Source organism: Lentibacillus sp. L22 (genome assembly GCF_040812445.1).
Lineage (GTDB): Bacteria > Bacillota > Bacilli > Bacillales > Amphibacillaceae > Lentibacillus_C > Lentibacillus_C daqui.
The window spans coordinates 1-57,671 of record NZ_JBFNXI010000009.1; the positions used below are offsets into that span (position 1 = coordinate 1).

Consider the following 57,671-nt stretch of genomic DNA (forward strand, 5'->3'; position numbering starts at 1 on the left):
TTTTTTAGTGTAAGCTCCTACGCCTTAATTTTTATTTACTGGAGTTTTGTCCCAGCCTCTTTTCCATTGGATAAGGCAGACACAAAACGATATTTATTCTTCTGATTCCTTGCTGTCACTTTGCTTTTTTAGATCAAAATACGCATCCAGAATTCGTTCACCGATTTTGTTATTGGCATGATCTCCTTTACTAACCCCTGTATCCGGCACGATAACCGCCATCGCAACTTCCGGATTATCAAATGGAGCATACCCGATTAGGGAGTTATTTTCCGTATCGTATTTTTTTCCATCTATATATACTTCGTTCTCTGCTGTACCAGTTTTCCCGGCCGGATTATAATCTTTCCCGGAAAATTCACTATAAGCGGTACCCCCTGGTGACTGATAAACCCTGCGGAAACCTTCTTGAACCCGGCTGATGTGTTCTGGTTTCATTTCTATCTGATTTAGTACATTCGTTGTCACACTGTCAAAAATAGGACCCAGTTGTTCATCGGTTGCAGACGGTTCACGGGCTTCCTTTAAAAAGTGTGGACGAACGCGCAGACCATCATTGGCAATTGTTGAAACATACTGTGCCAACTGCAGGGTCGTATACGTATCAAACTGACCAATCGCAAAGTCCATCAATTTTCCGGCTTGAAGTTCCGTACCCTTATACCCGGTTCCTTCATGTGGAAAATCGACACCGGTTGAAACGCCAAGACCAAATTCCCCAAAGTAATTCCTGATTTGCTGAAATGCCGCCGGATTGAAATTAATCGAGTGGTTGTACTGGTAATTAAATTCCCCGCCCATCCGCATGGCAATGTTGAACATATAAACGTTGGATGACATTCTAAGTGCATCAATATCATTAATGGGTCCCATAGTCTTCCAGGAACTTTTTGGCGGCGTACCTTTAATTTTAACTGGCGTATCATTAAATACGGTTCCTGGGGAAATAACACCTGATTGGTAACCAGATAATACCGTCGCACCTTTGACAGCCGACCCTGGTCGATATTGGTCATATAACGCCTGGTAGGCAACATTTCTAAATTTGCCCTTTTTTCGGTCATAGTGCTGGCCGGAAACTGCTAATAATTCTCCAGTTTTCGGATTCATTACCACTGCCAAAGCATCATTGGCAAATCGGTTATCATATGGGTATTTGCTTATTATTTTCTCCATTTCCTCGCGCAGAATTTTATCGACCTGCTTTTGTAGTTCCATATCAATCGATAAGACAAGATCTTTTCCGCGTTCACCTTTTACAACGACGTTGGAGCCAACCACTTCCCCATCTTTATTCGTTGTGTATTCTACCTGCTCTTTACGGCCTCTTAAAAGTGATTCATATTGCTCTTCAAGACCGCTTCGGCCAACCCGGTCATTACGCGTATAACCCCGTGTCATATAATAAGTTTCCTTATCGGCCGGTATCCCTTCCTGTTGGGAGGTAATCGAACCGAGCAGGCTTTTGAATGTATCCTTATAGGGATATGACCGATCCCAATCAGTTGAAGCATTTATACCAGGAAGTTCACTAAGATGTTCAGCTACCTTGGCATATTCTTCCGAGGTTACACCTTCATTTTTCACAATATGTGGTGTTAACGTTTGAGCCTTATCCAGTTCCTTTTTGATCAAAATGACCTTCAGCTGGTCTTCTGTTAAATCAGTGACGTCTTCCTTCTTGATTCGCTCCAAAATGGTTTGATATTGGTCGGCCGGATCCATCTCGGCAGCTTCTTCCTCTGATAGCAGTTGCTCAGCTTCTTCTTCATGTTTTACATACCAATATTCCTTTTTGTCACGTAGTGTGATTGTTTTAAATTTCTTTTTTTTATCTTCATCATCATACATGGAAATATACTTTGACAGCTTTTCGGCAACCTCCAGACGCTCCTCGGCCTGCACACCTTTTGCCGGAGTGTATGTAATCGAATAAAGTGGTTTATTATCCACAATTACCTGATGGTTGCGATCATAAATTTTACCGCGTGGTACTGGTTGTTTTGTTGTTTCCTGAATGGTCCGATCAATTTCTTCCTGAAAACTTTGTCCATTCAATATTTGCACAACCCCGAGCTGAAAAATCAACCCTGCAAATAAAAGGAATACCACAAAAAATAATATATTTAAACGAAAGGGAAGCTGTCGTTTTTTCTTTTTCCTTTTCCCCATTTTTCTCCCCCTGGTTCCTTTTTTGCATTCCCTTCTATTATAGCATTTTTCCGCCCGAAATCTAATATGTTTTAACGATTTTTTTCATCCGTAAGCTGTGCTTTCATCATCACCGGGTTTTTGTGCGGGCTACCTAAATAGATATTCTTCACAAACAAGTAAATAAATAAATGACCTGTTCCTAAAACAACAAGCAGAACCGGGATAATTTTTTCGGCCGGAAACAAAGAAACCGCGATTAGAAAAATCAAAAGGGAAGCCACTCGGCCAATATTGACAAATAATTCGCGGACAACTATGTATTCCACTCTAAGGTCTTTTGCCTTCCACGCTTTACCAATGACATCATAAGTAAGTGATGCATATGGGACATTGAGAATTGGATAAGCAATACCAATCATAACCGAATAAATAATTAAGTTGGCATAGCTGATATGGAATAAAATAATATAAATGGAGAAATAAAGGATGGCTCCACCAAGCAGAATTGCTTTTTTTCGTAACGATGGTTTAATTAATTTGGTCGCCATAAAGTAAAAAACAAAGGACAGGGCTGACAATGTTAAATTGAACATCCCGAGAGCCAGTTCACTATTTGTCACGATAAAGACCCAAATGGAGATAACAAAAGCAAAAATACCTTCACGCAGTCCTTGAAAAACATGGGCATATAAAATTTTTCCCCAGTTTTTGTTCTGCGTCCGCTCAGCCAGGATCCGTTTAAAATGAAAGTTTCCTTCCGCCTTTCTGCGATTCAGGAAAAAACTGCAGGTTACGGCACAAATAAATAAAATAAAGGATATTGAAAAAATGGTAGTATATCCAACGTTATCGGTCATTCTGGCGATGATGAATCCCGCCAGTGCCGGTCCAACCATACCAGCAAATGATTGCATGACACCAAGAAAACCGTTAAAGAAGTCCCGCGTTTCCGGTTCTGTTATCTCGAACGTCAACACATTGTATGCGAGCCAATAAAATCCATACCCAATTCCAAGCAGACTGCCCAGCAAAAAATTAAAAGTTGATGCCTTTTCAGCAATGATTAAAACAGTCAAAAAAAATAGAGATAAAAAAATTACCCCTAGTCTTAACACGATAACACGATCAATCTTCTTGGCTATTCTTCCAGCGATAATAAACATAACCGCTTGAAATACATAAATGCCAAGGTTGTAAATAGCGATGGTCATGTAATCCCCCGACTGCTTCCATAAATAAATATTTACAAATGTATTGGAAAGAAATATTCCCAGCGAATAAAGCCCTCCAATTATTAACAAAAAAATTAAATCACGATTTACTTCTACTCCTGTTATTTTCTCCAAACTTTTCATGGTTTTAAGCTCTCCTTTTGTATATCCAATAGTGTGAGCAAATCAAGATGAGATATGCAAAAGGAATAAGAAATGCAACCAATAAAAGTTTTTAGAAAAATCCGTTGGCGAGTTTTTTATCATTTAAAAAACACGGGAAAATCTCCCGCGTTTTTTCTGGCATTTTATTTGGCTTCGTTATAGTTTTTTTCAACTTGATCCCAGTTTACTACATTCCAAAATGCTGAAATATATTCCGGGCGTCTGTTTTGATATTTAAGATAGTATGCATGCTCCCAAACATCAAGTCCAAGAATTGGTGTTACACCATCCATCAATGGAGTATCCTGATTTGGGGTACTGGTAATTTCAAGGTCGCCGTTTTTAACAACAAGCCATGCCCAACCAGATCCGAAACGTCCAGCAGCAGCATCAGCAAATGCTTCTTTAAATTTGTCAAAGCTGCCAAATTTAGCATTTATTTTCTCTGCAAGTTCACCTGAAGGCTCTCCACCGCCATTTGGAGAAAGTACTTTCCAGAAAAGACTATGGTTGGCATGTCCACCGCCATTATTACGGACAGCAGTACGGATATCCTCTGGCACTGCATCAAGGTTGCCCAACAGATCTTCAAGCGATTTATCTTGAAGATCTTCATGTCCTTCAAGTGCTCCATTTAATTTGGTAACATAAGTATTGTGATGCTTCGTATGGTGGATGTTCATTGTTTCCTTGTCAATTGTTGGTTCTAAAGCATCGTATGCATAAGGTAATTCTGGTAATTCAAATTTTGCCATTGCTTAACGTCCTCCTTTATGATGGTTAAAAAGGGAGCTTATGTCCAACCCTTTTGCTATAAGATTATCAGAGCATTATAACACTTGCAAATGAAACGATTTATTTCAACAGAATGATGCTCCAATATTTATTTACCCGGTTTAAAAAGAATGAAACATCTTGTTAAACCGCAAATCTTTGGATCATCACCCAGTATGTTCTATAATGGGAAAACTAGATAATTATTTTAAAAGGAGTATTGATATGTTCATCAAAAATGCGGGTACACTTAGTCAAAAATATTTTTGTTCTTATTTCAAGCTAACCATGAATACCCAACATTGCACAGTAGAGGAAGCAAAAGACATTATTTTCAATCGTTTTTTTGAGGGGAATGTTAACAAATTGGGAAAGAAATCTTTCCAAAATTTTAAAGCTGCGTATGATCAGATGAAAGCAGATAAGTGGTCTAGTTGACTATTAGCCAACAATTATTCTGTATAAAAGCCTATTTGCAATAAAAAAACAAGCGACTGCTTGTCAAAATGGTGGCTCGGGACGGAATCGAACCGCCGACACAAGGATTTTCAGTCCTTTGCTCTACCGACTGAGCTACCGAGCCATATTCAATTTTCGACATCTGATCTTTAACTTCTGGCATCTATTATGTATGGAGGAGGTAGAGGGATTCGAACCCCCGCGCGGTTTGACCCGCCTGTCGGTTTTCAAGACCGATCCCTTCAGCCAGACTTGGGTATACCTCCGTATGTCTAAATGGTGGACCCTGCAGGATTCGAACCTGCGACCGATCGGTTATGAGCCGATAGCTCTAACCAGCTGAGCTAAGGGTCCTTTTTTCCAGTTGATAACTAATTAAATTTTGTATTCGATCATTATTCTCGTACATTTTATCAGAATGATTACTACTATATATTAAGCCATGTACGTAAAATATCAATTTAATACATTAACCACACCAGAAGCATGATGTAACATATTAAGATGGTAGCGGCGGAGGGGATCGAACCCCCGACCTTACGGGTATGAACCGTACGCTCTCGCCAGCTGAGCTACACCGCCATCATTGGCTCCACAGGTAGGATTCGAACCTACGACCGATCGGTTAACAGCCGATAGCTCTACCACTGAGCTACTGTGGAATAATTATCATTTCACTAGCTCATCATTAATCAGCGACGAATAATATCTTACCATTTGCAACAAGAAATGTCAATTAAAATGTTATATGTATAAAAATTGTTAGATCGTGTTGTTTGTTACAACAACAATAAATACTATAGCATGTTCATTCGCGGTTTTCAATAATAAATTTTAAAATGTTATCAGCTCTACCCAGTAAAGCCGATAACATTATCTATTTACCACCAAGAACTTCTTCTGCGATATTCACTGCATGGTCCCCAATCCGCTCCAAATTGCTAATCATATCAACAAATACGATCCCGGCAGATCCAGTGCATTGTCCCTTATTCATTCGAACAATATGTTGTTTACGAAGGCGGCGTTCCATGTTATCAATTTCGTCCTCTTTATCAACAACCATTAACGCCTTTTCTCGACTCACTTGATCCAGTGCACTTATTGACTGCTTAACCGTATGTATCGTTAATGTAAACATCTGATTCAAGTCTGTTTGTGCCTCTTCGGTCAAATCAACCTTATTGGCAATTTTATAATCAATCAGTTCAATAATATTTTCGAAATGGTCGCCGATTCGCTCTATATCTCGAACTAAATCCATTAATGCGGTATGCCGGGCGCTTTCCAATTCCGATAATGAACCTGACGCTATCGTAACCAGGTAATCCGTTATCTTCTGATCCAGATTATTAAGTGCACCTTCCAATTGTCTTGCCAAATCGGAATGTTTTTGTTGGCGGGTAAACAAATATTGATTCGTCTCTTCCAGCCCCATACATGCATATTCACCCATACGAATGATTTCAGCCTTTGCCTGATCCAACGCAACTGCTGATGATTGCTGGATAAAAATTGGATCCAGATGTTGTGGTTTATACTCAATAGTTACATCTTCACCAGGGATTATTTTTGTCACCAACCAGGCTAGTCCAGCGATAAATGGAAACTGAATCAATGTATTGGCGATATTAAAACTGCCATGCGCAAACGCTAATGTCATTTCCGGATTCAAATCGAATTGATCCTGTAATAATTCAACAAACTTCGTGAAAAGCGGTAAAAAAGTTAAAAAAATCGCAGCTCCAATCAAGTTAAAGATAACGTGGATAAATGCGGCTCTTCTTGCAGCTACACTCGCCCCAAGTGATGCTAAAACCGCCGTGATTGTCGTACCTACATTATCCCCAAATAAAACAGGTAAAGCAGCATGTAAATCGATCGCTCCTTCAGCAAATAACCCTTGCAAAATACCGATGGTGGCACTTGAGCTTTGCACGATTACCGTGAATAGTGTTCCCACCAATAAACCGAGGATCCGATTTTCGCTCATGTTTAGCGTAAGCTGATGAAATGCCTCCAAATTACTTAACGGTGCCATCCCATTTCCCATCAGAGTCAGCCCGAAAAATAGTGCTCCAAAGCCAAATATAGCCTGTCCGATTGCCGTGACCTTTTGATTGGAAAAGAAGAAAATCAAGAAACATCCAATTGCAAGAATAGGTAAAGCATAGTCTCCCAGTTCAATTCCGATAATAAATGCAGTTACGGTTGTACCAATATTCGCCCCCATGATAACACCAATAGCCTGTCTCAATGTCATGAATCCGGCATTTACCAACCCGACAGTTAACACGGTGGTCCCTGAACTACTTTGAATCAACATAGTTACAACCATGCCAGCAATGATACCCAAAATTGGCCTGCTCGTCGTTTTGTCAAGAATATCTCTTAACCGATCTCCCGCTGTTTTCTGTAATCCGTCGCCCATGTATTTAATTCCAAGAAGAAAAATCCCCAGGCCGCCAAAGAATTCAAAAAGAATGGTTTGTACGTCCATTTGCAAAGGCTAAAACCTACCCTTCATTAGAGTGATATATGATGGTATCTAAGTATCATTATTATGTATACCAGGATAGATTGTAAAGATTTTTTCCTTTTTCACAAATTCAAACTGCTTAAAATAAAAAATTCCCCGTAACGGAGAATTATGTTTCATCTATCTTTTCCACCAGGATTCGCGTCCCGTCTACCTCTACTACACGTATAGAACTCCCTTTGGAAATCCACTGACCATTCGAAACAGCACTATAATCCTTATCGAGTATCCGTACCGTTCCAACCGGGCGCAGGTCATTTAAGGTGATCCCCTTTTGTCCCAGGAGTTTTTCATAATCTTTATTCATTGAACTATAACCAGCCTCGGTAGTTAAACGGTCTTTTAATGTAAGTTTGGACCACATATCCCGACGCTTAAATACTTTTAAAAATAATAATGAGGAAAATCCACCGACAAGTACCCCGGCAACACCATACAAACCAGATGTTAAGTCAGGTGCAGCAAGTGCAACGGAAATCAACATCCCGGCCAGCCCCAACGTTGAAAGCGTTCCATCATTTAGCAGCTTACCATCAATAATGATCAGTAATAATCCTATAAAATAAATAATAAGCATGATAATAAATGAACCTGTCTCAAGGTATGCAGAAAAATACACAACAATAAAACCGATTCCCAGGAGACCAAACAGTCCTCGCATATTTACTAAAATTTCACCAATTAAAAATAATGTACCAAAACCAGTAATGATAAATCCTAGCCAACTATAAGCAAAAATGTCCATCTCTTCCCCTCCCCCTCTTCATTATGTATATACGGGCAATCATCAAGTTTTGTTTCAAAAAAAGGAGAATGACTATGACCGCTTTACAAAAATGGATCATCTTTGTTGTTACGATTTTAATCATTATCAGTATATATCATGATTTGGTAAATGGTACAGCAGTTAATTCGACGGCTGTATCGCAGCAAACTTCCATGGAAGAAAACACAACAAAAAAATTTCATGTAGTCAAAGTAAAAGTCCATGCCGGAGATACGGTTCTATCCATTGCCGAAGAGGTCAACGGCTCCCTTGAAACACTGGATATGAAACAAATTTTTGATGATTTTCGTCTGATCAACCACACCGATCCACACAACATAAAAACAGAAGAATATTATTATTTTCCATTATACAGCAATAGGTAAATGAAGAACATTAGCACAAAGGCGGAAGCGCCCGGTTAGCGGCGTATGTGCTGGACTGAACCGTAGGAGATAAAGGAAACACGACGACCAGAGGGAGTCGATGTTGACTTATCGTACGAAGGTGAAGGAAGCACACTAGCCCTGGGCGCTGGAGCCGGACGGGGCTCATCCGATTACAAAGTTACCCACAGCATTTAATATTTATAATTTCCTAAGCAAGCAACAAAAGAGGCTGACATGTGTCAGCCTCTTTTGTTTATACAAATGGCAGTATAAACAGTGAAATTATAATGGAAGCAGCACCGGCAATGATTGCTGTCATACCAAGTGTATTTGCACCGCGGCCTCTGGCGATAAATCCGACAATAATTCCCGCTGCACCTAGAATAACCGGCATCCAGAAGAAGGATATAATTGACAATGCCAACGCAACCCAGCCATACGCACTATTTACATTCGTTTCATCATCGTCATCAGTCTCGATTCTTGACGGCGTGTCGTCAAGATCATCAGCCGTTAATTCGGCAGCTGTTTCTTCATCATCCGCTTGACGTGCTGGATTAAAAACAGATGGATCGTCATCGGATAAATCAGTCTCAACCATATCAGGATCTTCCTGATCACGTAGATCGTCTTCCATCCTGTCCAAACGTTTGAATTCGTCCATAAACATATACCTCACTTTCCTGTAATGGAGGTGCACCAATAGTTTATGAATCCTTACCGAATCTAATGGTGTTACTTTTTGGAAACGTATTAGTGCGTGTTCAAAAAGGAGGATCAAAAGGACCGAGAAGTTCTAGGCGGCGCGTAGCTTTGAGTACCGGAGTGTACATAAAAGGTACATGAGGATCGGAAAAGCAAGCCAACGAGCTTCTTCAAAGGAAGGCCGACTAAAAACGGGCTCTGCGCTCAGGTCGGCATACCCCTTTTGCAGGGGCACGTCATTTTTACCGGACTTTTTGAACATCCTCTTATAAGGGAACTTTTTCGGCCGGCAAACATAATATAAAGCAGCACAATCGCAAAGGAGTATAATGATGTCTACATTTATTAAAGACTTTATTTTACAAAAACTTTCCCGACTAACCTCTGAGGAACTTTACACGTATAGTAAACAATATGGATTTTCCATTACCAACCAGCAGGCAAAAGCGGTAACAAAATACTTAAAAACACACACCGTTGATCCATTTAGCGCAGATGGCCGGGCCGATATGTTACAGGAATTAGCAAAGATTACCGATCTGGAAACTGCCAAAAAAGCGCAAAAATTATTTAACGAAATAGTAAAATCATATGGATTGGAATCATTATTTTATTAATAAACAGGAATAACGCAAACCAGCGTTATTCCTGTTTATTAAAAGCTTAGGCCGAGCGGGAAATTTTTAATTATTGATTCATGATCTTTTCCTTTAGATCCGGATCAAATTCCCGGTTTCTAATCATATTAATTTCAAATCTATATGGTGGTTTCTTATTCTTTTTATCTTCCCCAACATATGGCGTTTCCAGGATTTTTGGTAATTCCTTAAGTTGTTCATGATAAATCACCCGGCACAACGCATCAAAACCAATATGACCGAACCCAATATTTTCATGACGGTCCTTGTGGGCACCACGTTCGTTTTTGCTGTCATTGATATGAATAACTTTGAGACGATCGATGCCAACAATCTTGTCAAATTCATCTAATACATCGTCAAAGTTATTTACGACATCATATCCGGCATCATGAATATGACAAGTATCCAAACAAACGGAAAGCTTTTCATTCCGTGTTACCCCGTCAAAAATCCTGGCAAGTTCGTCAAAAGTCCGGCCAATTTCCGAACCTTTTCCAGCCATTGTTTCCAGAGCAATTTGAACGGTTTGCTCTTTATCCAATACTTCATTTAATCCTTCAATGATTTTCTCGATCCCTGCATCCGCACCTGCTCCAACATGTGCACCAGGGTGAAGAACAATTTGTTTAGCCCCCAGAGCCTCCGTCCGTTCAATTTCATTCCGTAAAAAGTTGACTCCCAGTTCGAATGTGGCCGGTTTTGTTGTGTTCCCAATATTGATGATGTACGGTGCATGGACAACAACATCATCAATACCATTTTCTTCCATGTGCTGTTTCCCAGCTGCAATATTAAGCTCATCAACCGGTTTTCTTCTTGTATTTTGTGGTGCTCCAGTATAAATCATCAACGCATTTGCACCATATGAAGCAGCTTCTTCACTCGAACCCAACAACATTTTCTTCCCGCTCATCGACACATGTGATCCTATTTTCAACAAAATTGACACCTCTCCCAACATATTAATTCATCTTTTTCGTTTACTGTTTTTGTTAAGTTGACGCTGAATCTGTTCTTTTTGTTTTTTCATCTTTTTCTTATAACCAGGTTTTACTTTTTTTGTTTTTCGTACCCTTTTCCATGCTTCTTTTTCTGTGTTTATCTCGGTATTCTTTCTTATATTCCGTTGATTCCAGGCCTTGGACTTTTGCCACTGGCCATTTTTTATGTTGTAAAAGGTAAAGACGAGTCCTTTCTCCTCCAACTTTTTAATCAATTTCGTATCTTGTTCATCATACAAGCTAATTGCTGTTCCTTCCAACCCAGCTCTGGCGGTTCTCCCTACCCGGTGAATGTAAAAATCTTCTTCCTTTGGTAACTGGGCATTAATCACATGACTGACACCCTGGATATCGATGCCTCTCGCTGCCAAATCGGTAGCTACAATATATTGGTAACGTAGCTGCTTGATCTCTTTTAACACCCGTTTTCGCTCACGTGGCGATAACCCCCCATGTATCAACCCGGGTTCCAGTCCTTTTTGCTGTAATGCGGCAGCAAGATCATTTGCCGCTTCCTTTCCATTGGCAAAAATAATTGCCAGATACGGATTAATAACTTCGGATATCGCCATTATGACGTCAGCGGGATCACGATGTTTCAAGGCAATTAACCGGTGTTCCATCGTTTCCGGTGACAGTTGATCATTTAATTTGATATGCACAGGGTTTTCTAAATACTTTTTTAAAAAGTGTGCCAACTTTTGTGGGATCGTTGCCGAAAAAGCTAATATCTGGATATCGCTTTTACACCTTACCAGTAGCTGATCGACCTCTTGCAGAAAACCCAAATCCAACATCAAATCTGCTTCATCAATAACAAATGAACGGGCTGTGTATAAGGATAGTGCCCCTGCTTTGACCAAATCCAATATTCTCCCGGGGGTTCCAATCACAATATGTGGCGGTTCCTTTAACTTTTCCGCCATCTTCTGCCGATCCGTTCCCCCAACTAGAAGTTTAACTGTCCACTGGGTGTCTTTGTCCGCATAATGAATGATTTTTTTTGTTTCCTCATGAATTTGCATGGCTAGTTCCCTGGTGGGTGCGGTGATCACAAATTGGACCTCCCGTTGCTCCATGTTTATTTGATTAAACAATGGCAGCAAATAGGCATGTGTTTTACCGGAGCCCGTGTGTGACTGACCGATTAGACTTCTGCCTTGTCCAACAGCAGGAATAACCTGTTGCTGGATTTCTGTAGGCTGGTAAAACCCGAGACGTTGAACAGCCTCCATTAGTGTGGGTTGAAATGCAAACTTACTGAAGTTATTTCTTTCCATGCAATGTGCTCCCTTAATATTTATTCATCTGTATACTATCGTGTCTATAACCGATTCTTAAATAAATCGAAATGGCTCCGTATTTGCATGTGAAACGATAATTTCGATACCTTGTTGTGCAAGCTGTTTCTCCAAATACGTTTTTACTGCTTGTTTCATCACTTTTTCCACATGATGTCCGGGATCAATTACAGCCAGCCCCATTTGCCAAGCATCCTGTGCTGGGTGAAAGGTCATATCTCCGGTAATATAAGCGTCAGCACCTTTTGCTTTGGCTTCATGGATATATTTTTCCCCGCTGCCACCAAGTACAGCAACAGTTTTAATCGGTTTTGTCAAATCACCAGTAACCCGGACACATGGCACCTCCAAAACGGTCTTCAGATGTTCGCAGAAGTCTGTCAAATTCATCTCGCTGGTTAGTGTTCCGATCCGGCCAATGCCATGCGCCTTCCCTTTATTTTTTAATGGGTAAATATCATAAGCCGGTTCTTCGTATGGATGCTTATCTTTAACCATTTGCACTACCCCGCCTATTAAAGTCATTGGTACAATGGTTTCTATTTTGACTTCTTCAACCTTTTCCAGGTCGTTTACCGACCCAATATACGGATTAGTGCCCGCCAACGGTTTAAATGTACCATGGCCATTCGTCTGAAATGTGCAATGGCTGTAATTGCCGATATGCCCCGCTCCAGCTTCTGCAAGTGCTTCTTGTACAGCAACTGCATGAGTTTGTGGAACATATACACTGAACTTCACCAATTCCTCCGTAAACCCTTCCAGTAAAATATCTCTATTGTCAATACCAATTATATCACACAACATGTCATTAACCCCGCCATTTGCTGCATCAAGATTCGTATGGGATGCGTATACGGAAATATCATGCTGAATTATTTTTTGTATAATTCGTCCTTTAACCGTATCTGTGTTCAGTTGTTTCATTGGTTTAAACAGTAATGGATGATGGGCGATAATCAAATCCACCTGTTTCTCAATCGCTTCATCTACAACGGATTCCAGTACATCCAGCGTAATCATTACCTTTTTAACTGGTTTATTAAAATTACCAATCTGTAAGCCAACATTATCCCAATCATATGCCAGTTTTTTCGGTGCCCACTGCTCCATTACTTGAAACACATCTGCATTATGAATCGTTTTCACCATCTTGCAAAACCTCCTGTATCCATTGTAAATCCTGCTCAAAAAATTGGATTTTCACTTCATTTCTCACAGTCGCTCGTTTCATCTGCTCAATAATACGGGATAATTTGTTTTGTTCATATCTCCATTTTTTGAAAAAGGCATCTGGTCGCTTTTTAAGTAATATCGGTCCGAATAGCAATTCGCGTTCGGTCCAGGCTGGTGTTGGCTCATTTTCACACATATCAGCGACAATAATCTCATAAGAATGACCATTTTCTTCGACTATTGCTTCGTCTTTGATATTATAATTATTTGTAATTAACCATTTCCGTACTCCTCTTGCGTTCACATTCGGCTGCGCAATAATCCGTTCTACCAGCTTTAGTTTATCCTTTCCAGCTTCCAGAATAGAACGGATTAGCTTGCCACCCATGCCAGCAATGACTAATTGCCTTATTTCATCAGCCGTGATTATTTCCAGGCCGTCTCCAAGGCGAACATCCACCCGATTTGTTAATTGACATGCTCTAACGGTTTTTTTTGCACTGTTATATGGACCTTTATTAATCTCACCAGCAATTGCCCGGGCGTTTTTATCCAGCATGCAAACATGGCATGGAAGATAAGCGTGATCTGAACCTATATCAGCAAAAATGGCACCTTTGGGTAAAAAATATGAAACCTGTTGCAGCCGATCTGAAAGTGTAATGAGTTGTTCCATTTGAAATTCACCTTATTTCTAAACAGATAAAGAAAGCTTTCTGAAATCGCCAGAAAGCTTTCTTACTATGTCTTATTGCTATTTTTTCTCGGCAAGCCATTCTGCCACTGCGTCCTTTTGGTCACCTTCAATTAAGCCAGGTGGCATTTGACCCGGTCCTTCTTCAATGATTCCTTCAATCTCATCTTTTGAATGTTTTGAACCAATATCTTGCAGATTAGGACCCATGCCACCAGATAAGTCTTCACCATGGCATGATGAGCAATTTTGTTTGAAAATAGCTTCCGGATCGGTTGTTTCGCCGCCTTCACCTTCTTCGGCGCCTTTCTGCTCTTGTGTCTCCCCGCCTTCTTCCGCCTTTTGTATATCGTCCCGCTGATGTATCCCAGCAATAGATATGACGATTACCAAAGCGATCCCGATTACGGCTATAAGTGCATATGGGACGACTGGGTTCTTCTTCATCCGTCTTTCCTCCTTATGTATTCCCTTATTCAATTTTACAAAGACTACCTTCATTTTACTCGAAAATGTCATTTGTTTAAAGGGATAAGCTGTGAAATCTTTTAAATCATTATCCGGAAAAAGTTATTTTTCTAACAGGTACTATCCAAAACCAAAAAAACATGAAGAAAAATAAGTTCCCTGGTTGCAATATCATAAGAAATTCCGTAAAATAGATACTAAGAAATGAAAACGGTACCAGCCATTAAAAAATAAAGTTGCAGTCATTGATACACATATGTGCCCAATGACTGAACAAAAAATTTATTCAAGGAAATCTTTAAGGCGTTTGCTGCGACTTGGATGGCGCAGTTTCCGCAAAGCTTTTGCTTCAATCTGGCGTATTCTCTCTCTGGTTACACCAAAGACCTTCCCGACTTCCTCCAATGTACGTGTTCGTCCGTCATCGAGACCAAACCGCAAACGCAACACATTTTCTTCACGATCGGTTAGCGTGTCCAGCACGTCTTCCAATTGTTCTTTTAGCAATTCATAAGCAGCATGGTCTGATGGCGAAAGTGCCTCCTGGTCTTCAATAAAGTCACCCAAATGGGAATCATCTTCTTCACCAATCGGTGTTTCCAGTGATACCGGTTCTTGGGCAATTTTCAGGATGTCACGAACTTTGTCAGGAGATAGATCCATTTCTTCACCAATTTCCTCAGGGGATGGTTCACGGCCTAAATCCTGTAGCAGCTGACGTTGTACACGAATGAGTTTATTGATGGTTTCGACCATATGAACAGGTATACGAATTGTCCGTGCCTGATCCGCAATTGCTCTGGTTATTGCCTGGCGAATCCACCATGTAGCATACGTACTGAACTTGAATCCTTTACGGAAATCAAATTTTTCCACAGCCTTCATTAAACCCATGTTGCCTTCTTGAATGAGATCCAAAAACAGCATTCCTCTGCCCACATATCGCTTGGCAATACTAACAACCAGACGTAGGTTAGCCTCGGCCAAACGTCTTTTTGCTTCCTCATCACCTTGCTCAATCCGGGTTGCCAGATCAATCTCTTCTGCTGCAGATAACAAGTCAACTCTGCCAATTTCCTTTAGATACATACGTACCGGATCATTAATTTTAATACCAAGCGGGACACTTAAGTCGTTCAGATCAAATTCTTCTTCCTTTGCGATTTGTTGCATTTTGGGGTCTTCGTCTGACTCACCAATTATCTCCACACCTTGTTCGTTCAGGTACTCATAAAATTCATCCATTTGATCTGATTCTATTTCAAACCCTGACAATCGATCGGCAACTTCCTCGTATGCAAGTACACCGCGTTTCTTTCCTATTTCGAGCAATTGATTTTTTGCCTGGTCAACCGTTTGCTCTGTCGTTTGATTGTCCTTCATTTGTGCGGGTTCATTTTTAGCCATGAGTCCCCCTCCTTTCATACCTCTTATAAAATAAAACTTCATCCAATGAGGTAGTAAATACCTCACAAACATGCGTTTGTTCAAATATCGGTAAGTAATCTGTTATCTTTAACCATTTAATCAGATTGGTTTCTTTAATTGTTTTTGGATCTCTATAATTTCCATGGCAATTTTCGCAGCCTTAATTGGATCACTTTGTTTTTCGGCCTGCCGCTGTTCTTCCTTTAACTTCCTAATTGCGGTCATATCTTTATTTTCGGCCAAGATCGTCCATATATAATCGTTAATTTCCTGATCACTAATATCTTCATTTAAAGGTATCATTGCGATTTCAATGACAGCCTGTATAATTTTTTCGTCGGTCAGTCTGTCAATAAATAAGCTAACATCTGCAGGATGACCTTCTTCATAATATGCATACAAGTGGGTTGCAATAACTTGATGTATTTCCATATTAAACGATCCGCCAATTGTATCCTGGACTTTTTCGGTTATGGTAACATCTTTCAACATATATGCGAGCAACCGACGTTCTGCATTTTGAAAGGCAGGCAGCATTTTTTTTGCTGAAGCCGAATCCTTTTCATTGTTAGTAGTATATCGTTTGTTTTGTTGCCTATCCTTATTCATCCCCATATTTTGGCGGATTTTTTGGATTTCCTGATTTAATGCATCCATCGTTAAATCGTATTCTTCACTTAGCTCTTTTAGATAATATTCCCGTTCAACGGCATTATCAATCGTTGCGAGCTGCTTTAGGATTATTTCGATATAGTGTATGCGATCTCCTTCAAGGTTTACATTATAATTCTTTTTCATATAACGCATGTAAAAGCTCATGTAGGTATCACTTGCTTTAATTACCTTGTTGTTGAATGCCTCGCCACCATATGTTCTAATATAATCATCGGGATCCATCCCATCTTCCATGAAGGCGACCTTTACCTCGCAACCGGTTTGGCGTAATAAATTTGCCGCCTTATAAGCAGCTTCTATACCAGCATAGTCAGAATCATAACAAATAATTACTGTATCGACATATCTTCTTAACAATTTTGCTTGATTTTCGGTCAAAGATGTGCCCAATGTGGCAATGACGTTTTTAACATCTGCCTGAAATGCAGCAATCACATCCATATACCCTTCAAACAAGATGACTTCTCCTGTTGAGCGGATATGTTTTTTTGCCTGATCGAAGTTAAATAACAGTTTCCCTTTTTGAAACAGATCGCTTTCCGGGCTATTTAAATATTTCGGCTCCTGATCGGCAATAGCCCTTCCACCAAAAGCAACCGTCTTCCCCAAGTGGTTACGAATCGGGAATATGACCCTGCCTCTGAAACGATCAACAACCGTATTATCGTCCCTCAATGAAAGCAATCCGGCTTTTACCAAAGTTTGCTGATGGTAACCTTTTTTACGAAGAAATTCGGGAACAAAATCTTTTACATTCGGCGCAAAGCCTAATTGGAATTGATCGATTACTTCCTCTGTGATTCCCCGGTCAAGCAAATATTGATATCCTTCTTTTCCGTCCTTTGTAAATCGAAGCAAATGATGGTATAGTTTTTGTAACCATTCATTAGCAGATAAAATTGTTTGATTCTCCTGTGAGAGCGAACTTTGCTGGGGCATATCCTTCGTCGGCAGTTCGATTCCACTTCGATTGGCAAGGAGCTTCAGTGCATCATAAAAGGAGTAACTTTCCATTTCCATGATAAAATTTATCACATTACCGCCTTTTCCACAGCCAAAGCAATGAAAAATTTGTTTATCTTGGGTTACGGAAAAAGAAGGTGTCTTTTCAGCATGGAAAGGGCAGAGACCCACATAATTTTTCCCTTGTTTCTTTAGTTGTACATATTCGCTGATAACATCGGCAATGTCATTGGCTTTACGAATTTTTTCAACCGTCTCCTCTGGAATAAAACCTGGCATTTTCATCACCGTACTTTAATTAATTCGAGATGAACGAAAAAAATCCTTTAAAAATTCGACAATATTTTTATCATTTGTCAAAAAATCTCCTTCTATATGAAGAAGGATCATTCTTTATACAGTCTTTTAGCGTTTTGCCCATTACCATTGTACCTCGTTATACAGGGACGTAAACCTTGCAACTCTATAATTAATTCTACATTGATAACAGAGAATCCTCCTGCATTGGCAATGTTTTATTTTTCAGATTACGCAAAGCTTGTACACACATTTTTACACAAATACATATTATAATACACAAATACATAAATTGCTACATGAAATACTTAAAAACATAAGAAAACATCCTACCTTTATTTGGTAGAATGCTCTGTGTTTTGTTCTTAGCTGAATATCCGCAGAATACTGTTTGCCGTTTCTTCAACCGCTTTATTGGATACGTCTATAACCCGGCAGCCAATTTTACCGACAACCTGGTCAAAATACTCTAATTCCTGCTGAATCCTGCCCATATTGGCATAGGTTGCCTGGTCACCTAATCCAAGTGTCTTTAACCGTTCTTTACGGATATCATTTAATTTCACCGGGTTAATACGCAAACCGATGCATTTGTCCGGGTCCACCTCAAACAATTCCTCCGGCGGTTCTACCTCTGGTACAATTGGAACATTGGCCACTTTTAGCCGCTTATGGGCCAGGTATTGAGACAATGGCGTTTTTGATGTCCGCGATACGCCAATCAATATGATGTCCGCCCTTGCTATCCCGCGTGGATCACGGCCATCGTCATATTTAACCGCAAACTCAACCGCTTCAACCCGTTTGAAGTAGTCTTCATCAAGCTTATGGACTAAACCAGGTTCCAACCGCGGTTTCCCAAACAGACGCTCCATCGCATCCATCATGGGCCCCATAATATCGATCGCTTCTACACCAAGTTTTCCTGCCTCTTGATTTAAATAATTACGTAGTACAGGGTCTACGAGTGTAAAACCAATAATACCTTGCTGCTCTTTAGCTAAAACAAGCGTTTCGTCAATAGTCTGTTTATCTTCCACATAGGGTACACGATGAATTTTATACTCTCCATTATTAAATTGACTAAGACCTGCCTTGATAACCAGATCTGCTGTTTCGCCAACAGAATCTGATAAAACGTAAACTAATGGTTTCGATCCCATCAATCACCCTCCCTTGCACCTGATAACCTCTACTTCATATGATTCTTTGCCACACTTATAAATGTTCATCGGTAATTAATTCTACAAACGCCTTGGTTATCGTTGTTTTTGTAATTCTTCCAATCACCTCTGGACCTTCTTCCCCATCTTTTATAACTGGCAATCCGTCTATTTGTTTATTAATTAATTGCTTTGCCGCATCTAACAGGAGATCATCTTTCCTGCATACGGTCATATTAGGCATTCGTGTCATAATAATGTGTACCGGTATGTCATTTAGATCCTGTTTACCGATGCTCGCTCTAAGCAGATCCTTTCGTGATAGGACACCTGTCAGACAAGCCTGATTATCCACCACAAATAATGTACCAACATCCTCTAAAAACATGGTTGATATTGCATCATAAACCGAGGCATTTTCTCTTACAACAATCGGTATCGACTGATATTCATGGACTTTAAATTTTTTAATTTTTTCTGTTAACAGTTCCGAACCGGTTTTTCCCGTGAAAAAGTAGCCAACACGTGGTCTCGCATCCAAAAAACCTGCCATCGTAAGAATAGCCAAGTCAGGACGTAATGTAGCCCTGGACAGCGACAGCCTTTGTGCAATTTGCTCTCCCGTTATTGGACCATTCGCTTTGACAATTTCTATAATCTGTTCCTGTCGATTCGATAATTCCACCCTTTCACCACCCACAATGTGTCATACTCTTATTTCAATAGTATAGACTATTTACAGTGAAAAGGAAAAAGAAAAGCGAAAATTCCTGTTAGTTAGAAGTGTTGTTTCCAGCTTATTTTAGTCATGTCAGCATAATCATTGATCAAGGTTGCTATTGAATGGATTAAGGCTAAGCGATTTTCACGGATTGTTTCATCTTTGGCCATCACCATATTATGCTCAAAGAAATTATGAATGGCGTCAGTCAAACTGCTTAATTCCTTCAGAGCTTGTTCAGCTTCAAGGCTTTCATTTGCTGTCTTGTAAGCTGTTATAACTTCTTGATATTTCTTATATAAAAATGCCTCTGAAGGTGTTTCAAATAACTCGACATCCACCTCTTTTTTATCAGCTTTTTTGGCGATATTCAAAACACGGGTGAATGCCTCCTCTGTAGGTTTAAAGACTTCCTGACCCCGTTTATCCGAAAGTATGCGTGCTTTGGAAATCGTATATCCAACGATCCCTAACCTATTTGCCAAAACAGCCTGAATAATATCGGGTTCAATTCCCGCTTCTTTTAACAAATATGTCGCCCGTAACCGTAAAAATTCATCCAGTTCTTTTTTCACCAATTCAGCTTCGGCTTGTTCAATATCCAGTGTCCGATATAGTTGCTGTGTCATATCCAACAACTGCCACACGGGGATTTTCCAGTTTTCATGCTGCAAAATTTTTAAGATACCAATTGCCTGACGTCTTAAACCATACGGATCCTGTGAACCCGTTGGTACCAAATCAACAGAAATACAGCCAACAATTGTATCTAATTTATCAGCAACACTAACAATTGCACCTTCTGTCGTTTCCGGTAGTTCACCTGCTGCATGACGAGGTTGATAATGCTCGGCAATTGCTTTGGCAACTGTATGATCTTCTCCAAACAAAATAGCATACTTTTCCCCCATCACACCTTGTAAATCAGTGAACTCATCGACCATATTTGTCACCAAATCAAATTTGCTAATCTCTGCCGTTCTGATAGCTCGTTGCTTTTGAAAAGCATCTATCCCTAAAACATCAGCAATTTGTTTCGTTAAATAGACAACACGTTCAACTTTATCATGAATCGTACCCAATTTCTCTTGAAATACTACTTTTTGCAGTTTTTGCAAATAGAATGAAATCGAATGTTTCTGATCTTCATCATAGAAAAATTGTGCGTCTGAGAGTCGGGCTTTCAACACTTTTTCATTTCCCTTTACGACGGTTTGCAGTCCCTGATTATCCCCGTTTCTAACACCAACAAAATAAGGTAATAACTCATCCGACCGTGACTTTACTGGGAAATAACGCTGATGTTCCTTCATCGATGTAATAAGTACTTCTGATGGCAATTGCAAAAATGATTGGTCAAACTCACCGATGAAAACGGTAGGATATTCCACCAGATTCCTCACCTCCGCAAGCAGATCAGCTGCAATTGGAATTTGTATCTCTTTTTGGCTTTCCAGTGTGCGAATTCCCTCTGTAATCATTTTCTCACGTTTATCCGGTTCAACGATAACAAAGTTTTCCGCAAGTTTTTCAATATACTCTTTGGGATGACCAAGTTCAATCACATCCCCAAGGAAACGGTGCCCACGCGTTTGTCGGCCAGTAGTGACATCAGCAATAGTAAAAGGGATAACTTTCTCGTCATATAGTGCCACAATCCAGCGTATAGGGCGGACATATTTTAGTGATTCCTTTCCCCAATGCATATTTTGTGGGAATTTGATGGACTCAATGATTCCTTTGAATGACGGCAGCATCGATATGGATCGGCTGCCTTCAATATGTTTTTTTACAAAGATGTAACTTGTCCCGTTTACATCCTTAGTATAAATATCATCTACCGTTTTACCCTGACCTTTGGTAAATCCAATTGCCGCCTTTGTCCAATTTCCATCCGCATCCTTGGCTATTTTTAACGCAGGGCCTTTTGCCTCTTCCTCAAGCATCGCCTGTTCTTCCGCCATATCCTTTATCAATACTGCAAGTCTTCTTGGGCTCGAATAAGAAACAACAACTGAAAAAGAGATGCGCAATTCATTCAACCATTTTTCCGTCTTATCACGGAGCTGCTTTTCCGCATCATCAATGAATCGTGCCGGCATTTCCTCTAAACCAATTTCAAATAACACATCCTTGGCCATTATTTTGTCTCCTCCTTCAGCATTGGAAATCCCAATTCTTCCCGTTTGGCAACATATGCTTTAGCAATACCCCTTGCCAGATTACGAACCCGGCTGATATATCCAGTGCGTTCAGTAACCGATATGACTCCTTTGGCATCAAGCAGGTTAAAGGTATGTGAACATTTTAATACATAATCATATGCCGGAAAGATCAAGCCTTTTTCCATTGTCGTTTTTGCTTCCTGTTCATACATGGAAAATAATTTAAACAGCATATCTGTATCTGATTCTTCAAATGTATAGGTAGAATGCTCATATTCCGGCTGCAGAAAGATATCCTTTACAGTCACGCCATCAGCCCATTCCAAATCAAACACATTTTCCTTATCCTGAATATAAGATGCTAATCGTTCCAAACCATATGTTAATTCGACCGCGACAGGATTAGTGTCAAGACCACCAATTTGTTGAAAATAGGTAAACTGGGTGATTTCCATACCATCAAGCCATACTTCCCATCCCAGCCCTGCGGCACCAAGCGTCGGATTTTCCCAATTGTCCTCCACAAAACGGATATCATGTTCTAATGGATCAATTCCAAGTGCAATCAGGGAATTGAGATAAAGATCCTGAATATTTGCCGGGGACGGCTTCATAATCACTTGAAATTGATGGTGCTGATACAAACGATTAGGGTTTTGACCGTATCGGCCATCAGCAGGACGGCGTGACGGTTCCACATAAGCGACATTCCATGGTTCCGGTCCCAAACTTCTAAGCAATGTCATCGGCGACATCGTTCCCGCCCCCTTTTCGACATCATAAGCTTGCATTAAAATACAATTTTGATCAGACCAATGTTTCTGCAATGTTAAAATCATTTGTTGAATGTTCATTAGTATCGTTTTACCTCCTTATTGATACACAAAAAACCGTCCCTATGTCTAAACATGACATAGGGACGGTTTTACCGCGGTTCCACCCTATTTGCTCTTGTCCGCCAAGAGCCACTTTATTAAAATGCTCGGGAGCGCCTTTCCTTGTAGTCCTATATCCAGCTTCCACCATCCTGGATTCGCTATAATAGTAAGCAACAAGTACTTTTTCTCCGTCACCGCATTCTTGCACTGTTTCAAAGTCTGTACAAATCATACTTTATTTCTTCGTACGTGTCAATGATGTTTATTTCAACTTATCCAACTGGTTTAAAAACTTTTTTGATTTTATGTAATATCCACCATAATGGTCATAATATGCATCAAGTATTTGCCGCAATTTGGCAATGTTTTCGTCTTTCATGGTAATCGTACCTATACGCTCAAGTCCCACACTGGCAAACAAATGTAACAATCGTGCAAGCAAATCGGAAATTGAAAAAGCAAGCTGATCCAAATGCATACATCGCTTGCATAATAGTCCGCCTTCAGCGACAGAAAAAGAAAAAGGTTTCTCGGTACTGCCACAGTTTACACAATGATGAACAATTGGTGCAAAACCGCCTTTTTGAAATAATTTCATTTCATACATCATGACTGGAATATCATAGGACACATTTTCAGCAATCCAGTCCATTGTTAAAAGAAGTTGATCATAAATAAACCGGTCAGGGGATTTTTCATCTATTAATTTATCGGTTAGTTCAAGGATATATGCTGCATAAGCCGTTTTGATGATGTCTTCGCGGATCGGACGTAATGAATAGATGATTTCTCCTTGTTGAATCGTGCTTAACCCAGAGTGTACATAAACTAAAAATTCTCCATAAATGAATGGCTGCGTAACAGCAGCCATTCTACTTTTCGGTTTTTTTGCTCCTTTGGCAATCGCGGCAAATTTGCCGATTTTCTTACTAAATATTGTAACGATTTTATGTGTTTCGCCATAATCTTGTGTTTTGATTACGATGCCTTCAATTTTTTCCAGCACATGTTTCACCTTTCTTTGGCAAAATCTAATGTAAAGTGGTTAAAAATGGTATGTGCTACAATTTTGTATCAAGATGTGACAGCTCTTCTTCATGTTGTTGCAATTGACCTTTAACATTTGGTTCTTTCTCCAGCTCTTTCAATAACAAATAGGTTTCAACGTTCCCCGTTTGACTAAATAATTTCCATGTAAAGTCGATCACAAGAAACCCCTACCTTTCTTTATAGCGTTTGAACCTCACTATTAGAATGACCACAAGGCATGAAAGAATGAGTTATAATTTTTACCATGTTTAGAGGATGTTCAAAAAGTCCGGTAAAAATGACGTGCCCCTGCAAAAGGGATATGCCGGCGCCTGAGCGCAAAGCCCGTTTTTAGTCGGCCTTCCTTTGAAGAAGTTCGTTGGCTTGCTTTTCCGCTCCTCATGTACCTTCTATGTACACTCCGGTGCTCAAAGCTACGCCGCCTTGAACTTCTCGGTCCTTTTTATCCTCCTTTTGAACATGCACTTAATATTCATCTTCCCGAAAACCTAACTCTCGAAGCTGATTTTGCCTGTTGCGCCAATCTTTTTCCACCTTTATCCAAAGATCCAGATATACCCTTGTTCCGAGCAAGGGCTCAATATCCGCTCGCGCCCTTTTTCCAATTTCCTTCAACATTTTTCCGTGTTTGCCAATTAGAATGCCTTTTTGCGATTTTCGTTCGGTTATTACGGTTGCCTGAATAAAAATGGCATTTGACTCCCGCTTTTCGATATTTTCAATGACAACTGCAATCGAGTGAGGTATTTCCTCTCTTGTTAATTGCAGAACTTTTTCCCGGATCAACTCAGCAATAATAAATCGTTCAGGATGATCTGTAACCTGATCTTCCGGATAATACTGTGGCCCTGCAGGTAAATATGACTTTAATACTTCCAGCAGATGAATGACATTGTTCCCTTGTAAAGCGGATATTGGAATGATTTCTTCAAAGTTGTATTTTCTCCGGTACAGCTCGATTAATGGTAACAGGTCATCTTTTTGGATTAAATCAATTTTATTAATAATTAGAAAGACAGGCTTTTTTACCTGTTGTAGTCGGTCTATAATATATTGATCCCCTCTGCCATACCCTTCTTTGGCATTAATCATAAACAAAACGGCATCTACCTCATTTAATGTGTTTTCTGCCATTTGCACCATAAAATCCCCAAGTCGGTGTTTTGGTTTATGAATTCCCGGTGTATCAATAAAAACAATCTGTGCATCATGTTGTGTTAATACACCCTGAATTTTATTTCGTGTCGTCTGAGCTTTATCACTCATAATAGCTATTTTTTGTCCAATAACATGATTTAAGAATGTTGATTTGCCAACGTTGGGTCGGCCAATTATGGCGATAAACCCCGATTTGAAATCATTTTCCATGTTGTAATCCTCCGGTGTCTTTCGATGTTATTCATTCGTTTAAAAGTTTAAGCGGGCGCCTATACAGCAACCATCTTCAAGTGTTTCTTTTATCTTTGATGTACATCCATAATACTACAAAAACAGCTTACTTTCACATATTCGACAAAAGCTTTAAAAAGTTTTTGTTTTTTGACAGAAAATACATGCATAAAGCAAAAAGAAAACCCCTTTCGTTTTGAAAGAGGTGGTTAAAACAGGCTATATAATTTGGGCAAAAAAATGAGCAAACCAATAATAACGGCCGTAATGGCAGCAATCAAGACGACTCCCGCGGATACATCCTTAATCACCTTTGCTGTCGGATGAATAGCCGGGTTCACATAGTCAAGTAATGTTTCAATCACTGTATTGACCATCTCCATCGCCAGCACAAAACCAATAACCAAGACAATCAGTGCCCATTCCCCGGTTGTTAATTTTAGTAATAAGCCGGTACAAACAACAAGCAGTACGGCAATGATATGAACTCGAAAATTGCGTTCATGTTGCAAAACCTCGATAATTCCATTCCAGGCAAAGCGTAGGCCAATTCCCCGTTTTTTTTTGTTATCGTTCGAGTCCGAATGCATGTAAAATATCCTCTTGCTTTTGGAACATTACTTTTTCCTCTTCCTTTTCCATATGATCATAGCCAAGCAAGTGAAGAAAGCCATGAACTGTTAAAAAGCCAATTTCACGCTGTAGTGAATGATTATAATCAATGGCCTGTTCCTTCGCCCGATCCATTGAAATAACAATGTCTCCAAGTGTAAGTGATATATCTTCCCCAACTATAGGTATTTCTCCTTCCACCGTTTCCTGTAACGCAAAGGAAATCACGTCTGTTGGCTTATCTTGTTGGCGATAATTGCGGTTTAGTTCTTGAATCTCATCGTTGCTGACAAAACTGACGGAAACCTCGGCTTCATGTGGAATACCTTCTTGTTCCGCCGCAAAGTCAAGTAACCTTTGCAACATATCAATCTCATCGCTTGGCACAGCGTTCGTTTCATCATGAAAATCTATATGCATTATACATCCGTCTCCTTTGTTGTAGGATAAAAAACATAAAATTTCAGGTTTTCTTTAGCCCTTGCCTATTCTGACATAAGCAGAAGAGAGTCTAAATTTTCATATCTCCTTAGCTATTGAAAATAAAAACCACTTTCCCGGATCTGCGAAAATATTATTTCACTTGTTCATATGCATCAATAATTCGCTGTACCAATGGGTGCCGTACAACATCAGTCGGATTTAAATACACAAAAGAAATCCCTTTAACAGTTTCTAATAATTGACTTGCCACATGCACACCTGATTTAACCCCTTTAGGTAAATCAATTTGTGTAATATCCCCGGTAATGACCATTTTCGAACCAAACCCCAGCCGTGTAAGAAACATCTTCATTTGTTCCGGGGTAGTATTTTGCGCCTCATCCAGGATAACAAATGCATCGTCCAATGTTCTTCCCCGCATATAAGCAAGTGGAGCGATTTCAATTGTATCCCGTTCGATCAATCGTAATGTATGTTCTGCACCTAAAACATCATGTAATGCGTCATATAAAGGACGAAGATAGGGATCAACCTTTTCTTTTAAATCTCCAGGCAGAAAACCTAAACTTTCCCCAGCCTCTACAGCAGGCCGAGTCAGGATAATCCGCTTGACCTGGCCGTTTTTTAGTGCATGAACAGCCATTACTACTGCCAGATACGTTTTCCCTGTACCCGCCGGACCAATTCCAAATACAAGGTCATTGGATTTGATTGCAGCAACATAACTTTTTTGCCCTAAGGTTTTAACCCGGATGGATTTTCCCTTTACATTTTTTGTGATTTCATCTTCAAATAAAGTCTCCAGTTGATTAATCTTTCCACCCCTGGCCAGTTCCACTGCATAAACAACATCACGTTCGGAAATCGTCAGGCCCTTGCGAATAATTGATAGAAATGTCATTAATATTTCCTTAACCAATTCGACATCTTCACTGGCACCAGATACGCGAATTTGTTCACCCCTGGTAACAATAGATACTGATAATTGCTCTTCAATTTGCTTTAAATTTTTGTCATTTATACCAAACAAGGCCAAGGCCTCATTGGGACTATTAATTTGTAAGTCCGCTGTACTCAGATTCTCTGCCATATTCAATCTCCTTGATTTATAGGTTCTTCTTTGGCGATATTTTCTTCTACTGTAGTGAATAAGGTTATTTTAACTTTACCATTCTCTGTTGACTCATGCAAAATTTTTTGTGAAGTTATTTTTGCATCAGGTCCCAGCCGTAACTGCAATTCATTTTCCCCTTGTTTCAGGCCAATTTTTACTGCTTCTTCCCTCGTTCGCTTCAGTTGGTGAAAATTCTGTTCGTTTAAGGTTGATTCCACAAAATGAACTGGAAGCTTCCACTTGAGGAATTGAATTGGATTATCCGTTTCCTCTTTATGTATATCTTGATAATCCGGATCCCCAAACCCCCAAACCGGTAGTTTCACTTCTCCAAAACGTAAAAAGTATTTTTTCTTGCTATCACCACTAAGCATTTCCACATTTGCTTTTAATGGTACGGTAACGTTTACCTTATACCATGTCTGGGCAATAACCTCACCTTCAGCAGCGATCAGCTTGTTATTAGCTTTTTTATCGTCTTCTTCCTGTTTTGGGTTGTTTTCTGTCTCAAAATCAAGCTCACCTGTCACAAGCAGATCTCCGGGTTCGACATAATCATGCACATGAACCTTTCCAAGGCCTTTTTTAACGAACATATTTTTAATAACGCCTTTTTTTGTTGCGATCAAATTGCGCGGACCTTTCACCTCTTTTTCTTTTACGATTGCCTTTTCAACACCTTCCAGAAAGTAGGTTGTCCCCTTTTTGTTCACACCAACCCAAAGGAGTTCAGGAATGTCATTCACCAATTTCTGCTGAATGACACTTGCTGGTTTCAATGTTAAACTCCATGACCCGGCATGAATGCCATACGCATCCAGCTGCTTGTCAATTTTCTTTTCAATATCTTTTGGCACACCGGTTATCTTTACTTCCCAAATAATATTCGATAGAAAAAAGATTAACAAAACACTTAGTATAAGGCCAAGAACAAGTTCCCGTTTTCGCAAAAACCGCCGCCACAAGAATGGGGACCCTTTTTTCCTGATAAATGATATTTTATAGTCGGTTCCCCGGCGAATTTCTTTGATTAAATGAACATCCTGAAGCCTGATATTGCCTTTGCAAACCTGTTGTGACTCCTTTTCGATATCCCAAATCAATATCCCGCGTTTCACACAGCGTTGAAAGAACAGCTCCGGCATGCTCCCTTTTACCATTATTGTTACATAACCGGTTATAAATGGTCCTTGGATTTGTTTCATGGTCTCCTCCTCCATAGCAACAGTTTAAAACCTTACGCTGGAATAAATTTCACCTCTTCTATTGTTCCTTCAACCAATATTTCTTCCGGAAGCATCATTTTAAGTACAAATGATGATCCCAGAATTTGAATGTAGCCTTTATTCGTTTTTAATTTCAATTCGTTCTCGGAATAAACTGCGAGCCCTTGATGATTTTCAATATAAACGTGTATTTGACCAATCATTGTTATTCTAGGAAGTTCAAGAATGACATCTGATGGGAGTGCTAAATGATTTGTTAGCCATGGTGTAATTTTTTTATACCATTTCACATACAGAGCCCCCTCTCACCATCATGTTTATGAAAAAATAAGCAAGATAAGAACAAAAAAGCCTTCATTAAAAGTAAATTGCTACTTTTAGTGAAGGCTTTTCGTTATTTTCTCCGTTGTGTTGGGATATTGCGATACGCTTTGCGTGCTCTTGGCGGTCCCAAAACCTCCGCCATAATAATCCCATCAATCAATCCTTTACGGTTTAAATTATCCTTGATTTGATTTTTCATGGCCAATTTATTTTCATTAGATTGCTTGGATTTTTTTAATGCATCCTCCAAGTTTAGGTAAATACCCCCACCGTCATCATTACTAGCATTTCGTTTCATCCGTTCCAGCTCATGCATTTGCGAATCAAACTGCTCTTGCATGACAATCGTCGTTGATCCCGGCGAATGATCAGAAGATACCGGTTCAGTCCGTTGCTGTCGGTAATTCCGTTTTGTTGGTGGCGATGCTGTTTTTGGTGTCCGATTGGGCTTTTTATTTGTTTGGTGACCTTTTTTATCTTTAAAAAGACCAATAACCCCGCTGATAATGGCCAGAATGACAAGCAACACTTCCATGTATGCCACCTCTTTTCATGACAGATAAATTACTGTTCATCGTTTTCATCACTGTCATCTTTTGATAATTTTCCAATGGAATCACGCATATCGGTATCGGCATCAATGTTTTTGTAATTCATGTAATCCATTACTCCCAAATTGCCGGAGCGCAATGCTTCTGCAAGTGCACGTGGAACATCAGCTTCTGCCTCGACAACTTTTGCACGCATTTCTTGTACGTTGGCAACCATTTCTTGTTCAAGCGCAACAGCCATGGCCCGGCGTTCTTCCGCTTTTGCCTGGGCAACATTTTTATCTGCTTCTGCCTGATCCGTTTGCAGAATTGCACCGATATTCTTACCAATATCAATATCTGCCATATCAATGGACAAAATTTCAAATGCAGTACCAGCATCAAGCCCGCGGTTCAACACATTATGGGAAATCGAATCCGGGTTCTCCAATACTTTCGCATGCGTTTCCGAGCTACCAATTGTACTAACAATTCCTTCCCCGACACGAGCGATAACTGTTTCTTCACCGGCACCACCGACAAGCCGGTCAATATTGGCGCGCACGGTGATTCTTGCCTTTGCTTTTACCTCAATCCCGTCAATGGCAATCCCAGATATAAATGGGGTCTCGATCACCTTTGGATTAACACTCATTTGAACAGCTTCCAGAACATCGCGCCCAGCTAAATCAATTGCTGCACAGCGTTCAAACGACAATTGAATATTAGCACGGTGGGCAGCGATTAAGGCATTAACCACCCGATCAACATTACCACCGGCCAGATAGTGACTTTCCAGCTGATTTGTCTGTACATTTAACCCAGCTTTATATGCTTTAATTAACGGATTGATCACTCTTGATGGCACAACTCTGCGCAAACGCATTCCAACCAGGGTAAAGATGCCAACCTTGACACCTGCCGCCAGTGCACTAATCCAAAGCATCACTGGAATAAATGTAAAAAGAACCGCAATTGCAATGATGATGATACCGATGATGATAATCGGCATAATTTGTGTTAATTCCATCTCCTCTTACCTCCCAATATTGAAAAACTAAATTTCTCTAACTACAACACGAACTCCTTCTACCATCACAACTTTAACAGGTTTATCTTTTTCGATAAAACTACCCTCCGAGACGACATCAATTCGTTCGTCATCAAAAATGGCTGCCCCGGATGGTCGTAATGGTGTAGTCGTAATCCCTTCTAAACCAATTAATTCCAGCCTGTTAGTGGAGGATACATAGCCTTGTTCCGACGTGGTCCGGTCACGTAAAATAATATGCCGAAAGAAACCTTTTTCAAGTCCAATGATTTTAAACAAAATAATGGAAACAACAATGGCAACAGCCAATGCAATACTAACGCTTAAAGCCATATGTCCAAGATCTTCGCCGGATAAAAATAAGGATCCGAGAATCGAAGCAACACCCAATAATCCGACAATTCCACCCGGGACAAAAAACTCCGTGATAATTAAAATAATTCCCAAAACAAGCAAAATAATTGCCTCATGACCAGCCAGACCTGCAACAATGTGGCCATAGAAGAACAGGATAAGCGATAATAACCCCATAATTCCTGGTATCCCAAATCCCGGCGAATACAATTCCACAATCAGTCCAATACTTGCGATAGACAGTAAGATAGGAACAACGACTGGATTTGTCAAAAATCTGGCTAATTCCTCCGAGAAAGTTGGTGTCACTTCCTGAACGGCTGCATTTGTCAAGTCAAGTTCATGCAACAAATTTGTTCGACTTTTGACGATTCCTTCAGAATAACTAACGTTGACCGCTGTTTTTGCATCGAGGGTCAAAAATTCTCCCTTTGGAGCACCATACTCAGGTAAATCTATCTCTGGATCAGCCATAGCCTTGGCATAAATCGGATCGCGACCTTTTGATTCGGCTGCACCTTTCATCGCCGAAAGCCATGCAGATTGCGCTTTTTTATCTGCAGCCGTTCCATCTTCATTAATTACACCGCTTGCACCCATTGTAGCATGTGGCCGCATATAAATGGTGTCCATATTCAAGGCAATATAGGAACCGGCTGATAACGCCTGATTGACGATGTAAGCAGTTGTCGGTATTTTCAAGTCCTGCATTAAAGTGGCAATTTGTCCCGCAGCATCGACCCGACCCCCAGGTGTATCAATTTCAAAGATAATGTGGTCGGCCTCAGCCTCTTCAGCCTCTTTAATAGCCCTGATCAAAAAAGAAGCCAGACCCTTTTCTACCTCCTTTTCAATGGGGATCACATAAACAAGTTTTTCGTTTCCATTTTCTTTTTGTGCCTGGGCTGTCTGCATACCTGGTACGGAAAAAAAGATAGCAACTAGACCAATCAGCAAATATGACACCAGCCTGCTTTGTGTCACAACCTATCTCCCCCCTTTTTCCCACCATCATTTACTATTACGATTCACTCACAATTTTGTTTCAGGAATATTATTTAAATTGTATCACATGTATTAGGGACTTCGGTATGGATAAAATGAGAAAATCACTAAATCATCTTCCGTAAAAAAAGGCCTTTGTCTAAATTTGACAAAGACCTTTCATTTCTGTAAATCATGACAGATAATCAGCCTAAATGTTTTTGTACAAGCTGGTTCACTTTTGCACCATCTGCCTTGCCTTTTACTTTCGGCATAATAGCGCTCATTACTTTACCCATATCTTTTTTTGATGTTGCATTAACTTCCTGAATTGTCGATTGAACGATTGCCTCAAGCTCATCATCCGAGAGCTGCTTAGGCATATATTCCTGTATCATTTCAATTTCCGTTTCAAGTTTTCCAACAAGATCATCGCGTCCAGCTGATTTAAATTCTTGGAGGGAATCTTTTCGTTGCTTTAACTCTCTTGACAAAATGGTTAATTCTTCGTCCTCAGAAAGTTGATCTTTACTAAGTTTAATTGATTCATTTTGTAATGAAGCTTTGATCATTCGGATAACACTTAGCTTCTCCTTATCTTTCTGCTTCATTGCTTGTTTTAAATCCTGATTCAACTGTTCAATTAATGACATGGTTGGCCACCCTCTTTAGAACTTACGCTTTCTAGCAGCTTCAGATTTCTTTTTACGCCGAACGCTTGGCTTTTCATAGAATTCACGCTTGCGATATTCTGAGAGTGTACCACTTTTTGATACACTACGTTTAAAGCGACGAAGAGCATCCTCGAGAGACTCGTTTTTACGAACGCGAGTTGTATTTGACATGCTAATTTCCCCTCCCTCCGAAGCATAAAACAGATTGTACAGGCACATGTTGCATAAGTAAATCTTAAGAGATCATTTAACATACCCTTTATACATGCCTTGTTAAATTATAATATAACCAAATCCAGAGGTCAACTCATTCACCAATTTTATCGGGGTAAAACTTTTTCGTTTCCTTCAAACATCGGATTCAGCAATAATATCGACTCCGGCACTGGCACCAATTCGTGTCGCTCCTGCAGAAATCATCGCCTTTGTTGTCTTAGCATCACGCACACCACCTGAAGCCTTGACCCCCATTTCAGTACCGACCGTTTCCCGCATTAATTGAATATCCTCAATAGTTGCTCCTCCACCCGAAAACCCGGTGGAAGTCTTGACAAAATCGGCTCCTGCAGATTTTGCCAAGTTACATGCCCGTACCTTTTCATCGTGATTTAGTAATGCGGTTTCGATAATAACTTTGACAAGTGCTTTCCCTTTTGCAGCAGAAACAACCGCTTCGATATCTTGTTTAACAATCTGGTCATGATTGGACTTCAATTCACCAATATTAATGACCATGTCCACTTCCGTCGCACCATTTTGTATAGCTTGTTTCGTTTCAAATACCTTTGTTTCAGTTGTTGTTGCACCCAATGGGAATCCAATCACCGTGCATACTTTTACGTCTGTCTCCCGCAGTTGTTCATAACAATACGGCACCCAATAGGGGTTGACACAAACTGATGCAAATTGATACTTGCGTGCTTCCTCGACAACCTGTTGCATTTTCTCTGCGGTGGTATCTGGTTTTAATTGGGTATGGTCAATATATTTGGCCAATTCTTTTCCCATAAAATGATCCTTCCTTTCCTTAAAACTTAAGAAGACACACGAATTGGATGGTTAGTCGCATCATCCATTACCCTGACAAACATGCCTTCATTATACGGATATCCCGATTTTGTTATCTTCACCCGTACTATTTTACCAATCAGATCCTGACTGCCGGTAAATACCACTTTCAGATAATTATCGGTATAACCGACAAGCAAATCGGGATTATTTTTGTCCGGCATACGTTCTTCAGGAATCACTTCCAGGACCTCATCCTCATAATCAGAAGCATATTCTTTTGCCAATTGATTGGATAATTCGATCATCCGCTGCACCCGATCATTCTTAACATCCTCATCAACCTGATCCTGCATACGGGCTGCAGGTGTCCCTGTCCGTCTGGAGAAAGGAAATACATGCAGTTCAGAATAACCAACTTCTTTAATAAAATCGTAAGTTTCCATAAACTCCTCTTCTGTTTCTCCTGGAAAGCCAACAATAACATCTGATGTAATCGCTAGACCTGGTAAGGCTTTGCGAATTTTATCCACTTTTTCCTTATAATACGAACTGGAATATTTCCGGCGCATCCGTTTTAACACGGCATCAGATCCGGATTGTAATGGAATGTGCAGATGACGGACAATTTTCTTTGACTTGTCCAATACACTGATTACCTCGTCCGTGATTTGACTTGCCTCAATCGAAGAAATCCGGATTCGTTTTAATCCATCTACCTTCGTCTCCAATTCCTGTAAGAGTTTGGCAAAATTATAATCGTTCATGTCCTCACCGTATCCGGCTGTATGAATACCAGTTAAAACAATCTCTTTATACCCCGCGTCAACCAGCTGTTGCGCCTGGTGAAGTACATCTTCGGGTTTCCGGGAACGGAGTAAACCACGTGACCATGGAATAATGCAGAACGTGCAGAAATTATTGCATCCTTCCTGAATTTTCAGCGATGCTCGCGTTCTGTCCGTAAATGCCGGAACATCCATTTCTTCAAACACACGATTTTTCATGATGTTGGTTACCCCATTTATCGGTTCGCGCGTTTTCTGATGTTCCTCAATATAATCAATCATTTTTTTTCGGTTTTGTGTGCCAACTATGACATCTACCCCAGGTATCTCCATAATTTCCCCTGGTGATGTTTGTGCATAGCAACCAGTTACACATACAACCGCTTCAGGGTTTTTTCTGACGGCACGACGAATAACCTGTCTGCTTTTTTTGTCACCCGTGTTGGTTACGGTACATGTGTTAATGACATAAACGTCTGATTGGCGATCAAAATCAACCCGTTCATAGCCGTTTTCTTTAAACATGTTCCAAATTCCTTCTGTTTCATAATGATTCACTTTACAGCCCAATGTATGAAAGGCTACTGTTGGCATTATTTACACCCCAATTCTTCTAAATGATATGACATACTTGCTAAAACATATAATGAAGCCGTTTCTGTCCGTAAAATACGCGGGCCTAACCGAACCGGAGAGAAACCATTTGTTTTTAAAACCGCTGCTTCCCCATCTGAAAAACCGCCTTCAGGGCCAATACAAACGAGAATACGCTGGTTGGGTTCCATTTGCTTAACGATGTTGGCAAACGACTGGTAATCATCCGTTTTCGCTTCTTCTTCAAACGGAAAAAGCAACACATCGTAATGATGACTTAATTCGACAAGTCCATTCATATTCACTAGCGCATGAATTTCGGGAATTCGGTTTCGATGGCTTTGTTCGCTTGCTTCTTTCACAATTTTTGCGAATCGCTGATACTTTTTTTTAGCTTTTTTCTTGTCCCATATAACGATTGAACGCTCAGATTGAAATGGTATAAATCCAGCTGCGCCTAATTCTGTGCCTTTTTGCAAAATCAGGTCGAACTTATCCCCTTTAGGCAGCCCCTGCGCAATGGTTACGTGAACAGGAAGCTCTGCAGATTCATCAAGCCATTCTATGATATCTGCTACTACTGTATCATGATCTTGCGGGTGGATTATACAAATTGCTGCTTGTCCATCCGGGTGATTGCATATTATTTTATCGCCATCACGAAACCGCATCACTCTTAACATATGATGGACATCATCACCGGTAATTATTACCGTATTATCCCGCCAATTGCTCTTGGGGATAAAATAACGCTGCATGCAAACCACCTTCTTCTCCATCATATCTACTTCTTCGCCACAATCAAGACCCAATCTTCCATCTCGTTTATTTCCAATATCGTAAAGCCATTGTCTATTAACTGATCCTTCACCATTTGTTTTTTTGGTTGAATAATACCCGATGTAATAAACAGGCCACCTTCCTTTAAATTACGCCAGGCGTCAGGAATAAACCGAACAATAATTTCAGCTAGAATGTTGGAAACAATAACATCTGCCTGTTTATTAACATGATCCAACAAGTTATTTTGCTTTGTTTCGATCTGCGAATCAAGTTTATTCAATTTGGCATTCATTTTTGTACTTTTTACCGCAACCTCATCCAAATCATAGGCAAATACCTGATTTGCACCAAGTTTTACGGAAGCTATACTCAATACTCCTGATCCACAACCAACATCTATCACCAGATCACCGTTACTTATATATTGTTCCAGGGCCTGCATACTTAATACCGTTGTCGGGTGTGTACCAGTGCCAAATGCCATGCCAGGATCCAGTTCAATGATTAATTCATCACTGGATACAGCCTGATAATCTTCCCATGTCGGGGTTATGGTAATTCTTTTGGATATTTTAACAGGCTTATAATATTTCTTCCAGGCGGTTGCCCATTCTTCTTCTTTTACCTCACTTAAGGTAACCTGGTTACGACCTAAATCTATATCATAGATCAGTAAATTATTAATGGCTTGCTTGATTTCATCTACCGTATCACCTATAAAGCTATTAACGGGTAAGTAGGCTTTAATATATACACCTTCTTCAGGATATTCATCGGGATTCAACTCGTATATTTCCCCAAATTCATTTTCCTTCACCTTTACCAAGTCCAGTGGGTCTTCAATCACGACACCACTTGCCCCGTTTTCATGAAGAATGTTCGATATTGGTTCAATTGCTTCATTTGTTGTATGAACACATATTTCCGACCACTTCAATCCATCCACCCATTTCTTGAACAAATGCAGCTGTCAGACACCAAGCATCCCAGAGATAATCTGCATGTGTTCTCTTTTTTTACTATGTAAATGGCACCCGTCTTCAGGGCACCATTAAAAAACATGATTAATCACCTTTAAAGGCTTTTTTAAAACGTTGAAAGAAAGAGTCATCTTGTTCCTCTGTTGCATCATTTCCACCAATCTCGTTAAATTCACGAAGCAGTTCTTTCTGGCGGTCGGTTAACTTTTGTGGTGTAACGATGCGGACTTTAACATGCTGATCACCGTATCCGTAGCCGCGAACATTGGGCGCTCCCTTTCCTTTGAGCCGGAACGTTTTACCTGTTTGCGTACCCGCTGGGATTTTCAGCATCACTTTACCATGAACGGTTGGAACTTCCACTTCGTCCCCAAGCGCCGCCTGTGTAAAGGTTACGGGTAGTTCACAAAAAATATGGTCGCCTTCGCGCTCAAAGAACTCATGGGCTTTAACCCGGACAACGACGTAAAGATCACCGGCAGGGCCACCATTAACGCCAGGTTCGCCTTTTCCGGCTACACGGATTTGCTGTCCCTCATCAATACCAGCCGGAATCGATATATGAATTTTCTTCTGTTTTTTTACTGTACCTTTACCACCACAGGTACGGCATTTTTCAGGAATAATTTTACCTGTTCCATTACAATAATGACAAACCCGGCGATTTACTACCTTACCAAATGGTGTAGTTTGTTCCGTGTTCAATTGGCCGGAACCGTGACAATGTGAACACGTTTCAGTTTTTGTACCAGGCTTTGCCCCCGATCCATGGCAAGTTTCACATGTCTCATCTTTTGGAATGCGAATATCAGTTTCTTTTCCGAAAATAGCTTCTTCAAAATCAAGTGTTATCGTATACTGTAAGTCCGCACCTTGTTGTGGGGCATTCGGGTCACGACTGCGACCGCCACCACCAAAGAACATGTCAAAAATATCACCAAAGCCACCGAAGTCCTGTGCACCGCCAAACCCGCCGAATCCTTGACTCTGTGCACCAGCGTGGCCAAACTGATCATACTGTGCCCGTTTTTGCTCATCATTTAAAACTTCATATGCTTCTTTAACTTCCTTAAATTTATCCGCAGCACCCTCTTCTTTGTTCACATCAGGGTGATATTTTCTCGCCAATTTGCGGTAGGCTTTTTTAATATCATCTTTTGAAGCGTCTTTACTTACACCTAACACGTCATAATAATCACGCTTACTCACTTGTTAATCACTCCCCGAATCACTTCTTGCATAGGTTTTATCTTACCATCAACTGCAAGATAATAGCAAATAAGAAAAGTCAAAGCCACGGATCCTGACTTTGACTTTTCCTGGGTCTGGGTTAGCTCTCATTCGAGGTTCAGGATATGGAACCATCGAGCTCCCTCTTTTCACTTATTTCTTATCTTCATCGTCGTCTACTTCTTTATAGTCAGCATCAACGACATCGTCATCGGATTTTTGACTTTCTTCCTGACCTTGACCAGCCTGTTGTTGATCTTGTTGCATTTGTTCGTACAATTTGACTGATAACTGTTGCACCTGTTCTTGCAGAGCATCTTTCTTTTCCTTGATTTGGTCGATATCATCAGATTCTATTGCTTTTTTCAATTCGTCTTTGGCAGTTTCCGCTTTTTGCTTCTCGTCATCAGATACTTTATCACCAAGGTCTTTGATTGTTTTATCCGTCGTAAAGATTAACTGGTCTGCTTCATTGCGGATATCCACTTCTTCCCGGCGTTTTTTGTCCGCTTCTGCGTTTTCTTCCGCTTCTTTAACCATCCGATCGACTTCCTCATCAGACAGACCAGATGAGGATTTAATTGTAATCGACTGCTCTTTGTTTGTCCCCATATCCTTCGCCCGGACATTAACAATCCCGTTCGCATCGATGTCAAAGGATACTTCAATTTGCGGTACCCCTCTTGGTGCAGGTGGAATATCAGTCAATTGGAAGCGGCCAAGTGTTTTGTTGTCTTGTGCCATTTCCCGCTCACCCTGCAGGACATGGATATCAACCGCTGTTTGATTATCGGCAGCAGTAGAGAATACTTGTGAATGACTGGTTGGAATGGTAGTATTACGCTCGATTAATTTAGTGAATACGCCACCCATTGTTTCGATCCCTAATGATAATGGAGTAACATCTAATAACAGTACATCTTTTACGTCACCTTGAAGTACGCCACCTTGAATTGCTGCACCAAGAGCAACCACTTCATCAGGGTTCACGCCTTTTGATGGTTCTTTACCGGTTTCCCGTTTGATGGCTTCCTGAACCGCTGGAATACGTGTTGAACCACCAACAAGGATAACTTTATGAATATCACTAGCGGAAAGGTCGGCATCTCTTAGCGCTTTTCTGGTTGGTATCATGGTGCGCTCAACCAAATCAGATGATAATTCATCAAATTTCGCGCGGGACAAGCTCATTTCCAAATGCAATGGACCAGCATCTCCTGCTGTAATAAATGGCAGGGAAATTTGTGTTTGCGTTACACCTGACAATTCCTTTTTCGCTTTCTCGGCTGCATCTTTCAAACGTTGCATGGCCATTTTGTCTTTGGATAGATCAATGCCATTTTCTTTTTTGAATTCTTGTACCAGATGATCAATGATAACTTTGTCAAAATCATCTCCGCCAAGACGGTTGTCTCCAGCTGTTGCCACAACTTCAAATGTACCATCACCGATATCCAGGATGGACACGTCAAATGTACCCCCGCCCAAGTCATAGACAAGGATAGTTTGATCCTGATCATCTTTGTCAATACCATATGCCAAAGCAGCAGCAGTTGGTTCATTAATAATTCGTTCTACTTCCAGACCGGCAATTTTACCAGCGTCCTTTGTAGCTTGACGTTCTGCATCATTAAAATAGGCAGGTACAGTGATAACCGCTTTATCAACAGTTTCGCCCAAATAATCTTCAGCATATGATTTAATATGCTGCAGGATAATAGCCGATACTTCCTGTGGTGTATAATCTTTATCGTCAATTTTCACCTTATAATCTGTACCCATATGACGTTTGATCGATTGAATAGTGTTTGGGTTGGTAATCGCTTGACGTTTAGCTACTTCACCAACCTGGCGTTCCCCATTTTTAAAGGCTACAACAGAAGGAGTTGTCCGGTTTCCTTCAGGATTAGGAATCACGACTGCTTCTTTGCCTTCCATTACTGATACACATGAATTGGTTGTTCCTAAGTCAATTCCGATTATTTTGCTCATAATCGATTTCCTCCTTTACTGCTCATCTGTTATTGATTTACTTTTACCATTGCTGGTCTGATTACCCGATCTTTTAGCATGTATCCTTTTTGTAATTCTTCTACGACACTGCCTGCTTCCAGCTCAGGATCTTCTATTTGCATAACCGCGTGATGCACATTTGGATCAAAAGGCTTGCCAACTGCTTCAATTTCCTCAACACCTTGACTCTTCAAGGCATCCTTCAGCTGGTTATAAACCATTTCGATTCCTTCGACAAAACTTTTATTAGCTTCCGTCACTTCCTCATTAAGTGCACGTTCAAAATTATCAAGCGCAGGTAATAATTCACTCACCAAATCCTGTGCTTTATATTTACGGTCTTTTTCCCGTTCTTTTTGCGTACGCTTTTTAAAGTTCTCAAATTCTGCCTGGCTTCGTAGCACCCTCTGATACATATCCTCTTTTTCTTGTTTTAAACTGGCAATCTCTTCCTTTAATGATTCCATTACACTTTCATCAGAGTCCAGGGTTTGTTCTTCGTCATTTGTTTCTTCATCTAGGATTTCAGTTTCCGGTTCTGTTTCAGTAAATTCATTTGTATCAGCCGTTTCCTTGTTTTGTTCTGTCACCATAGCCACCTCCTATTTACATACCACGTAAGACTATACCATGAAAGGTTACGCAATTAAAAGTACAAAGGCGCAAGCGTCCGGTTAGCGACGTACAAACTGCGCCCGTGCAACACGGGTGGTTCGGCGTTGCCGCGCAAAGCGGCGTTTTTAGCCGAACATCCTTACCCACGAACTGATGCTAGTCACTGGACGCTGGAGCCGGACGGGGCCTCCTTAGTATAATCTTAATATAGCTGTGAATTTTATACCTTCTTAACCTTTAAAAAACCGTGTGTCATTCAGACGTTAATCATTATTTTTGTACCACGTATATAGTGCATCGCTCATCTCGGTAGATAACACATCCAACAAGTTAATGACTCTTTTGTATTGCATCCGGGTCGGTCCAAGCAGGGCAATCGTACCCATCTGTTCATCGCCAAAATGATAGGTTGCAGTAATTAGGCTCAAATCCTTAATTGCTTCCACCTTGTTTTCGTGACCAATCGAAACTTTAATCCCGTCTTTCTTCGTTTTCAGAAGGTTGGCGATTTCCTCTTCCTTTTCCATCATGGCATAAAAAGAACGAACTTTTTCAACATCTTTGAATTCCGGCTGCATTAACATATTGGCCATCCCGCCGATATATAATTTGGCTTGATGTTCATTGGAAAAAGCAGCCTTTATATAATCATAGGATTTTTCAAAGTCACTAACATACAGTTTCATGAGTTCCATTACTTCTGTATTCAATTTTTCCGGTAACTCGATAATCGGTACCCCAGACAATCGATCGTTCAAGATATTTACCATTTTTTCAAGGTCAGCCGGATCCAACACTTTGGGGATGGAAAACGTATGATGATCCACATGACCGTTATTTGTTATTAAAATGGCCACAGCGGTTTGCGGTGCCAAGGGAACAATCTGAATTTGATTTAATGTCGTTTCAAAAATTTCAGGGCCCAATATGATGGACGTATAGTTTGTTAAATCAGAAAGTACCTCAACACATTTTTGTACAAGCTTTTCAAACTCGAAAAAGCCATCATGCATAATCTGTCGAATGACAGTGACATCTTCTAAAGGTTTTTGCATTGTTAACAAATTGTCTACATAAAAACGATACCCTTTTTCAGAAGGGACCCGTCCGGAAGAAGAATGTGTCTTTTCCAAAAAGCCCATTTCCTCCAAGTCTGCCATGACATTCCTAACAGTTGCAGGACTGTAGGAAATATTCTTTTTTTTGGAGATTGCACGTGACCCAACTGGCTGTGCTGTCTGGATGAAATCATCAACAATGACTTGTAGAATTAACTTCTGCCTTTCAGTTAACATGATGATCACCTCTGTTAGCACTCTCTTGTTCCGAGTGCTAATTCTATTATTAAATTATCAAATCACCTTTTTTTTGTCAATAAAGATGAACCAGATCGTCATCGTCTAATAAAAACTTTTCAAATACTTCATTACCAAACAATAAGCCTTGATCGGTTAACCGGATGCGATCACCATCATCTGCCAGCCACCCTTTTTGTATCAGCTGGTTGATCTCTGTTTGGTAGAGCGTGTCCATTTCCAGTCCAAGTTTTTCCCGGAAGATATGCCTTGAAATCCCGGCAAGTTTCCTCAAACCTAGGAACATCTGCTCCTCAATTCGTTCTTTTAAACCGATTGTTTCCGTATTTAATACCGGATTGCCATCTTTCATGGCTTGTTTTACATATGCTGGAAGCGGCCGGATATTGCCAGTTCGTTTACCGGGTAAATACCCATGGGCGCCCGCACCAAAACCATAATAGTATTCATTGTTCCAATACGTTAAATTGTGTCTGCTTTCAAAGCCCGGCTTGGCAAAATTACTAATTTCATATTGCAAGACACCATTGTCACGCATGGTTTTCTGCAGCAGTTCATACATGACTACCTCGGTTTCCTGTGGTACACGATGCAATTTCCCTTTTTTATAACGTTGATAAAATACGGTTTTGGGTTCAATTTGCAGGGCATATGTGGAATAATGCGGCAGCTGAAACTGAATCGCTTCATTAACTGTGTGACGAAAATCTTCAATGGTTTGGTTTGGTAATGCATAGATTAAATCAATGCTGATATTAAAAATCCCCTGTTGGTGAAGCAGATCAATAGTACGATAAACATCTTTTACCCGATGCAAGCGACCAAGTTCCTGAAGCATCGCATCATCAAAAACCTGTACACCAAGTGACACCCGGTTAACCCCATAATCCTTTAAAAGTTTGATTTTTTCGCTGTTAAAATCACCAGGATTTGCCTCAATCGTAAATTCCTCACAATTTGATACGACGAATTTTTTATTGATCAGTTCCATCAATGCTCGCAATTGTCTCAAGTTTAAGGCAGTCGGTGTACCGCCTCCAATAAAAATCGTTTTTACATGCTTATGTTTCCCCTTAATTTGGGTATTTATTTCATTGGCTAACGCTTCGATATACCTGTCTCCCCGCTTTTCGTTATAAATAATCTTCGCAAAGTCGCAATAATGACAGATTTGCTGACAGAATGGAATATGAATATAGACCGATTGAACGCGTGGATCCATGTTTTCTCACCCTTTTCGTAAAGCTCTTTTCGTTGTCTTCCCATTTGTACAGAAATAGGGGTAAAACCGTTGTCAGGTTTTACCCATTTCAGATAGTTTAATCGTCACCCATTTCCAGGACAGCCATAAATGCCTCTTGGGGAACCTCAACAGAACCAACCATTTTCATGCGTTTTTTACCCTCTTTTTGCTTCTCGAGCAGCTTACGTTTTCGGGAAATATCGCCGCCATAGCATTTTGACAAAACATTTTTGCGCATTGCTTTGATGGTTGAACGGGCGATAATTTTATTGCCAATTGCCGCCTGTACCGGGACTTCGAATTGTTGCCTCGGGATCAATTCTTTTAGTTTCTCAACAATTTGTTTCCCACGAGCATAAGCAAAGTCCCGATGAACGATGAACGATAATGCGTCGATCGTTTCGCCATTTAACAGAATGTCCATTTTCACAAGTTTGGAGTCTTGATAACCAATTAGCTCATAATCAAAGGATGCATACCCTTTCGTCTGCGATTTTAATTGATCAAAGAAATCATAGACAATTTCAGATAACGGAAGGTGATAAATAACATTTACCCGGATATCATCCAAGTACTCCATATTGACAAATTGACCGCGTTTTTTCTGACAAATTTCCATAACCTGACCCACGTAATCGTTTGGAACCATGACAGTTGCTTCTACATATGGTTCCCTGACCTCTTTGATCTGTTGCGGGTCGGGCATTTCGGAAGGATTGTCCACTTCTACCATATCGTCATTTGTTAATTCAACTTCATAAATAACACTTGGTGCAGTAGTAATTAATTGAATATTAAATTCCCGCTCAATCCGTTCTTGAATAATTTCCATATGCAGGAGTCCGAGAAATCCGCACCGAAAGCCAAATCCCAAGGCTTGTGATGTTTCTGCCTCATATTGTAGCGATGAATCATTTAGTTCCAAACGTTCGAGTGCCTCCCGAAGATCATTATATTTGTTCGAATCAACCGGGTATAGGCCGCAGAAGACCATCGGATTTAATTTTCGATAACCTGACAATGGTGTATCGGCAGGGTTATCGGCAAGCGTAATTGTGTCACCAACCCTTGAATCACCAACCTGTTTGATGGATGCTGTTAAATAGCCCACATCACCCACCCTCAATTCTGTTTGCGGAACCGGTTTTGGTGTAAAAACGCCAACCTCGTTTACTTCAAACTCCTTTCCTGTCGCCATCATTTTAATGTTGTCGCCAACTTTTACCATACCTTCTTTCACACAGATATAAGCAATGACGCCACGGTACGGATCATATATCGAATCAAAAATTAACGCCTTTAATGGGGCGTTATCATCTCCTTCTGGTGCTGGTATTGCTTCAACGATTCTTTCAAGAATTTCATCGATGCCAATACTGTCTTTTGCCGAGGCAAGAATCACCTCATCTTTATCAATCCCGATTACATCCTCAAGTTCTTTAGCTACCCGGTCTGTATCGGCATTAGGCAAGTCTATCTTATTAATTACAGGGATGATTTCCAGATCATTATCCAGGGCGAGATATACATTTGCCAATGTCTGCGCTTCAATCCCTTGTGCAGCATCAACAACTAAAATGGCCCCCTCACAGGCAGCCAAACTTCGCGAAACTTCATATGTAAAATCAACATGCCCGGGTGTATCAATCAAATGAAAGATAAATTCCTCTCCGCCCTTACTCTGGTAATGGAGCCGGACAGCATTTAGCTTGATCGTGATCCCGCGCTCTCTTTCCAAATCCATGGCATCAAGAAATTGTTCTTTCATTTCCCGTTGCGTTAGTGCTTTTGTCTTTTCCAAAATCCGATCCGCCAGTGTTGATTTTCCGTGGTCAATATGAGCGATAATCGAAAAATTGCGGACGTTTCTTTGTGTTTTCGCCATAAGTGCTGTTCACTCCTACATGTATTGTACCGTGAAAACATGATGTGTTTACTAGGATAGATTATAGCAATAGCAGCCCTGACATTCAATAAGAAAGGCGGAGGGCCTGTTTTCTATGTTCATTCCCGTTTGGTACATGCATTTATAAACAAAAATCCCCTGTTATTATAACACTGCAACGGCGAATAACAGAGGGTTTTTAGTCAAAAAAATACTTGGGCAAATTGATAGAAGATCATCACAACCATCTCATAAATTCCTTTAATAATATCACCTAAAAAAGAAGCTGTTTTTTGGGTAAGATGTGCAGAGGTATCCATTTCCGGTTCGGGCTCGTTGTTTACTTCTATCGTCTCAACTTCTTGTTTATTCACATCCGCTTTTGAGCTATCCTGTTCTTGTACCTGCTCCTCCTGCTGCACAGTTTTTGCTTCTTGACCATGGTCTATGCCATAAAGCATTCCCGACAGAAAGAAAACTGCCAATAACAACAATGTGATAACTGCCCGTACCATCTGCCATTCCCTCCCTTGCTCTTGGCGATATAATGCTGGTAAATATCATAGTTCCAATTCCGAAATGCACTTATAGTAAAATCTATGTCGCTGTTTGATGAACTAGAACCAGTAGAACCAAATCTTTTAATTTTCCTGTCAAATAATAGAGTGAACTAGAAGTACTATCTTGTGTATGAGGAGAAGTTTTCCACATCAACCTTTTCATGTAATGCGGCATTCACTCCGTTTGCAATCACATGCGACATGTCGTCCATGAACCCGTCGACTTCTTTCGGTGTCACCATATAATTATAACCAACTGGAGTTAATACCTCCTTGATCAATGCCCTTTTATCCTCCTCTGTTAACGTTCCGACAATCCCAAGAAAAGTTTTCCGCTTCTCCTCGTCGGGCAGATCTTCTTCAGTAAATTTTTTTGCGCCAAAGTTTAAACCGGCTGGAGCTAGTGATTTCGATGGCTTGTCTTTTTCATTCCATTCCCTGCCAAAATGTTTTAATATCAAATCAATGGTGTCGCTCGTTATGGTCACTGCATCAACAACAGTTGGGACTCCAATCGCTATCACCGGAATTCCCAATGTATCCTGACTCAATTCTTTCCGTTTATTACCGACACCGGATCCTGGATGAATCCCTGAATCAGAAAGTTGAATAGTCTCATTAATTCGCTCAATTGACCTCGAAGCAAGTGCATCAACAGCTATAACAAAATCAGGGTTAAACTTTTCAATTATTCCAAAGATCATGTCGCTTGTCTCAATCCCTGTCACCCCCATCACACCAGGTGTAACTGCTGCGACAGAACGATACCCCTCGGCAACAGTTTCATACTGCAATCGAAACAAGTGGCTGGTGACGAGAACTTTTTCTATTGCCATTGGACCAAGTGCATCAGGCGTAACATTCCAATTCCCCAACCCAACAACTAATCCGGTCGCATCTTTTGGAATATTGTTTTTCTCCAATAGCCGTTCCAACTCTTTGGCAAGAATTTTTGCCGCCGCTTCTTGTCTTGTTGTATCTTGCTTTTTAACCCCGTCCGCGTAAATGGTGACATAGGTCCCCGCCTTTTTGTTGAGCACATCGGCTCCTTCTGCATCAATTTCAACCTGGGAAATGGCAATATCATCTTCTTTATAATCTTTAATGGTTACCCCTTTTATTTGCCTTTCCTGTTTATCCTCTTCTTGTTTTTGAACATACATATCTTTTGCTTCCACAGCCAAATCAGTTCGCACTTGGAAATTGATGTTGTTTTCACCCATGACTATCATGTCATCCCTTCTTACAAGACTGTCATTATTTATTACATTAGGCTATACAAAACAGGAAGAATTCATACAAAAACAATAGCAGTGATTGTCTGGATCAGGTGTCAGGCCAATTGTCGCTAAATGGGCGCTTACGTCTTTCTTATAACAAAGCTGTTGAAAACCTTGCCGCTGTTTGGTAAAATGATTTTTGTTCTCAACCGTATGTACAGGTTGTTTAGGAGGTGAAACAATGGCTAATATTAAATCTGCAATTAAACGTGTAAATATCAATAATAAAAATCGCGCCCAGAATCAATCAGAGAAAACAGAAATGCGTTCACAAATCAAACATGTAGAAAAATTTATTGCGGCTAGCGATGTTGAAAACGCCAAAGCTGCACTTCATTCAGCTACAAAATCAATTGATAAAGCAGTGCAAAAAGGGATTATCCATAAGAACAACGGTAATCGTCAAAAAGCACGCTTGGCTCAAAAAATAAACAACATTGCATAACACATAGTTGCAAAAAACAAAACGATCCAGTGTTTCGGATCGTTTTTTGTTATATGGAAATCATGAAATTTCAGGTATTCTTGCGAGGTGCCACGTCCAGCTATGGCTTTGGTCTCACTTGAACAAGCTCATATAATAACAATTCAAATGCAAGCTGTTTTTCCATTTTCCCCTGTTTCATCATCGTGTCCGCTTCGGTAAGTTTGTCCATAATTGTTTGTAACGTTTGGTTGCTAAAACGCGCTTCACGTTTTGCGGCTATTTTTACAACATACGGGTGAACACCCAATTGTTTCTGCATTTGGAACGAACTATAGCCTTTTTGCTTTAATAATTTCACGCGGTAAATGGTTCGGAATTGAAAAGCCAAAAGAGCAATAAGGGCGATCGGTTCTTCCTTCATTTTCTGCAAGTCATGAAAAATTGCAATAGCTTTATGAATATTACCTTCCATTACGGCATCCACCAGTCTAAGTGAAGAACTGTTTGCTGTATGAGAAACCAGCTGTTCAGCTATCTCCTTCGTAATGGTCCCACCCTCACCAACATACAGTGCTAATTTTGTCAGCTCATTTTTAAGTAAATAGAGGTTTGTTGCGACTTCACCTTCAAGTACTTCATAAGCTTCAGGTGAAATGCGAATGTTTAATTGGTCGGCTTGATCATTAATCCATGCAGGCACATCCTGCTCCTTGATTGGACTGCAATCGGCCACTACTCCATGCTTTTTTAATAATTTGCTGATTTTTTTTCGCTCATCGATTTTTTCATACGGCGCAATAAACACCATAACCGAATAGTCAACCGGTGATTCCACATAGTGCTGTAGTAAGGTGAGATCATGCTCAAACGGTAACTTGTCTGCCTTCGCTTTAAGAAAAGTTGGATTGTTGGCGAAAATCAGTTTCCTTTCACCGAAAAATGGCAATGTTTCAGCGTCCATAATGACTTCCTGTATAGGGGTTTCTTCCAGATCATACATGACCAGGTTTTCTTTGTCATCATCAGGTAACACCGCATTTGTAATATGTTTTTTTAAATTTTGTATGAAATAAGTATCAGTACCATATAATAAATATATTGGCGAAATTTGTTTATTCTTTACTTGTTTTAAAATGTCCATATATGCCATGTTGTTCACTCCAATGTATACCATTTTACCGTAAAAACATGAAAAAGGGAATTGCGATCACGGCAATTCCCTGTCAGGAGATCTATATAAACGCTTGATTTACAGTCCCGGGCTACTGCTCCTCAAACGATATTTTCCCTTACCTGTAGATTGACCATCTGTGCCAAAACTATAGATGTTAACTCTTTCTAAATATGGGGAAATAATTTTTGTATCATTTTCCATAGGAATGTGGATTTTTTTCTGTATTTCATTTATACTAAAAATGAACTAGGAGGGTTAGATGTGAACGAATTCGAAAATGACGTACAGTCAAAAAATAATGATGTTGTTGACTCAATGAAAGGATTTGGCTACTCGTTTATATTCTTTATCCTTATTTTTGCTATCGGTGTAGCAATCAGTGTTATTGCATCATAAAGTGAAACTACTTAGAAAAAAGCGAATGGTTGCAGTAAGTATTAATCTTTCGCCTGATGCATATTCATGACCAAAGAGGCTGGCAATAGTCACTTTGGTCATTTTTTTATGTTCTCTTGAATGCCGCTATACTAACAGTATAACCGGATGTGTTCTATGTTAAGAAGGTATAAAAATACATTCAAAGCCTATTCTGCTTATGCCAGAATTGGCCCCGTCCGGCTCCAGCACAAACGCCGCTAACCGGGTGCTTATGCCTTTGTTCATACTTTATGGCAGGAACTTCAAAAATGTTCCCTTATCTTCATGAAATCGAAATACAACTGCTCCATCTTGATCTGATCTAAATACATAAATATCGTTCTCCGCCAACCGCTCTGTAATTTCTGGGGATGGATGGCCATATAAGTTGTGCCGGCCAACCGAAATCAGACCATACACTGGATCTATTGCTGATAAAAATGCCGAATCTGAAGATGTTTTGCTTCCATGGTGGGCAACTTTTAAAACATCTACATTTAAACTCGGGTAGGCTCTTATCAATTGTTGTTCAACGTCCTGCCCAATATCCCCGGTAAACAGCCAGGTTAGTCCGCCAAATTCTGTATATAGAACAAGCGAATTATCATTCGGAGAATCCTGTTTTGTAAAAGGCGAAAGGGCTGAAAATACCTGTCCCGCCATTTCGATTGTTTCCCCCGCCTCTATCTGTTGCACATCCGTTCCATTTTCCTGCCAATTGGTTATCTCCTGCTCAGTTAGCGGATAGTATGCACTTACTATGACATGTTTAACATCCAATTCATCAATTAGATATGGAACACTGCCGACATGGTCGAAATCCTCGTGTGATAAAAAAATGGCATCTATTGTGGTAATTCCCCGTGACATAAAATATGGCTTCATCATTTGCCGGTAATTTTGATCCGCATTATCTTTATTGTCAAAACTGGCTTTGGCTCCGGCGTCTACCATAAACACACCCTTGCGATATGGCAGTTCAATCACAAACGCATCACCTTGCCCAATATCAAGCATTGTTACGGAACCGACCGGATTGAAATAGGGCTTAATGGTAACACCAATAATTAAGCACACTGTTAAGCATCCTAACAGCAAGGAATGCCAATGACGTTTTTGCTGAAGCCGATTCATAAACAATAAGAACAGGATGAAATATAATAATGCACCAACAACCGAAATGGAGCCAACGGTAAGCGGATGATAAAAATAGGTGTCAATTCCATGCAGTAGCGAGAGAAACAGGTGATGTATCTTTGTAAAGAAAATATCGGCTACTGATGTTATAGCTCCCAAAATCGGAGACAGTAATAAAAGAAAAAACATAAATGGAATAACAAATAAAGTAAAATACGGGATAACAAGTAAATTAAGGATGATGGAAAGTGGATGAAACATATAAAAATATACCACCTGAAGCGGAAATATAATCATTTGCGCAACAAAACTGATTTGCAGCATTTGTAATAAAGGCGAGGAGGTATACGACAGCCAATGCCTGGATAACAATATACCAAACGTTACTAAAAATGAAAATTGAAAGCCAACATGATACACCATGTATTTATCTGCCAGCATCAATAAGAGAAATACAATACTTAACACATCGGTTGAACCGAATTGCACTTTTAATTTGTTTAAAATGATAAACAACATGAGCATGACACAGGCGCGCCATACCGATGGTTCACCCCCGGCAATAAGCGCGTAAAACGGCAAAAAAATAATCATCACCCACTGTGCCTTTTCCTTTGTAAGCAGATTACATTTGATAAACAGAAAATACACTATTGATACAATCAAGCCCACATGTAAGCCGGAAATAGCCAAAATATGTGACAATCCCCATCGTTGAAATAAGTCGATCGTATCTTCGTCAATGGAAGAGTCATCCCCAATAACCAATGCAGTTAGCCAAGCAGCAGTTTCCTTTCCTACGAGCCGTTTGACATGATGAATTAACTTCTGACGCAGATCGTAAACTCCCGCTAGCGTACCGGAACCGGAGCAGGAAATATCCTCCATTGACTTCATGTTAATTTGATACATAATTCCTTTTGTCTGTAAATATCTTCTATAGTCAAACTGACCGGGATTTGTACTTCTGGTCGGTTGTTCCATTTTTCCATATACTTCACATGTTGCTCCGTGTTTCCATGTTTGTATATGATGGACCCATTCATTATCGTCTTTATCGGGAAAGTAAACAACGAGAAGGTTTGTTTTGGAGGTATGGTCTTGGAGGACAAAATCTATTTTCTTATCCGTCTTGTTAAAAGAACCAATTATCTTTCCGGTGTAGGAAGCGGAATCAGCTGTTGCTTCTGGTTCAATTTCTACGTCTGATATGACCGGTATGTACGTATAAAAGAGGAAAAAAACGATTAGAGAAACAACTATCGGGAGGATCCCCAACCGCTTAAATCCATACAACAGAAGCAGCCAGACAATAAATGCGACAGCGAACCAATATGTCTGCGTCATCACAGTAACCGCACATACAGTCGCCGAGATAGCAGGAAAATGCCAGTAGCCTTTCATGCACGATACTCCTTGTTTTGTTAAATTTTAAATAAACGTTCTGCTTCTTCTTTGAGATGAAATGCCTTGTCTGTATCGGTAAGGTTATCCAGTAATGCTTTTACCAGTTCCGTCTTTTCACTAACATTTTCATCAATTGCCAAATAATTCAATTCTACCTTTTTGGTTTCTACATCTGCTTCTTGAAATAATTCCAAAGCATATGGATGATTTTTATAATCAGTAGCATAATAGACTGTCTTAATACCGCTTTGGATAATCTGTTTGCAGCATTGCAGACATGGAAAATGGGTTACATAAAGTTCTGCACCATCTGTCGGAACACCAAACTTAGCGCATTGCAATAGCGCATTCGCCTCCGCATGAACGGTACGAACGCAGTGTCCATCAATCATATAACAGCCTTCATCAATGCAATGTACACTGCCGGACACACTGCCATTATAACCGCCGGCAATGATCCGTTTATCTCTCACTATCGTTGCCCCAACCATTAATCTTGTACACGTACTGCGTAATGCTAGTAAATGACTTTGCGCCATAAAATATTGGTCCCATGAAATTCTCTCCATCCTAAATATCCCCTTTATAGAGGATGTTCAAAAAGTCCGGTAAAAATGACGTGCCCCTGCAAAAAGTGTATGCCGACGCCTGAGCGCAAGCCCGTTTTTAGTCGGCCTTCCTTTGAAGAAGTTCGTTGGCTTGCTTTTCCACTCCTCATGTACCTTTTTGTACACTCCGGTTCTCAAAGCTACGCCGCCTTGAACTTCTCGATCCTTTTTATCCTCCTTTTGAACACACTCTAATACTATTACTTCAATAGTGTACATGCACTAATGATATTTCGTCAATTACCACTATGGGATCTGAATCGCGTCCTGAAAATTTTCCAGTGTTTTCTCGCCAATCCCCGATACCTGCAACAAATCGTCGATGGTTTGAAACGGACCATTCTCTTCCCGATAATCAATAATAGCCTGAGCCTTGGACGGTCCTATACCAGGCAGGGTTTCAATTTCTGTTTGGGTCGCCTGATTAATTTTTAATTTGGATTCTTGACCAACTGTTCCCGTCGTCTCAGACAATCCATCGGCATCATCTCCTGTTTGCGGAATCGTGATGACCATCTCATCCTGAACCTTTTGGGCCAAATTGACCATGGTCTGATCAGCTTGTTTGGTAAATCCGCCAGCCAATTCAATAACATCATGCACCCTTGCATCTGGTGACACATCATAAATACCTGGTTTCTTGATCGCGCCTTTTACGTCGACAATCACGATGCTGTTGGCTGTTTCATCATCCTTTGCTTTTGCTTCTTCTTTTATCGGGTCGGGTACTGGTGTTAGCTTAGCATCGGTATCGGGGGTATCATGACGGTTAAACAGAAGGAAAACAATAATCGCCACTCCGATTAAAATAAAGAAAAAACTTTTTTTCAGGAATTCCATAATCATGTCTATCATATCCTTCCTTAACAGTGAAATTCCATTCAGTCGAGGTATTACGGCCGTTAAAGTTGTTAATGGAGTAATTCGAGGGAGAACGGGGGGCGTAATCCGGGTTCCTTTATATCTATTCGACATAAAACCGCAAACTCCTGCCAGCAAAAAACAACCGGGAAAATACTATTTTCCCGGTTGTTTTCCAGCCACAAAGAAGATTCTTTCCGTATTATCCTTTAGACTTTCCGGTTTTGGCGAAAAATCACCATATAAATGACGAATGTTGAAGCCGGAAGCTTGTAGTAATTTTTGATAAATTTTTATAGGAAATGTCTGTTGATGATGATATTCTTCGAATCGAGTATATGTTTTACCTTGTTGTACGAAAAAAGTTAAATCATGAAAAACTTCTCCAGATACTTCGCCTGGAGAACAAAACCAGATATAGGCCAGGTCATCGTCTACCATTGCAAATGTTTCCCCGGCCAGATTATTATCCAAATGATAGAGGGAGTGAACATCAAAGATAAATATCCCTCCGTCGGCAAGCATGTTCTTTACATGCGAAAAGACAGTCATTAATTCCTCTTCGGTTGTGATATAATTCATCACATCACAATAGCTGACCACTGCATCAAGTTCTGACAACCCTTGCAGTTCCCTCAAATCCTGATGAATCCATTGAACAGGAACTCCCATATCTGAAGCGTGCTGCTGGGCAACACTCAGCATCGTTTCCGAATAATCCACACCAATCATTTGGTATCCCATTTGCGCTAAACCTGTTGTTATCCGTCCTGTGCCACAACCAAGATCGGCTACATGATGAATCGGTTTATCTGATTGCTGAAAAACTTCAACCGTGAAACCCAGCCAATCATCATATGGGGCATCATCCATCAACCGGTCATAGACGTTGGCCAATTGTTGATATTCCATTAGTTATTCTTCCCGTCCAAAATTAAATTCAATTTGTGCAGCATCGCCCCATAATCGTTCCAGGTTATAATAGGAACGCTCATCTTTGTGAAAAATATGGCATACAACATCGCCAATATCGACCAATATCCACCGCGCCTGTTCAAACCCTTCCAGACGTTTAACGGTCAATCCGCCTTCTTCCACCATATCTTTAATGGATCGGGCAATCGCCTGCACCTGTCGCTCATTCGTTCCATGACAAATCAAGAAGTAATCTGCCACTAATGACACTTCTTTCATATCTAAAGCAATAATGTTTTCAGCGCGTTTATCATCACACGCTTGTGCAACTTTCTCCAGTAATTCCAAAGTATCTTCCAAAATTAGTAACCTCCGTTTACATGTCTCGTTAGATCATTATATGCATGAATCGTGTCCGGGTAAATACGTGATCCTTTCCCCATTAAAAACTGAATTGAATTTCTAATGGATAACCAGCAGGCATGAGTGAGATCCTCTTTTGCCATGTTTCTTACTTCATCCAATCCGGGAAAAGACCGGCCTGGTTCAATATAATCTGCCAATAAAACAATCATTTCCAGTTTATTCATGTGTGCTTTTCCCGTCGTGTGATTGTGAATAGCACCAAGTACCAACTGATCCTGAATTCCATGTTCCTCTTTTACCAAAATTGCACCAACTGGAGCATGCCATAATTCTTGATGATAAAATAACAAATCATTTGGCAGCGGACTGGTCAAAATTATCCGGCGCATTTCTTCGACCGGCCGAAATTTTGCGTAATCATGAAAAATAGCAGCTAATTCCGCTTTATCCTGTGATACCTGAAAACGCTCAGCCAGTTCCACCGCCGTTTCTGCAACACGTAACGTATGCTCGAATCGTTTCACTGTCAACTGTGGTTTAACCTTCTTAATCGCCTCATTCTTGTCCATATAATCGCTTCCCTTTAATATAACTTTCCACAACTTCCGGTAATAAATATTTGATTGACTGGTTTGCTTTAATGCGCTCTCTGATTAGGGTAGATGACACATCAATCATCGGGATATCCACGATAAGAACAGGATATTCCGTATCCAGCTTATAGCCACTACGCTTCACCCCAACGAACTTCACGATATTCAATAATTCATCAATACGATGCCACTTCGGTAAATACTCCACCATATCAGCGCCAATAATAAAATAAAATTCAATATCGGGATATGTATCGTGCAACATCTTCATTGTATCAAATGTATAAGATTTTCCTAAACGATCGATTTCTACCGTGTTCAGTTTAAATTGATGATTGGATGCAATTGCCCGCTTGAGCATTTGCATTCGATCTTTTGCACTTGATCTTGCCTTTTGTTTATGCGGAGGCTCATAAGATGGGATAAACCAGATTTCTGTTAAGCCAAGTTGGTTTTTTACCTCCTCGGCTATCAGCAAATGTCCCAAATGCGGCGGGTCGAATGTGCCTCCTAAAATGCCAACTCGTTTCATCGCTTACTCCTTTATAGGGATGTTCAAAAAGCCTGGAAAGAAGACATGTCAATTTTTTGAACACGTTCTTTATGGTAATTGAATGTGCTTGTTTTCTTCTGACTCTTTGTAAAGCACAATATTATTCCCAATGATTTGTACAACTTCCGCTTCCGCACCGTCAGCTAACATGGTTGCAACATCATGTTTATCCTGCAAACAGTTCTGCAGGATACTAACCTTGATCAATTCCCGTTTTTCCAATGCTTCACTAATTTGTTTCACCATATTTTCATTGACGCCGTCTTTACCAACCTGAAATATTGGCTTTAAACGATTCGCTTCCGCACGTAAATATCTTTTTTGCTTTCCTGTTAACATGATTATCTTCCTTCCAAAATCCGTCGTAATTGTTCTGCCATACCCTCGATTGGCACTTGACGATTTGTCCATAATTCAAACGCATATTGTGCCTGATAAAGAAGCATTGTATGGCCATAATGAACAAGCGCTCCCTGCTTTTGCGCCCGTTTCAAAAAAGTTGTCTCGATCGGCTGATAAATAATATCACTTGCAATACTTCCTGGTTTAAAGGAAACATCCGTCGGAAAAATGGATTGTTCCTGGTTTGGTTTCATTCCAATCGAGGTCGTTTGGATGATCAGATCGTACTCAGGAACTGCCTGCATAAATGTTTCCAATGATAACACCATTGTATTTGTTTGATCCTGCTGCAATTTGGCAATAGCTTCTGCGTTCGATATGGTACGATTAGCAATATCAATAAAACGAAACCCTTCTGTTACAAGCGCATGATAAATTCCCCTGGCCGCACCACCAGATCCGATAATAGCTATTTTCAGCGCTTTATTTTGGGAAATCTCCGGGTATTGTTCGCATAATGACCGGACATAACCTTTCCCATCAGTATTATATCCAATCCATTTTCCATCACGATTGACGACCGTATTGACCGCACCAATCTGTTTTGCCCCATCACTAACTTCATCCAAAAAAGGGATGATTTTTTGTTTGTATGGAACCGTCACATTAAAGCCATTGACAGAGCGATTCCTCAGATCGGTTATACGTTGTGCAAATGACTGTTCCGGTGCTATCTCTTCCAGCATATAGCTTCCATTCAAGCCTGTTCGCTCAAGAAATTGCTCATGAATCCATGGAGATAAGGAATGTTGAACAGGATAGCCTATCAAGGCAAATTTAAAATCCATGTGATTACCCTCCCTTTATATCAGTGCTTTTCGTAATGAAGCAGAAACCCCTTTTGGACTATAAGCTCTTACTGTTGTACCTGGACGGTTAATCGTTACCCAGCCAAGTCCGGGAAAGACAATATCGGTTTTTTCTTCTGTCAGGCGAAACGTTGCTTCCGTGAATGCTGGCAACTGTGACAATGTCTCCTGATCAGGAGGAGATAATAATTTCCCTTTATGATTGCGATATAATTCATCAGCATTGGCTGTTTTGGTTCGATGGATTGGCAGTGCATTAGCAAAATAGCAAACAAAGGACTGCTTTTCACCCTTCACAAAATCCAAGCGTGCCAATCCGCCAAAGAATAAGGTTTGTTCACTATTCAACTGATAGACACGCGGTTTAATTTCTTTGTTTGGTGTAATTAGCTTCAAGTCGTGATCAGACACATAATGGACCATTTGTTGTTTATTAACAATACCAGGTGTATCAATCAGGGCCGTTGTTTCGTCCAAAGGGATTTCAATAAAACCCAGTGTTGTCCCAGGGAAATAAGAAGTCGTAATCACATTATTCTCCCCGGTTGACCGTTTGATGAGCCGATTAATGAACGTGGATTTGCCCACATTTGTCGTCCCCACCACATATACATCCTTTTGGGCGCGATAATCATCGATTGCTTCCGCTAATTCATCGATCCCATGTCCTTTAGCCGACGAAATAAGAAATACATCCTTTACATCAATCCCCATTGATTTTGCTGATGAACGAAGCCATTGCTTGAGCTTTCGTTGATTAGTTGACTTGGGTAACAAATCCAGCTTGTTTCCCACCAGTATGATTGGATTATGGCCAACTAGACGCGGAAGGCTTTTAATCAGGCTTCCACTAACATCAAAAATATCTACAAGATGAACAACAAGACCGCTTGCCTCGCCAATTTGACTTATCAGATCCAAAAATTCTTCATCACTTATCGCTACCGACTGTACCTGATTATAATGCTTTAACCGGAAACATCGCTGGCATAAAATGGGATCCCGATCCAGAGATGATTTTGGGGCATAGCCAAGTTCTGTTTGGTTTTCAGTTTGAATCATAATCCCGCAGCCTTGACAATACAATTTTTCCAATTTTATTCCTCCCAAGTTACCATTCCTTTTTTCCGCATGTAACGTAATATCCGGCGTTCGAATTTCCGGTTGATCCGGGTTAGTTTACCATCCGAATGGACAATTGGGACAACCAGTATGGTATGAA

59 protein-coding genes, 5 tRNA genes and 1 other annotated feature (1 of these 65 running past the window's edge) are annotated in these 57,671 nt (G+C 40.3%); of the genes, 5 read left to right on the plus strand and 59 right to left on the minus strand.

Annotated features, from left to right (window positions below; translation table 11 throughout):
• Positions 1-93: 93 nt before the first annotated feature.
• The 3 genes from ABRT01_RS06265 to ABRT01_RS06275 form a co-directional block, all read right to left on the minus strand.
• On the minus strand, positions 94-2,172 hold the full coding sequence (locus ABRT01_RS06265) for a peptidoglycan D,D-transpeptidase FtsI family protein (protein WP_367746586.1): 2,079 nt from the start codon (positions 2,170-2,172) through the stop codon (positions 94-96).
• Positions 2,173-2,243: 71 nt separating this feature from the next.
• Positions 2,244-3,509, minus strand: a complete 1,266-nt coding sequence (locus tag ABRT01_RS06270) for an MFS transporter (RefSeq protein ID WP_367746587.1) — start codon at positions 3,507-3,509, stop codon at positions 2,244-2,246.
• Between the two features lie 164 nt (positions 3,510-3,673).
• Entirely contained in the window at positions 3,674-4,285 is a 612-nt protein-coding gene (locus tag ABRT01_RS06275) for a superoxide dismutase (RefSeq protein WP_269412186.1), read from the minus strand.
• A 205-nt stretch (positions 4,286-4,490) separates the two neighbouring features.
• Here ABRT01_RS06275 and ABRT01_RS06280 point away from each other — a divergent pair, with 205 nt between their 5' ends.
• Entirely contained in the window at positions 4,491-4,742 is a 252-nt protein-coding gene (locus ABRT01_RS06280) for a hypothetical protein (RefSeq protein WP_269412185.1), read from the plus strand.
• A gap of 69 nt (positions 4,743-4,811) precedes the next feature.
• Here the strand turns inward: ABRT01_RS06280 and ABRT01_RS06285 are convergent.
• The 7 genes from ABRT01_RS06285 to ABRT01_RS06315 form a co-directional block, all read right to left on the minus strand.
• Positions 4,812-4,887: transfer RNA gene (locus tag ABRT01_RS06285), tRNA-Phe, on the minus strand.
• A gap of 49 nt (positions 4,888-4,936) precedes the next feature.
• Positions 4,937-5,029: transfer RNA gene (locus tag ABRT01_RS06290), tRNA-Ser, on the minus strand.
• A gap of 11 nt (positions 5,030-5,040) precedes the next feature.
• Positions 5,041-5,117: transfer RNA gene (locus ABRT01_RS06295), tRNA-Ile, on the minus strand.
• Between the two features lie 151 nt (positions 5,118-5,268).
• A tRNA-Met gene (locus ABRT01_RS06300) sits at positions 5,269-5,345 on the minus strand.
• Between the two features lie 5 nt (positions 5,346-5,350).
• Positions 5,351-5,425: transfer RNA gene (locus ABRT01_RS06305), tRNA-Asn, on the minus strand.
• Positions 5,426-5,640: 215 nt separating this feature from the next.
• Complete coding sequence (locus ABRT01_RS06310) at positions 5,641-7,269, minus strand: Na/Pi cotransporter family protein (protein ID WP_367746588.1); 1,629 nt, start codon at positions 7,267-7,269, stop codon at positions 5,641-5,643.
• Between the two features lie 142 nt (positions 7,270-7,411).
• Entirely contained in the window at positions 7,412-8,047 is a 636-nt protein-coding gene (locus tag ABRT01_RS06315; protein WP_269412183.1) for an NfeD family protein, read from the minus strand.
• 74 nt (positions 8,048-8,121) lie between these two features.
• Here ABRT01_RS06315 and ABRT01_RS06320 point away from each other — a divergent pair, with 74 nt between their 5' ends.
• A complete protein-coding gene (locus ABRT01_RS06320) occupies positions 8,122-8,454 on the plus strand; it encodes a hypothetical protein (RefSeq protein ID WP_269412182.1) in 333 nt (110 codons plus the stop codon).
• A gap of 256 nt (positions 8,455-8,710) precedes the next feature.
• Here the strand turns inward: ABRT01_RS06320 and ABRT01_RS06325 are convergent, their stop codons facing one another.
• Complete coding sequence (locus ABRT01_RS06325) at positions 8,711-9,121, minus strand: DUF4190 domain-containing protein (RefSeq protein ID WP_269412181.1); 411 nt, start codon at positions 9,119-9,121, stop codon at positions 8,711-8,713.
• A 373-nt stretch (positions 9,122-9,494) separates the two neighbouring features.
• Between ABRT01_RS06325 and ABRT01_RS06330 the strand changes: the two genes are divergently transcribed.
• Positions 9,495-9,779 carry a DUF2624 domain-containing protein gene (locus ABRT01_RS06330; protein ID WP_367746589.1) on the plus strand — a complete coding sequence of 95 codons (285 nt, stop codon included), beginning with the start codon at positions 9,495-9,497 and terminating at the stop codon, positions 9,777-9,779.
• 70 nt (positions 9,780-9,849) lie between these two features.
• Here the strand turns inward: ABRT01_RS06330 and ABRT01_RS06335 are convergent, their stop codons facing one another.
• The 36 genes from ABRT01_RS06335 to gpr form a co-directional block, all read right to left on the minus strand.
• Positions 9,850-10,743, minus strand: coding sequence for a deoxyribonuclease IV (locus ABRT01_RS06335; RefSeq protein ID WP_367746590.1), 894 nt, complete (start codon positions 10,741-10,743; stop codon positions 9,850-9,852).
• 27 nt (positions 10,744-10,770) lie between these two features.
• Positions 10,771-12,084 carry a DEAD/DEAH box helicase gene (locus ABRT01_RS06340; RefSeq protein ID WP_269412178.1) on the minus strand — a complete coding sequence of 438 codons (1,314 nt, stop codon included), beginning with the start codon at positions 12,082-12,084 and terminating at the stop codon, positions 10,771-10,773.
• A 57-nt stretch (positions 12,085-12,141) separates the two neighbouring features.
• Positions 12,142-13,257 carry a Nif3-like dinuclear metal center hexameric protein gene (locus ABRT01_RS06345; RefSeq protein ID WP_367746591.1) on the minus strand — a complete coding sequence of 372 codons (1,116 nt, stop codon included), beginning with the start codon at positions 13,255-13,257 and terminating at the stop codon, positions 12,142-12,144.
• Positions 13,238-13,957, minus strand: a complete 720-nt coding sequence (locus tag ABRT01_RS06350; protein ID WP_367746593.1) for a tRNA (adenine(22)-N(1))-methyltransferase — start codon at positions 13,955-13,957, stop codon at positions 13,238-13,240. The genes ABRT01_RS06345 and ABRT01_RS06350 overlap by 20 nt, the downstream gene beginning before the upstream one ends.
• A 78-nt stretch (positions 13,958-14,035) precedes the next feature.
• Complete coding sequence (gene cccA / locus ABRT01_RS06355; RefSeq protein WP_269412175.1) at positions 14,036-14,422, minus strand: cytochrome c550; 387 nt, start codon at positions 14,420-14,422, stop codon at positions 14,036-14,038.
• A 303-nt stretch (positions 14,423-14,725) separates the two neighbouring features.
• Entirely contained in the window at positions 14,726-15,850 is a 1,125-nt protein-coding gene (gene rpoD, locus ABRT01_RS06360; protein ID WP_269412174.1) for an RNA polymerase sigma factor RpoD, read from the minus strand.
• 120 nt (positions 15,851-15,970) lie between these two features.
• Positions 15,971-17,788 carry a DNA primase gene (dnaG, locus tag ABRT01_RS06365; protein ID WP_367746594.1) on the minus strand — a complete coding sequence of 606 codons (1,818 nt, stop codon included), beginning with the start codon at positions 17,786-17,788 and terminating at the stop codon, positions 15,971-15,973.
• Positions 17,789-18,171: 383 nt separating this feature from the next.
• A complete protein-coding gene (locus ABRT01_RS06370; protein WP_269412173.1) occupies positions 18,172-18,969 on the minus strand; it encodes a pyruvate, water dikinase regulatory protein in 798 nt (265 codons plus the stop codon).
• A gap of 55 nt (positions 18,970-19,024) precedes the next feature.
• Positions 19,025-19,654 (minus strand): transcriptional regulator CcpN, encoded by a 630-nt coding sequence (gene ccpN, locus ABRT01_RS06375; protein ID WP_367746595.1) that lies wholly within the window; start codon positions 19,652-19,654, stop codon positions 19,025-19,027.
• Positions 19,655-19,746: 92 nt separating this feature from the next.
• Entirely contained in the window at positions 19,747-21,831 is a 2,085-nt protein-coding gene (gene glyS / locus ABRT01_RS06380) for a glycine--tRNA ligase subunit beta (protein WP_367746596.1), read from the minus strand.
• Entirely contained in the window at positions 21,831-22,709 is an 879-nt protein-coding gene (gene glyQ / locus ABRT01_RS06385; protein ID WP_367746597.1) for a glycine--tRNA ligase subunit alpha, read from the minus strand. The genes glyS and glyQ overlap by 1 nt, the downstream gene beginning before the upstream one ends.
• Positions 22,710-22,767: 58 nt before the next feature.
• Positions 22,768-22,937: a binding site (T-box leader), on the minus strand.
• Positions 22,938-22,995: 58 nt separating this feature from the next.
• Positions 22,996-23,739 carry a DNA repair protein RecO gene (gene recO, locus ABRT01_RS06390; RefSeq protein ID WP_367746598.1) on the minus strand — a complete coding sequence of 248 codons (744 nt, stop codon included), beginning with the start codon at positions 23,737-23,739 and terminating at the stop codon, positions 22,996-22,998.
• A gap of 55 nt (positions 23,740-23,794) precedes the next feature.
• Positions 23,795-23,941 carry a YqzL family protein gene (locus tag ABRT01_RS06395; protein WP_367746599.1) on the minus strand — a complete coding sequence of 49 codons (147 nt, stop codon included), beginning with the start codon at positions 23,939-23,941 and terminating at the stop codon, positions 23,795-23,797.
• Between the two features lie 307 nt (positions 23,942-24,248).
• Positions 24,249-25,151 carry a GTPase Era gene (era, locus tag ABRT01_RS06400; RefSeq protein ID WP_367746600.1) on the minus strand — a complete coding sequence of 301 codons (903 nt, stop codon included), beginning with the start codon at positions 25,149-25,151 and terminating at the stop codon, positions 24,249-24,251.
• A gap of 230 nt (positions 25,152-25,381) precedes the next feature.
• Positions 25,382-25,762 (minus strand): diacylglycerol kinase family protein, encoded by a 381-nt coding sequence (locus ABRT01_RS06405; protein WP_269412166.1) that lies wholly within the window; start codon positions 25,760-25,762, stop codon positions 25,382-25,384.
• Positions 25,740-26,204, minus strand: coding sequence for an rRNA maturation RNase YbeY (ybeY, locus tag ABRT01_RS06410; RefSeq protein WP_367746601.1), 465 nt, complete (start codon positions 26,202-26,204; stop codon positions 25,740-25,742). Before ybeY ends, ABRT01_RS06405 begins: the two co-directional genes overlap by 23 nt.
• A 154-nt stretch (positions 26,205-26,358) precedes the next feature.
• Positions 26,359-27,318 carry a PhoH family protein gene (locus ABRT01_RS06415; RefSeq protein ID WP_367746602.1) on the minus strand — a complete coding sequence of 320 codons (960 nt, stop codon included), beginning with the start codon at positions 27,316-27,318 and terminating at the stop codon, positions 26,359-26,361.
• A gap of 2 nt (positions 27,319-27,320) precedes the next feature.
• Positions 27,321-28,547 carry a sporulation protein YqfD gene (yqfD, locus tag ABRT01_RS06420; protein WP_269412162.1) on the minus strand — a complete coding sequence of 409 codons (1,227 nt, stop codon included), beginning with the start codon at positions 28,545-28,547 and terminating at the stop codon, positions 27,321-27,323.
• 32 nt (positions 28,548-28,579) lie between these two features.
• Positions 28,580-28,858 (minus strand): sporulation protein YqfC, encoded by a 279-nt coding sequence (gene yqfC, locus ABRT01_RS06425; RefSeq protein ID WP_439649442.1) that lies wholly within the window; start codon positions 28,856-28,858, stop codon positions 28,580-28,582.
• A gap of 104 nt (positions 28,859-28,962) precedes the next feature.
• Complete coding sequence (locus ABRT01_RS06430; RefSeq protein WP_367746603.1) at positions 28,963-29,427, minus strand: hypothetical protein; 465 nt, start codon at positions 29,425-29,427, stop codon at positions 28,963-28,965.
• A gap of 29 nt (positions 29,428-29,456) precedes the next feature.
• Positions 29,457-30,452 (minus strand): flotillin-like protein FloA, encoded by a 996-nt coding sequence (gene floA, locus ABRT01_RS06435; RefSeq protein ID WP_367746604.1) that lies wholly within the window; start codon positions 30,450-30,452, stop codon positions 29,457-29,459.
• Positions 30,453-30,479: 27 nt separating this feature from the next.
• The gene (locus ABRT01_RS06440) at positions 30,480-31,811 is read right to left on the minus strand and encodes an NfeD family protein (protein WP_483101562.1); all 1,332 of its coding nucleotides are present in this window, start codon (positions 31,809-31,811) and stop codon (positions 30,480-30,482) included.
• A 206-nt stretch (positions 31,812-32,017) separates the two neighbouring features.
• Positions 32,018-32,464, minus strand: coding sequence for a GatB/YqeY domain-containing protein (locus ABRT01_RS06445; RefSeq protein ID WP_367746605.1), 447 nt, complete (start codon positions 32,462-32,464; stop codon positions 32,018-32,020).
• A 15-nt stretch (positions 32,465-32,479) separates the two neighbouring features.
• Entirely contained in the window at positions 32,480-32,656 is a 177-nt protein-coding gene (gene rpsU / locus ABRT01_RS06450; protein WP_018931586.1) for a 30S ribosomal protein S21, read from the minus strand.
• Between the two features lie 177 nt (positions 32,657-32,833).
• Positions 32,834-33,493, minus strand: coding sequence for a deoxyribose-phosphate aldolase (gene deoC / locus ABRT01_RS06455; RefSeq protein ID WP_367746607.1), 660 nt, complete (start codon positions 33,491-33,493; stop codon positions 32,834-32,836).
• Positions 33,494-33,519: 26 nt separating this feature from the next.
• Entirely contained in the window at positions 33,520-34,875 is a 1,356-nt protein-coding gene (gene mtaB / locus ABRT01_RS06460; RefSeq protein ID WP_367746608.1) for a tRNA (N(6)-L-threonylcarbamoyladenosine(37)-C(2))-methylthiotransferase MtaB, read from the minus strand.
• Entirely contained in the window at positions 34,875-35,633 is a 759-nt protein-coding gene (locus tag ABRT01_RS06465) for a 16S rRNA (uracil(1498)-N(3))-methyltransferase (protein ID WP_367746683.1), read from the minus strand. The genes mtaB and ABRT01_RS06465 overlap by 1 nt, the downstream gene beginning before the upstream one ends.
• A gap of 26 nt (positions 35,634-35,659) precedes the next feature.
• Positions 35,660-36,595 carry a 50S ribosomal protein L11 methyltransferase gene (prmA, locus tag ABRT01_RS06470; RefSeq protein ID WP_269412156.1) on the minus strand — a complete coding sequence of 312 codons (936 nt, stop codon included), beginning with the start codon at positions 36,593-36,595 and terminating at the stop codon, positions 35,660-35,662.
• Positions 36,596-36,722: 127 nt separating this feature from the next.
• Positions 36,723-37,847, minus strand: coding sequence for a molecular chaperone DnaJ (dnaJ, locus tag ABRT01_RS06475; protein ID WP_367746610.1), 1,125 nt, complete (start codon positions 37,845-37,847; stop codon positions 36,723-36,725).
• A gap of 174 nt (positions 37,848-38,021) precedes the next feature.
• On the minus strand, positions 38,022-39,860 hold the full coding sequence (dnaK, locus tag ABRT01_RS06480; RefSeq protein ID WP_269412154.1) for a molecular chaperone DnaK: 1,839 nt from the start codon (positions 39,858-39,860) through the stop codon (positions 38,022-38,024).
• 29 nt (positions 39,861-39,889) lie between these two features.
• Complete coding sequence (gene grpE / locus ABRT01_RS06485; RefSeq protein ID WP_269412153.1) at positions 39,890-40,474, minus strand: nucleotide exchange factor GrpE; 585 nt, start codon at positions 40,472-40,474, stop codon at positions 39,890-39,892.
• A 285-nt stretch (positions 40,475-40,759) separates the two neighbouring features.
• A complete protein-coding gene (gene hrcA, locus ABRT01_RS06490; RefSeq protein WP_367746611.1) occupies positions 40,760-41,791 on the minus strand; it encodes a heat-inducible transcriptional repressor HrcA in 1,032 nt (343 codons plus the stop codon).
• A gap of 76 nt (positions 41,792-41,867) precedes the next feature.
• Positions 41,868-43,034, minus strand: coding sequence for a radical SAM family heme chaperone HemW (gene hemW / locus ABRT01_RS06495; RefSeq protein ID WP_367746612.1), 1,167 nt, complete (start codon positions 43,032-43,034; stop codon positions 41,868-41,870).
• A 97-nt stretch (positions 43,035-43,131) separates the two neighbouring features.
• Entirely contained in the window at positions 43,132-44,940 is a 1,809-nt protein-coding gene (gene lepA, locus ABRT01_RS06500) for a translation elongation factor 4 (protein WP_367746613.1), read from the minus strand.
• Positions 44,941-45,143: 203 nt separating this feature from the next.
• Positions 45,144-45,455 (minus strand): hypothetical protein, encoded by a 312-nt coding sequence (locus ABRT01_RS06505; protein WP_367746614.1) that lies wholly within the window; start codon positions 45,453-45,455, stop codon positions 45,144-45,146.
• 164 nt (positions 45,456-45,619) lie between these two features.
• A complete protein-coding gene (gene gpr / locus ABRT01_RS06510) occupies positions 45,620-46,723 on the minus strand; it encodes a GPR endopeptidase (protein ID WP_367746615.1) in 1,104 nt (367 codons plus the stop codon).
• 238 nt (positions 46,724-46,961) lie between these two features.
• Between gpr and rpsT the strand changes: the two genes are divergently transcribed.
• Positions 46,962-47,225: a 30S ribosomal protein S20 gene (rpsT, locus tag ABRT01_RS06515; protein WP_367746616.1), complete on the plus strand. Its 264-nt coding sequence runs from the start codon at positions 46,962-46,964 to the stop codon at positions 47,223-47,225.
• 100 nt (positions 47,226-47,325) lie between these two features.
• On the opposite strand, the gene holA is transcribed toward rpsT, so the two are convergent.
• Positions 47,326-48,357: a DNA polymerase III subunit delta gene (gene holA / locus ABRT01_RS06520; protein WP_367746617.1), complete on the minus strand. Its 1,032-nt coding sequence runs from the start codon at positions 48,355-48,357 to the stop codon at positions 47,326-47,328.
• 285 nt (positions 48,358-48,642) lie between these two features.
• Here holA and ABRT01_RS06525 point away from each other — a divergent pair, with 285 nt between their 5' ends.
• A complete protein-coding gene (locus tag ABRT01_RS06525) occupies positions 48,643-48,777 on the plus strand; it encodes a YqzM family protein (protein WP_269412146.1) in 135 nt (44 codons plus the stop codon).
• A 270-nt stretch (positions 48,778-49,047) separates the two neighbouring features.
• Here the strand turns inward: ABRT01_RS06525 and ABRT01_RS06530 are convergent, their stop codons facing one another.
• From ABRT01_RS06530 to ABRT01_RS06580, 11 genes are all read right to left on the minus strand, one after another.
• Positions 49,048-51,339, minus strand: coding sequence for a DNA internalization-related competence protein ComEC/Rec2 (locus tag ABRT01_RS06530; protein WP_367746618.1), 2,292 nt, complete (start codon positions 51,337-51,339; stop codon positions 49,048-49,050).
• Positions 51,340-51,359: 20 nt separating this feature from the next.
• Entirely contained in the window at positions 51,360-51,911 is a 552-nt protein-coding gene (locus tag ABRT01_RS06535) for a ComE operon protein 2 (protein ID WP_367746619.1), read from the minus strand.
• Positions 51,912-52,196: 285 nt separating this feature from the next.
• Positions 52,197-52,796: a helix-hairpin-helix domain-containing protein gene (locus tag ABRT01_RS06540; protein WP_367746620.1), complete on the minus strand. Its 600-nt coding sequence runs from the start codon at positions 52,794-52,796 to the stop codon at positions 52,197-52,199.
• A gap of 171 nt (positions 52,797-52,967) precedes the next feature.
• The gene (locus ABRT01_RS06545; RefSeq protein WP_367746621.1) at positions 52,968-53,723 is read right to left on the minus strand and encodes a class I SAM-dependent DNA methyltransferase; all 756 of its coding nucleotides are present in this window, start codon (positions 53,721-53,723) and stop codon (positions 52,968-52,970) included.
• Positions 53,724-53,726: 3 nt separating this feature from the next.
• Positions 53,727-54,086 (minus strand): ribosome silencing factor, encoded by a 360-nt coding sequence (rsfS, locus tag ABRT01_RS06550; RefSeq protein WP_269412141.1) that lies wholly within the window; start codon positions 54,084-54,086, stop codon positions 53,727-53,729.
• Between the two features lie 2 nt (positions 54,087-54,088).
• Complete coding sequence (gene yqeK, locus ABRT01_RS06555) at positions 54,089-54,661, minus strand: bis(5'-nucleosyl)-tetraphosphatase (symmetrical) YqeK (protein ID WP_367746622.1); 573 nt, start codon at positions 54,659-54,661, stop codon at positions 54,089-54,091.
• The gene (locus tag ABRT01_RS06560) at positions 54,648-55,217 is read right to left on the minus strand and encodes a nicotinate-nucleotide adenylyltransferase (protein ID WP_367746623.1); all 570 of its coding nucleotides are present in this window, start codon (positions 55,215-55,217) and stop codon (positions 54,648-54,650) included. Before ABRT01_RS06560 ends, yqeK begins: the two co-directional genes overlap by 14 nt.
• A 69-nt stretch (positions 55,218-55,286) precedes the next feature.
• On the minus strand, positions 55,287-55,577 hold the full coding sequence (gene yhbY, locus ABRT01_RS06565; RefSeq protein WP_269412138.1) for a ribosome assembly RNA-binding protein YhbY: 291 nt from the start codon (positions 55,575-55,577) through the stop codon (positions 55,287-55,289).
• 2 nt (positions 55,578-55,579) lie between these two features.
• A complete protein-coding gene (gene aroE / locus ABRT01_RS06570) occupies positions 55,580-56,428 on the minus strand; it encodes a shikimate dehydrogenase (RefSeq protein WP_367746624.1) in 849 nt (282 codons plus the stop codon).
• Between the two features lie 15 nt (positions 56,429-56,443).
• Positions 56,444-57,544, minus strand: coding sequence for a ribosome biogenesis GTPase YqeH (gene yqeH / locus ABRT01_RS06575; protein ID WP_367746626.1), 1,101 nt, complete (start codon positions 57,542-57,544; stop codon positions 56,444-56,446).
• A 2-nt stretch (positions 57,545-57,546) separates the two neighbouring features.
• Positions 57,547-57,671, minus strand: partial view of a YqeG family HAD IIIA-type phosphatase gene (locus ABRT01_RS06580; RefSeq protein ID WP_367746628.1) — the end only. 391 nt of this gene lie beyond the right edge of the window; the window shows 125 of its 516 coding nt (coding positions 392-516); its start codon lies off the right edge, out of view; its stop codon occupies positions 57,547-57,549.

What these genes read in the sequence shown, in the direction of transcription:
- ABRT01_RS06265 (WP_367746586.1), bottom strand. Translation starts at nt 2,172, where the DNA reads ATGGGGAAAAGGAAAAAGAAAAAACGACAGCTTCCCTTTCGTTTAAAT.
- ABRT01_RS06270 (WP_367746587.1), bottom strand. Translation starts at nt 3,509, where the DNA reads ATGAAAAGTTTGGAGAAAATAACAGGAGTAGAAGTAAATCGTGATTTA.
- ABRT01_RS06275 (WP_269412186.1), bottom strand. Translation starts at nt 4,285, where the DNA reads ATGGCAAAATTTGAATTACCAGAATTACCTTATGCATACGATGCTTTA.
- ABRT01_RS06280 (WP_269412185.1), top strand. Translation starts at nt 4,491, where the DNA reads ATGGGAAAACTAGATAATTATTTTAAAAGGAGTATTGATATGTTCATC.
- ABRT01_RS06315 (WP_269412183.1), bottom strand. Translation starts at nt 8,047, where the DNA reads ATGGACATTTTTGCTTATAGTTGGCTAGGATTTATCATTACTGGTTTT.
- ABRT01_RS06320 (WP_269412182.1), top strand. Translation starts at nt 8,122, where the DNA reads ATGACCGCTTTACAAAAATGGATCATCTTTGTTGTTACGATTTTAATC.
- ABRT01_RS06325 (WP_269412181.1), bottom strand. Translation starts at nt 9,121, where the DNA reads ATGGACGAATTCAAACGTTTGGACAGGATGGAAGACGATCTACGTGAT.
- ABRT01_RS06330 (WP_367746589.1), top strand. Translation starts at nt 9,495, where the DNA reads ATGTCTACATTTATTAAAGACTTTATTTTACAAAAACTTTCCCGACTA.
- ABRT01_RS06340 (WP_269412178.1), bottom strand. Translation starts at nt 12,084, where the DNA reads ATGGAAAGAAATAACTTCAGTAAGTTTGCATTTCAACCCACACTAATG.
- ABRT01_RS06345 (WP_367746591.1), bottom strand. Translation starts at nt 13,257, where the DNA reads ATGGTGAAAACGATTCATAATGCAGATGTGTTTCAAGTAATGGAGCAG.
- ABRT01_RS06350 (WP_367746593.1), bottom strand. Translation starts at nt 13,957, where the DNA reads ATGGAACAACTCATTACACTTTCAGATCGGCTGCAACAGGTTTCATAT.
- cccA (WP_269412175.1), bottom strand. Translation starts at nt 14,422, where the DNA reads ATGAAGAAGAACCCAGTCGTCCCATATGCACTTATAGCCGTAATCGGG.
- rpoD (WP_269412174.1), bottom strand. Translation starts at nt 15,850, where the DNA reads ATGGCTAAAAATGAACCCGCACAAATGAAGGACAATCAAACGACAGAG.
- dnaG (WP_367746594.1), bottom strand. Translation starts at nt 17,788, where the DNA reads ATGCCAGGTTTTATTCCAGAGGAGACGGTTGAAAAAATTCGTAAAGCC.
- ABRT01_RS06370 (WP_269412173.1), bottom strand. Translation starts at nt 18,969, where the DNA reads ATGGGATCGAAACCATTAGTTTACGTTTTATCAGATTCTGTTGGCGAA.
- glyS (WP_367746596.1), bottom strand. Translation starts at nt 21,831, where the DNA reads ATGGCCAAGGATGTGTTATTTGAAATTGGTTTAGAGGAAATGCCGGCA.
- glyQ (WP_367746597.1), bottom strand. Translation starts at nt 22,709, where the DNA reads ATGAACATTCAACAAATGATTTTAACATTGCAGAAACATTGGTCTGAT.
- era (WP_367746600.1), bottom strand. Translation starts at nt 25,151, where the DNA reads ATGGAAAATGATTTCAAATCGGGGTTTATCGCCATAATTGGCCGACCC.
- ABRT01_RS06405 (WP_269412166.1), bottom strand. Translation starts at nt 25,762, where the DNA reads ATGCATTCGGACTCGAACGATAACAAAAAAAAACGGGGAATTGGCCTA.
- ybeY (WP_367746601.1), bottom strand. Translation starts at nt 26,204, where the DNA reads ATGCATATAGATTTTCATGATGAAACGAACGCTGTGCCAAGCGATGAG.
- ABRT01_RS06415 (WP_367746602.1), bottom strand. Translation starts at nt 27,318, where the DNA reads ATGGCAGAGAATCTGAGTACAGCGGACTTACAAATTAATAGTCCCAAT.
- yqfD (WP_269412162.1), bottom strand. Translation starts at nt 28,547, where the DNA reads ATGAAACAAATCCAAGGACCATTTATAACCGGTTATGTAACAATAATG.
- ABRT01_RS06430 (WP_367746603.1), bottom strand. Translation starts at nt 29,427, where the DNA reads ATGGAAGTGTTGCTTGTCATTCTGGCCATTATCAGCGGGGTTATTGGT.
- floA (WP_367746604.1), bottom strand. Translation starts at nt 30,452, where the DNA reads ATGGAATTAACACAAATTATGCCGATTATCATCATCGGTATCATCATC.
- ABRT01_RS06445 (WP_367746605.1), bottom strand. Translation starts at nt 32,464, where the DNA reads ATGTCATTAATTGAACAGTTGAATCAGGATTTAAAACAAGCAATGAAG.
- rpsU (WP_018931586.1), bottom strand. Translation starts at nt 32,656, where the DNA reads ATGTCAAATACAACTCGCGTTCGTAAAAACGAGTCTCTCGAGGATGCT.
- deoC (WP_367746607.1), bottom strand. Translation starts at nt 33,493, where the DNA reads ATGGGAAAAGAATTGGCCAAATATATTGACCATACCCAATTAAAACCA.
- mtaB (WP_367746608.1), bottom strand. Translation starts at nt 34,875, where the DNA reads ATGCCAACAGTAGCCTTTCATACATTGGGCTGTAAAGTGAATCATTAT.
- ABRT01_RS06465 (WP_367746683.1), bottom strand. Translation starts at nt 35,633, where the DNA reads ATGCAGCGTTATTTTATCCCCAAGAGCAATTGGCGGGATAATACGGTA.
- dnaK (WP_269412154.1), bottom strand. Translation starts at nt 39,860, where the DNA reads ATGAGCAAAATAATCGGAATTGACTTAGGAACAACCAATTCATGTGTA.
- grpE (WP_269412153.1), bottom strand. Translation starts at nt 40,474, where the DNA reads ATGGTGACAGAACAAAACAAGGAAACGGCTGATACAAATGAATTTACT.
- hrcA (WP_367746611.1), bottom strand. Translation starts at nt 41,791, where the DNA reads ATGTTAACTGAAAGGCAGAAGTTAATTCTACAAGTCATTGTTGATGAT.
- hemW (WP_367746612.1), bottom strand. Translation starts at nt 43,034, where the DNA reads ATGGATCCACGCGTTCAATCGGTCTATATTCATATTCCATTCTGTCAG.
- lepA (WP_367746613.1), bottom strand. Translation starts at nt 44,940, where the DNA reads ATGGCGAAAACACAAAGAAACGTCCGCAATTTTTCGATTATCGCTCAT.
- ABRT01_RS06505 (WP_367746614.1), bottom strand. Translation starts at nt 45,455, where the DNA reads ATGGTACGGGCAGTTATCACATTGTTGTTATTGGCAGTTTTCTTTCTG.
- gpr (WP_367746615.1), bottom strand. Translation starts at nt 46,723, where the DNA reads ATGGGTGAAAACAACATCAATTTCCAAGTGCGAACTGATTTGGCTGTG.
- rpsT (WP_367746616.1), top strand. Translation starts at nt 46,962, where the DNA reads ATGGCTAATATTAAATCTGCAATTAAACGTGTAAATATCAATAATAAA.
- holA (WP_367746617.1), bottom strand. Translation starts at nt 48,357, where the DNA reads ATGGCATATATGGACATTTTAAAACAAGTAAAGAATAAACAAATTTCG.
- ABRT01_RS06530 (WP_367746618.1), bottom strand. Translation starts at nt 51,339, where the DNA reads ATGAAAGGCTACTGGCATTTTCCTGCTATCTCGGCGACTGTATGTGCG.
- ABRT01_RS06535 (WP_367746619.1), bottom strand. Translation starts at nt 51,911, where the DNA reads ATGGAGAGAATTTCATGGGACCAATATTTTATGGCGCAAAGTCATTTA.
- ABRT01_RS06540 (WP_367746620.1), bottom strand. Translation starts at nt 52,796, where the DNA reads ATGATTATGGAATTCCTGAAAAAAAGTTTTTTCTTTATTTTAATCGGA.
- ABRT01_RS06545 (WP_367746621.1), bottom strand. Translation starts at nt 53,723, where the DNA reads ATGGAATATCAACAATTGGCCAACGTCTATGACCGGTTGATGGATGAT.
- yqeK (WP_367746622.1), bottom strand. Translation starts at nt 54,661, where the DNA reads ATGGACAAGAATGAGGCGATTAAGAAGGTTAAACCACAGTTGACAGTG.
- ABRT01_RS06560 (WP_367746623.1), bottom strand. Translation starts at nt 55,217, where the DNA reads ATGAAACGAGTTGGCATTTTAGGAGGCACATTCGACCCGCCGCATTTG.
- yhbY (WP_269412138.1), bottom strand. Translation starts at nt 55,577, where the DNA reads ATGTTAACAGGAAAGCAAAAAAGATATTTACGTGCGGAAGCGAATCGT.
- aroE (WP_367746624.1), bottom strand. Translation starts at nt 56,428, where the DNA reads ATGGATTTTAAATTTGCCTTGATAGGCTATCCTGTTCAACATTCCTTA.